Annotated in this window: 50 protein-coding genes and 1 tRNA gene (1 of these 51 running past the window's edge); 40 read left to right on the top strand and 11 right to left on the bottom strand. The window is 43.1% G+C overall.

The annotated features are described in order from the left end of the window. From R7O03_RS19610 to nirD, 10 genes are all read left to right on the top strand, one after another. Positions 1 to 1007: the end of a nitrate reductase gene (locus tag R7O03_RS19610; RefSeq protein WP_318131960.1), read on the top strand. 1657 nt of this gene lie to the left of the window's left edge; only the last 1007 of its 2664 coding nucleotides appear in the window; its start codon lies beyond the left edge, outside the window; the stop codon is at positions 1005 to 1007. Positions 1008 to 1027: 20 nt separating this feature from the next. Beyond that, the gene (gene cobA, locus R7O03_RS19605) at positions 1028 to 1933 is read left to right on the top strand and encodes a uroporphyrinogen-III C-methyltransferase (RefSeq protein ID WP_318131959.1); all 906 of its coding nucleotides are present in this window, start codon (positions 1028 to 1030) and stop codon (positions 1931 to 1933) included. Next, positions 1930 to 2883 (top strand): glycosyl transferase family protein, encoded by a 954-nt coding sequence (locus R7O03_RS19600; protein WP_132936408.1) that lies wholly within the window; start codon positions 1930 to 1932, stop codon positions 2881 to 2883. Before cobA ends, R7O03_RS19600 begins: the two co-directional genes overlap by 4 nt. Before the next feature lie 229 nt (positions 2884 to 3112). Then, a complete protein-coding gene (locus R7O03_RS19595; protein WP_206969289.1) occupies positions 3113 to 4030 on the top strand; it encodes a dienelactone hydrolase family protein in 918 nt (305 codons plus the stop codon). A gap of 73 nt (positions 4031 to 4103) precedes the next feature. Beyond that, the gene (locus R7O03_RS19590; protein WP_033906998.1) at positions 4104 to 4685 is read left to right on the top strand and encodes an ANTAR domain-containing response regulator; all 582 of its coding nucleotides are present in this window, start codon (positions 4104 to 4106) and stop codon (positions 4683 to 4685) included. Positions 4686 to 4950: 265 nt separating this feature from the next. Further along, a complete protein-coding gene (locus R7O03_RS19585) occupies positions 4951 to 6315 on the top strand; it encodes a CmpA/NrtA family ABC transporter substrate-binding protein (RefSeq protein WP_005375887.1) in 1365 nt (454 codons plus the stop codon). 72 nt (positions 6316 to 6387) lie between these two features. Continuing rightward, positions 6388 to 7353, top strand: a complete 966-nt coding sequence (locus R7O03_RS19580; protein WP_005375889.1) for an ABC transporter permease — start codon at positions 6388 to 6390, stop codon at positions 7351 to 7353. 11 nt (positions 7354 to 7364) lie between these two features. Then, positions 7365 to 8201: an ABC transporter ATP-binding protein gene (locus tag R7O03_RS19575; protein ID WP_005450080.1), complete on the top strand. Its 837-nt coding sequence runs from the start codon at positions 7365 to 7367 to the stop codon at positions 8199 to 8201. Between the two features lie 10 nt (positions 8202 to 8211). After that, positions 8212 to 10731, top strand: a complete 2520-nt coding sequence (gene nirB / locus R7O03_RS19570) for a nitrite reductase large subunit NirB (RefSeq protein WP_318131958.1) — start codon at positions 8212 to 8214, stop codon at positions 10729 to 10731. After that, positions 10732 to 11067, top strand: a complete 336-nt coding sequence (nirD, locus tag R7O03_RS19565; RefSeq protein ID WP_033907001.1) for a nitrite reductase small subunit NirD — start codon at positions 10732 to 10734, stop codon at positions 11065 to 11067. A 98-nt stretch (positions 11068 to 11165) separates the two neighbouring features. Here the strand turns inward: nirD and R7O03_RS19560 are convergent, their stop codons facing one another. Then, positions 11166 to 11570: a PPC domain-containing DNA-binding protein gene (locus tag R7O03_RS19560; RefSeq protein WP_226083046.1), complete on the bottom strand. Its 405-nt coding sequence runs from the start codon at positions 11568 to 11570 to the stop codon at positions 11166 to 11168. Between the two features lies 1 nt (position 11571). Next, on the bottom strand, positions 11572 to 12147 hold the full coding sequence (locus tag R7O03_RS19555) for a TetR/AcrR family transcriptional regulator (protein WP_009701863.1): 576 nt from the start codon (positions 12145 to 12147) through the stop codon (positions 11572 to 11574). A 284-nt stretch (positions 12148 to 12431) separates the two neighbouring features. On the opposite strand from R7O03_RS19555, the gene R7O03_RS19550 reads away from it, so the two are divergent. From R7O03_RS19550 to R7O03_RS19535, 4 genes are all read left to right on the top strand, one after another. Beyond that, complete coding sequence (locus R7O03_RS19550; RefSeq protein WP_033907003.1) at positions 12432 to 13046, top strand: glutathione S-transferase family protein; 615 nt, start codon at positions 12432 to 12434, stop codon at positions 13044 to 13046. Between the two features lie 220 nt (positions 13047 to 13266). Then, the gene (locus R7O03_RS19545) at positions 13267 to 13527 is read left to right on the top strand and encodes a hypothetical protein (protein ID WP_017820228.1); all 261 of its coding nucleotides are present in this window, start codon (positions 13267 to 13269) and stop codon (positions 13525 to 13527) included. Between the two features lie 29 nt (positions 13528 to 13556). After that, on the top strand, positions 13557 to 14786 hold the full coding sequence (locus tag R7O03_RS19540; RefSeq protein WP_318131957.1) for a PP2C family protein-serine/threonine phosphatase: 1230 nt from the start codon (positions 13557 to 13559) through the stop codon (positions 14784 to 14786). A 64-nt stretch (positions 14787 to 14850) separates the two neighbouring features. Beyond that, on the top strand, positions 14851 to 15228 hold the full coding sequence (locus tag R7O03_RS19535; protein ID WP_230856642.1) for an ATP-binding protein: 378 nt from the start codon (positions 14851 to 14853) through the stop codon (positions 15226 to 15228). Positions 15229 to 15298: 70 nt separating this feature from the next. Here R7O03_RS19535 and R7O03_RS19530 read toward each other — a convergent pair whose 3' ends face one another. The 3 genes from R7O03_RS19530 to R7O03_RS19520 all read right to left on the bottom strand — a co-directional run bounded on the left by R7O03_RS19530 (position 15299) and on the right by R7O03_RS19520 (position 18457). Beyond that, the gene (locus tag R7O03_RS19530) at positions 15299 to 15490 is read right to left on the bottom strand and encodes a hypothetical protein (RefSeq protein ID WP_025767706.1); all 192 of its coding nucleotides are present in this window, start codon (positions 15488 to 15490) and stop codon (positions 15299 to 15301) included. Positions 15491 to 15524: 34 nt separating this feature from the next. After that, on the bottom strand, positions 15525 to 15860 hold the full coding sequence (locus R7O03_RS19525) for an Hpt domain-containing protein (RefSeq protein WP_031781126.1): 336 nt from the start codon (positions 15858 to 15860) through the stop codon (positions 15525 to 15527). A gap of 446 nt (positions 15861 to 16306) precedes the next feature. Beyond that, a complete protein-coding gene (locus tag R7O03_RS19520; protein ID WP_318131956.1) occupies positions 16307 to 18457 on the bottom strand; it encodes a serine/threonine-protein kinase in 2151 nt (716 codons plus the stop codon). A 312-nt stretch (positions 18458 to 18769) separates the two neighbouring features. On the opposite strand from R7O03_RS19520, the gene tagH reads away from it, so the two are divergent. From tagH to R7O03_RS19410, 22 genes are all read left to right on the top strand, one after another. Further along, positions 18770 to 19963: a type VI secretion system-associated FHA domain protein TagH gene (gene tagH / locus R7O03_RS19515; RefSeq protein ID WP_005387544.1), complete on the top strand. Its 1194-nt coding sequence runs from the start codon at positions 18770 to 18772 to the stop codon at positions 19961 to 19963. Between the two features lie 11 nt (positions 19964 to 19974). Then, positions 19975 to 20430 carry a type VI secretion system lipoprotein TssJ gene (tssJ, locus tag R7O03_RS19510; RefSeq protein ID WP_017820223.1) on the top strand — a complete coding sequence of 152 codons (456 nt, stop codon included), beginning with the start codon at positions 19975 to 19977 and terminating at the stop codon, positions 20428 to 20430. A gap of 21 nt (positions 20431 to 20451) precedes the next feature. Beyond that, positions 20452 to 21777 (top strand): type VI secretion system baseplate subunit TssK, encoded by a 1326-nt coding sequence (tssK, locus tag R7O03_RS19505; protein WP_318131955.1) that lies wholly within the window; start codon positions 20452 to 20454, stop codon positions 21775 to 21777. 11 nt (positions 21778 to 21788) lie between these two features. After that, positions 21789 to 23081 carry a type VI secretion system protein TssL, long form gene (gene tssL / locus R7O03_RS19500; protein WP_005375939.1) on the top strand — a complete coding sequence of 431 codons (1293 nt, stop codon included), beginning with the start codon at positions 21789 to 21791 and terminating at the stop codon, positions 23079 to 23081. A gap of 16 nt (positions 23082 to 23097) precedes the next feature. Then, positions 23098 to 26616 (top strand): type VI secretion system membrane subunit TssM, encoded by a 3519-nt coding sequence (tssM, locus tag R7O03_RS19495; RefSeq protein ID WP_318131954.1) that lies wholly within the window; start codon positions 23098 to 23100, stop codon positions 26614 to 26616. Further along, a complete protein-coding gene (gene tagF / locus R7O03_RS19490) occupies positions 26598 to 27293 on the top strand; it encodes a type VI secretion system-associated protein TagF (protein WP_005375944.1) in 696 nt (231 codons plus the stop codon). Before tssM ends, tagF begins: the two co-directional genes overlap by 19 nt. A 9-nt stretch (positions 27294 to 27302) precedes the next feature. Continuing rightward, the gene (locus R7O03_RS19485) at positions 27303 to 28097 is read left to right on the top strand and encodes a PP2C family protein-serine/threonine phosphatase (RefSeq protein ID WP_005375947.1); all 795 of its coding nucleotides are present in this window, start codon (positions 27303 to 27305) and stop codon (positions 28095 to 28097) included. Further along, positions 28090 to 29205, top strand: coding sequence for a type VI secretion system protein TssA (gene tssA, locus R7O03_RS19480; protein ID WP_318131953.1), 1116 nt, complete (start codon positions 28090 to 28092; stop codon positions 29203 to 29205). The genes R7O03_RS19485 and tssA overlap by 8 nt, the downstream gene beginning before the upstream one ends. Positions 29206 to 29220: 15 nt before the next feature. Then, positions 29221 to 29751: a type VI secretion system contractile sheath small subunit gene (tssB, locus tag R7O03_RS19475; protein WP_005375949.1), complete on the top strand. Its 531-nt coding sequence runs from the start codon at positions 29221 to 29223 to the stop codon at positions 29749 to 29751. Next, the gene (tssC, locus tag R7O03_RS19470) at positions 29751 to 31244 is read left to right on the top strand and encodes a type VI secretion system contractile sheath large subunit (protein ID WP_005375950.1); all 1494 of its coding nucleotides are present in this window, start codon (positions 29751 to 29753) and stop codon (positions 31242 to 31244) included. The genes tssB and tssC (R7O03_RS19470) overlap by 1 nt, the downstream gene beginning before the upstream one ends. A gap of 52 nt (positions 31245 to 31296) precedes the next feature. Continuing rightward, complete coding sequence (gene tssC / locus R7O03_RS19465; RefSeq protein ID WP_025767712.1) at positions 31297 to 32808, top strand: type VI secretion system contractile sheath large subunit; 1512 nt, start codon at positions 31297 to 31299, stop codon at positions 32806 to 32808. A gap of 10 nt (positions 32809 to 32818) precedes the next feature. Continuing rightward, a complete protein-coding gene (locus R7O03_RS19460; protein WP_226083039.1) occupies positions 32819 to 33613 on the top strand; it encodes a type VI secretion system accessory protein TagJ in 795 nt (264 codons plus the stop codon). A 7-nt stretch (positions 33614 to 33620) separates the two neighbouring features. Beyond that, the gene (tssE, locus tag R7O03_RS19455) at positions 33621 to 34085 is read left to right on the top strand and encodes a type VI secretion system baseplate subunit TssE (RefSeq protein ID WP_017635621.1); all 465 of its coding nucleotides are present in this window, start codon (positions 33621 to 33623) and stop codon (positions 34083 to 34085) included. Next, positions 34082 to 35905, top strand: coding sequence for a type VI secretion system baseplate subunit TssF (tssF, locus tag R7O03_RS19450; protein WP_151515519.1), 1824 nt, complete (start codon positions 34082 to 34084; stop codon positions 35903 to 35905). The genes tssE and tssF overlap by 4 nt, the downstream gene beginning before the upstream one ends. Then, positions 35902 to 36867 (top strand): type VI secretion system baseplate subunit TssG, encoded by a 966-nt coding sequence (gene tssG / locus R7O03_RS19445; protein WP_005375963.1) that lies wholly within the window; start codon positions 35902 to 35904, stop codon positions 36865 to 36867. Before tssF ends, tssG begins: the two co-directional genes overlap by 4 nt. A gap of 10 nt (positions 36868 to 36877) precedes the next feature. After that, complete coding sequence (gene tssH, locus R7O03_RS19440) at positions 36878 to 39445, top strand: type VI secretion system ATPase TssH (protein ID WP_025767715.1); 2568 nt, start codon at positions 36878 to 36880, stop codon at positions 39443 to 39445. Positions 39446 to 39653: 208 nt separating this feature from the next. After that, entirely contained in the window at positions 39654 to 40133 is a 480-nt protein-coding gene (locus R7O03_RS19435) for an Hcp family type VI secretion system effector (protein ID WP_005375967.1), read from the top strand. Positions 40134 to 40182: 49 nt separating this feature from the next. Then, positions 40183 to 42018, top strand: coding sequence for a type VI secretion system tip protein TssI/VgrG (gene tssI / locus R7O03_RS19430; protein WP_017820211.1), 1836 nt, complete (start codon positions 40183 to 40185; stop codon positions 42016 to 42018). Positions 42019 to 42029: 11 nt separating this feature from the next. Further along, positions 42030 to 42320 carry a PAAR domain-containing protein gene (locus R7O03_RS19425; protein WP_005375969.1) on the top strand — a complete coding sequence of 97 codons (291 nt, stop codon included), beginning with the start codon at positions 42030 to 42032 and terminating at the stop codon, positions 42318 to 42320. After that, complete coding sequence (locus tag R7O03_RS19420; RefSeq protein ID WP_158155199.1) at positions 42321 to 43160, top strand: NAD/NADP transhydrogenase subunit beta; 840 nt, start codon at positions 42321 to 42323, stop codon at positions 43158 to 43160. It abuts the gene before it with no gap. Between the two features lie 358 nt (positions 43161 to 43518). Continuing rightward, on the top strand, positions 43519 to 44652 hold the full coding sequence (locus R7O03_RS19415) for an exonuclease SbcCD subunit D (RefSeq protein ID WP_213970842.1): 1134 nt from the start codon (positions 43519 to 43521) through the stop codon (positions 44650 to 44652). Positions 44653 to 44661: 9 nt separating this feature from the next. Continuing rightward, positions 44662 to 47718: an AAA family ATPase gene (locus R7O03_RS19410; protein WP_238843907.1), complete on the top strand. Its 3057-nt coding sequence runs from the start codon at positions 44662 to 44664 to the stop codon at positions 47716 to 47718. Between the two features lie 59 nt (positions 47719 to 47777). On the opposite strand, the gene R7O03_RS19405 is transcribed toward R7O03_RS19410, so the two are convergent. Continuing rightward, a complete protein-coding gene (locus tag R7O03_RS19405; RefSeq protein WP_005387498.1) occupies positions 47778 to 48158 on the bottom strand; it encodes a cystatin domain-containing protein in 381 nt (126 codons plus the stop codon). A gap of 307 nt (positions 48159 to 48465) precedes the next feature. Between R7O03_RS19405 and R7O03_RS19400 the strand changes: the two genes are divergently transcribed. After that, complete coding sequence (locus tag R7O03_RS19400; protein WP_318131952.1) at positions 48466 to 48999, top strand: lipocalin family protein; 534 nt, start codon at positions 48466 to 48468, stop codon at positions 48997 to 48999. A 207-nt stretch (positions 49000 to 49206) separates the two neighbouring features. On the opposite strand, the gene R7O03_RS19395 is transcribed toward R7O03_RS19400, so the two are convergent. From R7O03_RS19395 to R7O03_RS19375, 5 genes are all read right to left on the bottom strand, one after another. Continuing rightward, a complete protein-coding gene (locus R7O03_RS19395) occupies positions 49207 to 50202 on the bottom strand; it encodes a succinylglutamate desuccinylase/aspartoacylase family protein (protein WP_054574303.1) in 996 nt (331 codons plus the stop codon). Between the two features lie 110 nt (positions 50203 to 50312). Further along, a complete protein-coding gene (yfcC, locus tag R7O03_RS19390) occupies positions 50313 to 51845 on the bottom strand; it encodes a putative basic amino acid antiporter YfcC (RefSeq protein WP_005387492.1) in 1533 nt (510 codons plus the stop codon). Positions 51846 to 52057: 212 nt separating this feature from the next. After that, positions 52058 to 52378: a c-type cytochrome gene (locus tag R7O03_RS19385; RefSeq protein WP_017633643.1), complete on the bottom strand. Its 321-nt coding sequence runs from the start codon at positions 52376 to 52378 to the stop codon at positions 52058 to 52060. A gap of 78 nt (positions 52379 to 52456) precedes the next feature. After that, on the bottom strand, positions 52457 to 53461 hold the full coding sequence (gene ltaE / locus R7O03_RS19380; protein ID WP_318131951.1) for a low-specificity L-threonine aldolase: 1005 nt from the start codon (positions 53459 to 53461) through the stop codon (positions 52457 to 52459). Between the two features lie 22 nt (positions 53462 to 53483). Next, the gene (locus R7O03_RS19375) at positions 53484 to 53999 is read right to left on the bottom strand and encodes an NUDIX hydrolase (protein WP_318131950.1); all 516 of its coding nucleotides are present in this window, start codon (positions 53997 to 53999) and stop codon (positions 53484 to 53486) included. Between the two features lie 269 nt (positions 54000 to 54268). Between R7O03_RS19375 and R7O03_RS19370 the strand changes: the two genes are divergently transcribed. The 3 genes from R7O03_RS19370 to R7O03_RS19360 all read left to right on the top strand — a co-directional run bounded on the left by R7O03_RS19370 (position 54269) and on the right by R7O03_RS19360 (position 57671). Further along, the gene (locus R7O03_RS19370; protein ID WP_054576741.1) at positions 54269 to 55930 is read left to right on the top strand and encodes an ATPase RavA domain-containing protein; all 1662 of its coding nucleotides are present in this window, start codon (positions 54269 to 54271) and stop codon (positions 55928 to 55930) included. 9 nt (positions 55931 to 55939) lie between these two features. Further along, positions 55940 to 57394: an ATPase RavA stimulator ViaA gene (gene viaA, locus R7O03_RS19365; protein WP_005375981.1), complete on the top strand. Its 1455-nt coding sequence runs from the start codon at positions 55940 to 55942 to the stop codon at positions 57392 to 57394. A gap of 203 nt (positions 57395 to 57597) precedes the next feature. Further along, positions 57598 to 57671: transfer RNA gene (locus tag R7O03_RS19360), tRNA-Cys, on the top strand.

The following is a 57671-nucleotide window of genomic DNA, read 5'->3' as shown; positions in this document are numbered from 1 at the left end:
TCTATTCGCACCCAGATGGTAAAGCGCGTTTTGTCGTGACCAGTGAATCTCCAACGCGTTTAGAAAGAACAAAAGGCTGGTGGCTCAATACGGGCAGGCAACGCGACCAATGGCATACCATGACGCGCACAGGGCATATCGCACACCTTGCCGCCTCTGAGTTAGAACCAACCGTGTACATGAACACACTCTCTGCCACTCAAAATCGCTTAAAAGCAGGACAACTCACCAAGCTGTTTCAGCCTACTTCAAACACTGGTATTTATGCCAAAGTTGCCATTGATGAAGGTTTGGGTTTTCAAGAGCTGTTTATGTCAATGCACTGGGCGGGTCGATATGGCGGTGAAAGCAGTGTTAACGCGATAGTAAACAGCGCAAAAGACCCTATTTCTGGGCAACCTGCGTTTAAGTCATCTTATGTTGAAGTGCAAGATGCGGCGGTAAAAACCTACGGTATGTTCATCGGTACACAGTTTGATTCCGGTAAATTTCTGTACAGCGCATTTCAAGCAGAAAGCAATTTGGGCATTTGGCGCTTTGCACACGATAAGCGACCAAAGAAGCAGAGTTTTTGTCGAACGGAAAAGAGCCGCAGAATTACGATAGATATTGCCCAGGGTTGGCTCGCGGTGGATTACGACCTTGTTGGAGACGTGCGTATCATTCGTTCTGTTTTAGTGGTGTCTAGTGAACCGATTCAAACCGACTACACCAACTTTACCGGCTTGATTGGCAAACCGATGGAGCTATCGCAACTGCTTACCATCACTCAATCGCAAAGTAGCGCCAAACTGGTTTGTAGTTGTTTCCGCGTCACCGATAAACAAATACATGACGCGATGGAGAAGCAAGACTGCACTTCACTGACTCAACTTCAAAACAAACTCAAATGCGGCACTAACTGTGGCTCGTGCGTTTCTCAAATCAAACAAATGGTCGACAGCCATCAGCATCAAAAGGGCAAACAGCAAGCGAGCCAGCAAAGTCTGGCGATTCAAATAAAGTAAGTCATAAAGAGGATAAGCACATGGAAGCGCCTTATCAAAAGTCTTGGTTTAAGAAAGGACAAGCGAGTCAGAAACAAGAACGCTCGTCTCGCTTTTCTAAGCATGATCAAGCAATCAAACTGAACCAACTTTTAGAAGACCATTCAATAGACCTCGACGCGAACCACAAAGGTTTTGTCTCGATTGTCGGAGCAGGGCCGCACGATCCTGACTTGTTAACCGTGAAGGCAGTGAAAGCGATTGTGTCGGCAGAGGTTCTGTTGTACGACCGTTTGGTTAACAAAGATATTTTGGAGTTGGCTTCGCCACAAGCCGATTGGATTTACGTGGGCAAAAGATGCGGACAACCTAGTATTGGTCAGGAAGAAATTTGTGACTTGATGGTATCGCTCGCTCAACAAGGAAAGCGAGTTGTACGCTTAAAAGGGGGAGATCCTTTTGTATTTGGCCGTGGAGGTGAAGAGGCGTTAGCACTCGTCAAACACTCAATCGCGTACGAAGTCATTCCCGGCATTACCGCTGCGATTGGATGTTCAGCAAACAGCTTGATTCCGCTGACTCATCGTGGCGTTGCTCGTAGCGTTACCTTTGTGACGGGGCAAGTGGTAACAGGCGCATTTGAAGCGTGGAGCCAACTGATGCAAAGCGGACAAACGTTAGTCTTCTATATGGGGTTAGAAAAGTCATCGCAAATACAAACGGGTTTAATAGGCTCTGGTTTGAGAGAAGATTTTCCAGTCGCGATCATCACTCATGGTTGCAGCCCTCAACAACAAGTGCATGTTACACAACTCAATCAGCTCAATGATTTATCGATTACACTTAAAGGCGTGAGCCCAGCATTGATTGTGATGGGAGAAGTTGTCAAACTGCGCGAACAACTAATAGAAACCGTACAGTCAGTGACGGAATACGAGGGAATATGAGCAGCATTTTGGAATGTATTAGAACAGTCGGTCGTGGCGAACGTGGTAGAAAACCACTGAACTTTGACCAAGCGTTTCGAGTTATGGATGAATACCTAAACGGTGAGTGCGATGATGATCAGATGGCGATGTTATTGATGCTGATCCGCGTACAGAACGAGACTCAACAAGAAATCGCTGGCTTTGTGAAAGCATTCCAATCCCGCATGCCTGCTATTGGTGCAGACATTGACTGGCCATGTTATGCAGGCAAACGTGAAGCGGCAGGGCAGCCTTGGCACCTGTTGGCAGCGAAGATCCTCGCCGATAATGGCCACAAAGTGCTGATGCACGGCTATCATGACCGTCAATCTGGTCGTTTGCATGCCGAAGATTACCTCGACAAGTTTGCTATCAAGAAAGCGGAATCAGCCGAAGACGCAAAACGTGTCTTAGAAACACAAAACATTGTGTATCTGCCGCTGAGTTCGTTTGCACCCCAAGCAGAAACCATGATCGGTTGGAAGAATCGTTATGGGCTTAGAACGCCGATTAATACCGTGGTTCGAGCATTGAATCCGGGGCAGGCGACGGTTGGTATTCGTGGTAGCTTTCATCCCGGGTTTCAACAACTTCATGCTGAAGTCGAATTCGAGATTGGCAAAACCGCTCATGCCGTTGTGTCATTCAAAGGACAATCGGGTGAGTCCGAATACAACCCGAAAGTAAGCCAAACCGTATGGTTAAGCCAAACAAGCGGCGTGACATCGCATTACTGGACGGAGCAAATGCTGTCTGAGGTGCCAATGCCTGCGAACTGCCCATTTGGGACGTCAGAAGACGACATGAACCAAATGGCAAATACGGTTCTTGCTACCATGACAGTGGTCTTGTTTGCACAAATGCACGACAGAGAAAAAGCATTCGAACGTGCCTTTTCTTACTGGCAAGCCTATTGCGGCCAGCAATAACGTACTATTGTCAATTAATGTAAAACCAACGGCGCAAAGTTGTTGAATCTGAATCCATTATCTATTGTTTGAAGAAGGTAAAAGATCTTAGCTCGCCAATGATGTGTTTCACCACCTTGCTCCGTATCAGAGTGGTGAAACCGCAGTTTTAGCCTCAATCGCGTTCGTTTCTCGCTTCGCTTTTGAGAATGAGAAAATCCCATATGGTAAGACACAGAGGACATGGATAATGGTTCTAAAGTATACCACTCCTAGTGAAAAGGCTTCTCATCCGATCCCGCAAGAAGCCTTCGATTGGTACGACGAATACGCCCACGGAAAAATCTCGCGCCGTGAGTTTCTAAATAGGCTGGGTGGCCTTGCGGTGCTTGGCTTTAGCATGACAGCACTGGTCGACGCGCTAACCCCGAATTACGCACTCGCAGAACAAGTTTCATTTAACGATCCTGACATCAAAGCAACTTACGAAACCTTTCCATCTCCAAATGGGCATGGAGAAGGGCGTGGTTATTTGGTGATGCCACAGAAGAAGACCTTGAAATCGCCGACCGTGTTGGTGATTCATGAAAATCGAGGCCTGAACCCTTATATCAAAGACGTCGCAAGACGACTTGCAAAGGACGGCTTTATTGCTTTCGCTCCAGACGCGCTTTATCCACTCGGCGGCTATCCGGGGAACGACGATGAAGGTCGCGCAATGCAGAAAGAGATGGACAGAGCCAAGATCGAACAAGACTTTATTGCAGCCGCTAACTTCCTAAAACAATACGAGGGTGGAAACGGTAAATTGGGCGCGGTTGGGTTCTGCTTCGGTGGATACATCGTCAATATGCTTGCAGCGGTAATGCCAGAAGAGCTGGATGCAGGTGTGCCTTTCTACGGAACACCAGCGGCGCAAGAGATTCAAAAGCAGGTCAAAGGGCCGTTGATGATTCACTTCGCAGGGCTCGATAAGCGCGTCAACGACACATGGCCTGCCTATGAGCAGCAATTAATCGCGAACGATGCGCAATATCAGGCGTTAATGTATGAGAACGTCAACCACGGCTTCCATAACGACTCAACAGCACGCTACGCACCGGAAGAAGCGGCGCTCGCTTGGGAACGCACACTCGGCTTCTTCAAAGAACATCTCGCTTCTAGTTAAAAGGCTTCTACTTTAGTTGGCACATTCCTTGTTATGTCTCTCTTAGTGAGTGAGATATAAACAAGGAATGTGCATGACTCAATCAACGTCAAAAACACCCATCATAGTATGCTGTGATAGCCTCCAAGAGCAGGCTCGATTGTCCGGCTTATTGAGCAAAGATTACGACAACATCATGGGTTGCCAATTGGCACAACTAGAAACGTTAATGCAACGAGAACCGTCAGCAAGCGTTGTGGTTGGATGGCAGCAACCAACCGCGGAACTGCGTTTGATCGTCGATTTCTGCCGCAGAAAATCGGCACCACTTCTTATCGTCTTAAAGCAGTTATCATCTAATGATATCAATCGTTTATCAGAAAAAATGGACTATGTTCTTATGCCGCACGATAGTGAGTTTGCACTTCAACCTTGGATTGAACATGCGACATTAGTGAGAGCGAAATTCGAAAGTATGCAATCGGAAATTGAATTACTGACCAATAAGATTGAAGAGCGCAAGCTGGTGGAAAAAGCGAAAGGTCTGCTGATGAAGATGCACAGCGTTGATGAAGGACAGGCTTATAAAGCGCTAAGAAATTCAGCCATGCAATCGAGCCAAACGCTCGCACAAGTTGCCAAGAATTTGATAACTACTTTGGAGGTGCTTGATTAGTCGTTCTACTACTTTGGGGTTATAGTGCGTTTTCTAACGTGGTGCGTGTTGCACTATCAGCAAGCAATAACAGGGAATAACAAACGGCAAGATATACTAATCTATTGTATTTACTGTGAAAAATAAGTTGGCACAGTAATTGGATTAGAAGAATTGGGTTTATTGTTGAATCGCTTATCTCAATTATCAACGGCGGTAATTGTAGACTTAGCAACGGCGCTACTGCTCTTCGGAGTAGTGGCGCTTTTTTTATGGGAGCAAACCAATGAAATGGAGTTCGATGCTGAAAGTGTCAGCAATTTCGTTATCGGTATTCACCACGGTCAGCGTAAAGGCTGAGTTGGGTGAGCCAGAAATTGAAGACCTGAAGTTTGGTTTTATTAAGTTAACCGATATGGCACCGCTGGCGGTTGCTTATGAGAAAGGCTTTTTTGAAGACGAAGGCTTGTACGTCACTTTAGAAGCGCAAGCAAACTGGAAGGTGCTTTTAGACCGAGTCATCGATGGTGAGCTTGCTGGCGCGCACATGCTTGCTGGTCAGCCATTGGGCGCAACGATTGGTGTTGGCACAAAAGCAGAAGTGATTACTGCGTTCAGTATGGATTTGAACGGCAACGCAATCACGGTTTCCAATGATACTTGGGAGCAGATGAAGCAATACATTCCAAAGCAACCAGATGGCAAGCCAGTTCACCCAATCAAAGCGGATGCACTGAAGCCTGTGGTCGACAGCTATCTGGATAAAGGCAAACCGTTCAACATGGGGATGGTGTTCCCTGTATCGACGCACAACTATGAGTTGCGATACTGGTTAGCGGCAGGTGGGATTCATCCAGGTTTTTACGCACCAGACTCAGGCGATAACAGTGGCCAGTTGGATGCTGACGTTCTTTTGAGTGTTACACCGCCACCACAAATGCCAGCAACAATGGAAGCGGGCACGATCAAAGGGTACTGCGTAGGCGAACCATGGAACCAACAAGCCGTATTCAAAGGTATTGGTACGCCAGTCGTGACCGATTACGAGATCTGGAAGAACAACCCAGAGAAAGTGTTTGGTGTTTCCAAAGCTTGGGCTGAGAAGTATCCAAACACGCACATTCGCGTAGTGAAAGCCTTGATTCGAGCGGCACATTGGTTGGATGAAAACGACAATGCCAACCGCCAAGAAGCAGTGAAGATGCTATCAAAAAGCGAATACGTTGGAGCCGATGCCGAAGTTATTGCTAACTCGATGACGGGCACATTTGAATACGAGAAAGGCGACAAACGAGACGTGCCAGACTTCAACGTGTTCTTCCGTCATAACGCCACTTATCCGTATTACAGCGATGCGATTTGGTACCTGACCCAAATGCGTCGCTGGGGACAGATCTCAAGCGAGAAATCCGATGATTGGTACATGGATGTCGCAAAAGAGGTTTACCGTCCAGATATCTACCAACAAGCAGCTCAAGCGCTAATTGAAGATGGTGTGTTGAGCAAAAAAGACTTCCCAGATTTTAGTGCTGAAGATGGTTTCCGTGCGCCACAAACACACTTTATCGACAACATCGTTTATGACGGTCGCGAGCCAAATAAATATCTAGAGAAGTTCTCTATCGGGCTTAAAGGAAAAGACAAGGTTTAACCATAACGATAAACGCCACAGGCGAGGGAATTCGCTTGTGGCAACAAGGATGTAAATTTCTTAGGAGTGAGTATGTCTAGTAATGTCATTTCCCTTTTTCCTGCTAAGCAGGTAGTGAACCGAAGTCGGCTGGTGCTTTTGCCCGTCATTGGCTTGCTGATCTTTTTGGCAATGTGGCACTTAGCAGCGAGAGAAGTGCAAACTTCATTAGGTACGCTACCGGGACCTGTGCAAACTTTTCAGCAGTTCAGCAACCTTGTCGATGACCATTGGCAAGAGCGAGAAAAGGAACAAGCGTTTATCGAGCGTCAGGAAAAACGTAATGCTGCGAAGTTAGCCAAGAATCCGGACGCGGAAGTGAAGATTCGTCCCTACACAGGTAAACCGACGTTCTTCGACCAAATCATAACAAGCTTAGTGACCGTAACTGCGGGCTTTTTGCTGGCGACGGTTATCGCGATTCCGCTTGGCATCGTGCTTGGTCTTAATCAAGGGCTGTATCAAGCGTTCAACCCAATCATTCAACTGCTCAAGCCCGTATCACCTTTAGCTTGGCTGCCTATCGTCACTATGGTTGTAAGTGCCACTTATGTGAGTGATGACCCAATGTTTGCTAAGTCGTTCATCAACTCTCTGATCACTGTAGCGCTGTGTAGCTTATGGCCGACGCTGATTAATACCGCAGTGGGTGTAACGAGCGTTGATAAAGACTTAATCAACGTGAGTAAAGTGCTTCAACTTTCGTGGTGGCAGCACATTCGCACTATCGTTTTACCTTCAGCCATTCCAATGATCTTCACAGGTTTACGTCTCTCTTTAGGTATCGCTTGGATGGTGTTGATTGCGGCAGAAATGCTCGCTCAAAACCCGGGGTTAGGCAAGTTCGTTTGGGATGAATTCCAGAACGGCAGTTCAGCATCATTGGGGCGCATCATGGTGGCTGTCATCACAATCGGCTTTATTGGATTGATGCTCGATAGAGGCATGTTGCAACTTCAAAAGTGGCTGTCTTGGAATAAACAACAAGCGTTGAGATAAGGGAAACGATCATGGAAAAAGCATTATTAGATCTAACGCGTTTAGGGATGCGATTCCCAACGCCAGATGGCGAGTTCATCGCGCTTAAGAACGTTGATTTACAAATCAATAAAGGTGAGTTTGTATCGCTGATTGGCCACTCTGGCTGCGGTAAATCAACGGTATTGAACTTAGTCGCAGGGCTGCACATGCCAACAGACGGCGGCGTGATCGTCGATGGACGAGAAGTAGCTGGACCGGGACCTGACCGCGCAGTGGTGTTCCAAAACCATTCATTGTTGCCTTGGCTCACCGTATATCAAAACGTTGAGCTCGCAGTAAAACAAATTGCTGGCAAAAAGGGCAAAGCGTGGATTCAGGAGCAAGTGAATCACTATTTAGAGCTGATTCAAATGCAGCATGCCGCGCACAAAAAGCCGGATGAAATCTCTGGGGGCATGAAGCAGCGAGTCGGCATTGCGAGAGCACTGGCACTTCAACCAAAGGTTTTGTTGATGGATGAACCATTTGGCGCATTGGATGCGTTAACTCGTGCGCATTTGCAGGATGCACTGATGAAGATTCAAGCCGAGCTAAACAACACCGTCATCATGATTACTCACGATGTGGATGAAGCGGTGCTGCTATCTGACAAAATCGTGATGATGACTAACGGACCGGCAGCAACCATTGGAGAAGTGTTAGAAGTAAATCTACCTCGCCCTCGTGAGCGTGTCGCACTGGCAGATGATGCGCAGTATCAGAAGTGTCGACAAGCGGTGCTGAAGTTCCTTTACGAGAAGCAATCCAAAGTCGAGATTCCTGCTTCGAAAGAAGACAAACCCAAAACCGCAGCGCAAACGGCATAAGGAGGCAGAGATGAACAGTCCTTTAACGATCCCAGTAAAGAACGCATTGAGCCACATCGTTGTGGTAGGCAACGGTATGGTCGGGCAACACCTCGTCGAGCAATTAGTGCAGAAAAACGCGCATTTGGAGCACCGAATTACCGTGATTGGTGCAGAGCGTTTTATCGCCTATGACCGTGTACAGTTGTCCTCTTTGTTTGCGGGTAAGTCTCATGATGATTTGATGCTGAGTAACCAAGAATGGTACGACATGCATGGCATCCAACTCGTACTTGGCAGCCAAGTAACAGGCATCGACAGAGAGCAAAAGCGCCTTCTGCTTGATGGTGAAGATGTGCTGGGTTACGACCAACTTGTGCTCGCTACTGGTTCGTACCCATTTGTGCCGCCAATTGAAGGTAAAGACCGCGACGACGTGTTTGTCTACCGCACGCTTGATGATCTTTCACAAATCAAAAAGGCATGTGAAGGCGCAAGAACAGGCGCAGTGATTGGTGGCGGCTTGTTGGGTTTAGAAGCGGCAAACGCACTCAAACTATTGGGGTTAGAAACTCACGTCATTGAATTTGCGCCTCGCCTGATGCCTGTACAGTTAGATGATGGTGCTGGCTTAGTGCTAAAAGAGAAGATTGAAGCGCTAGGGCTAACCGTTCACACCTCAACGGGTACGGAACGAATCTGCGATGGTGAAACGGCTAAGCATCGTATGGTGTTTAAAGACAAAGATCCTCTCGAAGTGGATGTGATTGTCTTCTCCGCAGGCATTCGTCCTCAAGATGAGTTGGCAAGGCTGGCTGAGCTAGAAATAGGCGAGCGAGGCGGCATTGTGATTAATAACCAATGCCAAACCAGCGATGAGAACATTTACGCGATTGGCGAATGTGCCCTTTGGGAGCAGAAGATCTTTGGTTTAGTCGCACCCGGTTACACCATGGCGAGAACCACTGCCGATGTCTTGACTGGGATGCCGAGCGAAGGTTTTAAAGGTGCAGACATGAGCACCAAGCTCAAGCTACTTGGGGTGGATGTGGCGTCTATCGGCGATGCACAAATGCAAACCGAAGGTGCTCAAGAAATGGTCTTGCAAGATGCGGTCGCAGGCATCTACAAAAAGCTGGTGGTTGATGCGAGCGGTAACCAATTACTTGGTGCGATTCTCGTCGGTGATAACAGCGATTACGATGCGCTCTTACAGTGTTATTTGAACAAAACGGTTCTACCAGACCACGCCGCGAACCTGTTGTTTGATACCGGAATGCTTGATGGAGAGATGCCAGACAGCGCCATCATCTGTTCTTGTCACAACGTCACAAAAGGTGACTTAGTTGCCGAGATTCAAGCCGGCACTACCAACCTGACGGACCTTAAAGCCAACACCAAAGCCGGTACTGGCTGTGGTGGTTGTAGCAATATGGTCAAATCGGTATTGGATACTCAATTAGCAGCCATGGGGGTAGAGGTTAACAACCACCTTTGTGAGCACTTTGAGCTCAGTCGCCAAGAGATGTTTCATATTTGCCAAGTGGAACAAATCAAAGACTTTGACACCTTAATTGCACTGCATGGCAAAGGGTATGGGTGTGATATCTGTAAGCCTACGGCAGCATCTGTGTTTGCTTCTTTGTGGAATGAACACATCATGGAGCCACAGCATCAATCTCTGCAAGATTCTAATGATGCCTTTATGGCAAACCTGCAAAAAGATGGTTCTTACTCGATTGTACCTCGTGTTCCGGGCGGCGAAATCACACCAGACAAACTCATCGTGCTAGGCGAAGTTGCTCAGCAATACGATCTGTACACCAAAATCACTGGCGGTCAGCGCGTGGATTTATTTGGCGCGCAGTTAGAACAGCTTCCTGAAATCTGGCAAACCTTAATTGATGCTGGTTTTGAAACAGGGCATGCCTACGGTAAATCGGTGCGCACCGTGAAATCTTGCGTCGGCTCTACTTGGTGTCGCTATGGTGTTGATGACTCGGTCGGATTAGCTATTGAGTTAGAGAGCCGCTACAAAGGATTGCGAGCGCCCCATAAGCTTAAGTTTGCCGTATCGGGCTGTACTCGCGAGTGTGCAGAAGCGCAAAGTAAAGACATTGGGGTGATCGCCACCGAAAACGGCTGGAATCTATACGTTTGTGGTAATGGCGGCATGAGACCACGACACGCTGATTTGTTTGCATCCGACCTATCCAAATCAGAGTTGATCACCATGATCGACCGAGTATTGATGTTCTACGTCAGCACCGCAGATCGCTTGCAGCGTACGTCGGTGTGGATGGAGAACATGGAAGGGGGCTTAGATTACCTTAAACAAGTGATTTTGGATGACTCTCTCAACCTATGTGACTCTTTGGATGAACAAATGGCACGAGTCGTAGATACCTATCAGTGTGAGTGGAAGAGCACGTTGGATAATCCTCAAAAATTGCAACGCTTCCGTCCTTTCTTGAACAGCACGTCGGGCAGCAAAGTCTTGCCGTACCAACGTGTGCGCGGTCAGCGTATTCCCGTGAAACAGGAGGTGTAAATGGCAGCTTTAACTAAAGTGAAATTGTGTCAGCTTGATGACCTAATGCCGTTCATCGGTGCCACGGTGTTGATTGAAGGCGAGCATGTCGCGTTATTCTACATTCCCGATAACGGTGTTTACGCTGTTCAGGATTGGGACCCAATTGGTAAGGCTTATGTGATGAGTCGAGGGATCGTCGGTGATATCGATGGTGAGATGTGTGTTGCATCACCACTGTACAAACAGCATTTCAGTTTAAAGAGTGGGCAGTGTTTGGAAGATGAAGCGTACTGTCTAAAAACTTGGCAAGTAACGGTCGACGATAATCAGGTTTGTTATTTAGTCGAAGAATGATCCTAGAAATTTGCCTGCTCGATATGAGTAAATTCTTAGCGTAAGAGATAAGCGAATAAAGCTCCAGAGACACCACAGTATGGCTCTGGAGCTTTTAATTATTCGGAAGGATTCACTTGTAGTTCGGTATAGCCAGTCGAGTCGTCCATCGCTCTAGTGAACTCAAGCTCTGAGTAAGAATGGATGATCAATTCTGCGGTAGTATCAATCACTGTGCCTTCCAGCAAATGCCCACCCCAAACTCGTCCATCACGATCAGACACCGAGATATGAACGTGCTGATGCTCAGGCGTTAGTGTTCCCATCACAGAGACGATTTCAAATGGCTCTTGTTTGGTTAACGTACTCTCTGCACCTGCCAAACGAAGGTTGAGGTCAGTGACACAACCAACGCATGAAGCAATCGAGCCTGCTTTGATACCATGCTGCTCGACCAATTTCGCTAGGCTCAGCTTTAAGTCCATGCCTTTGGTAAGACGTACTGCTATCACTTCAATCGACATGTCACTTCCTAATCAAAACCAGCAAGCAGGAAAGCGCCGTATCCAAGTCGGCATAACGTTTGGCTTTGCCAAGTACGCGCATACCTTGCATGTTGTTGAGAACAAAACGAGCAAGCTCTTCTGGTTTCAGCGTTTTCGGCACTAAGGTTTCTTTTTGTGCATTGGTCAGCGCATCCGCAATGATGTCGATAAGATGGTCAAACAAAAAATGCCCTTTGCGCAGTACATCATCGTCTTCACCAGCGTGCTCAATCAACGCATTTTGGATAAAACACCCACAGCTGCGTTTGCGTTGCAGATCAGCAAAAGATTTAAGGAACGATTCCAACTCAGGTAAAGACGCGTCGTCTTTTTCCAAATCATTCAGTGACGGTAGCGAGACCTTTTTTAAGTAAGTATCGAGCGCTTCGTAGTAGAGCTGTTGCTTGTCACCATAGGTGTTGTAAAGACTGAAGCGGTTGATGTTCAGTTCGTCAGTGAGATCCGAGATAGACGTGTTCGCAAAGCCCTTGCGCCAAAACACATCCATAGCCACGAGAAGCTTTTCATCTCGGTCGAAGTTGGCTTTTCTTGCCATAAATTACCTGCCTGGGTCTGCTTATTGGGTAATTAAATTGCTTTGGAGGGATGGTACAGAGAACCTCTAGCGTTAGAACTGAACCAATATGATGAATACCCATCTATTCTTGGGTATCAGCCCCCAAATTCATGTGAACTCACAAACGGCATCAAAAATCTCGCTCAGCAAACAGACCCACAACTGTTTGAAAATTTTTGATAGTGAAGTTCTTGACTGATCGTTTATAAACTGACTACAGTATATCCTAACCAATCGGTTAGAAAAAGATAAAAGGATGTGAAATGAAGCTCTATGAAACCGCAATGACTCCAAGTTGTAAGCGAGTTAGCATTTTTCTGAAGGAAATCGGTGGCGAGGTTGAGCGAATTGCGCTGAACGTTCGTGAGGGCGATAACCTATCTGAACCGTTTAAATCGAAAAGCGTGAATGGCAAAGTGCCTCTGCTGGAACTGGATGATGGTACGACGATCTGTGAAAGCGTGGCGATTTGTCGCTACCTAGATGAAGCGTTTGGAAATGATCTGGCGCTGTTTGGTGCTAACCAGCTCGAACGTGCTCAGGTAGAAATGTGGCATCGTGTGGTGGAGTTCCAAGGACTAAATGCGGCATTTCAGGCGTTTCGAAACATGACCGGAGTTTATGGAGACAGAGAACGTTGTGTTGAAGCATGGGGCGAAGAATCAAAACAACGCGTCTACGAATTTCTGCCTGTCTTAGACAAGCGTCTTGAACATAATGATTTTATCGCCGTAGACCATTTTACTATTGTCGATATAACAGGCTTTATCTTGATCAGTTTCGCAATTAAAGGCCTAGAAATTGATGTGCTATCGACGTCGCCAAACATTGCTCGATGGTATAACCAAATTTTAGCTAGACCTGCATTTCAGAGTTAATGTATTGCAGCGAGTGGATGATAGCTCGCTGCTACCACCTTACCGATTCTTAACTCAGCAGGATATTCAAATTTTTTCAGATTTTTCTTATTTCTTCTCCTATCGCCTATAATTGGAAAAACAACCTCAATTTGCTTCGTTGCGTTTTAGAGCCTTGGGCTCTTGGTCCGTAGACGCTCTCTTTCATCATGGAAAGTCTAATAATAGACAAGGAGAGGTCATGAGTATTCAAGTGAAAACTATCAACAATATTCTAATCGCCCTGTTAATGGTTTCGGTTTTTGGTCTATTCGCACTGTACCTCAATTACACACAGCAGAATGAACAGATTGAAAGGCTGCAAAGTCAGTTAATCGAAAAAGAGCATCAGATACTAATTTCTAATGAAGCGTTGTCTTACACTCGATATCAACACCAATTATTAGCCGAAGACTACAGCCGTTTTAGAAATGAGCAGTCAGTGACTAGTGTTTTGCGTTAGCCAGTAAAGCAACCGTATTAAGGAGGAAGATGAAACCCATTCTTTTGGTCGATGATAGTAAAACAGTACTGCTTTACATCAGCAGTGCATTGGAAAAGCAGGGCTATGAAGTGGTTGCAGTTGAAGACGGAAGAGCGGCGCTTGAGGTGCTAACCCACCGCCCTGATATTCAGTTTGTGCTGAGTGATTTAATGATGCCTGGAATTAATGGTATTGAATTGTGTCGCCAATTAAAATCTAAAGTTAGCGAACGTTACATTTTCTTTGTTCTACTGTCTTCTAGAAATGACCAAAGTTCGATCGTGAAAGGCATTGATGCTGGCGCAGATGATTTCGTAGATAAGAAGACGTCTGTAGAGGAACTTCAGGCCAGAATCCGTGCGGGGTTTCGTACTTTAGAACTGCACAACAAACTCGTTGAGAGAAATAAAGAGCTAGATGCGGCCTATCAAACAATTCACCAAGACCTACAGTCTGCTAGTCATCTGATGGAGCAACTACTCCCTGCTGAATCAACTATTCAGAATGTAAATTTTAGCTATGTCTACAAACCATGCTCCCAGATTGGTGGTGATATGTTGGGGTATTTAGAGCTCGATGAACGACATGTTGCGTTTTATGTATTTGATGTTTCTGGTCATGGTATTTCTTCAGCTTTGATGGCTTTTTCTATACAACAGACGCTATCTCAAAGTCAGGGGCCTGATTCGATCACGATGGAGTTGAGAGATGACGGCTATTGCGTAAGTGAGCCTGCATCTGTGATTGAACGGCTAAATCGGCGTTATCAGCAAACTAGAAACAGTCAACTTTACTTTACTATGGCTTACGCCATTCTTAACACAAAATCAGGGCAACTTAGCTATTGCACGGCTGGCCACCCCAGGATCTTAGTTTGGCGAACGAGTACGAAAACGATGGAACAGATAGGTGACGATAACTTTATCGTTGGTGCAATGCAGCCGATGGAATATATCGGTAACCAAATTAGTCTGGATGAGGGCGATGCATTGTGGCTTTATTCGGATGGTTTGATTGAAGCGAGGCAGGGTGAGGAGATGTTTTCACTACAACGATTGGCATCGAGTATAAAAGCTGTTTGCACGCTGACAGTTGAAGACCAAGTGGGAGACGTCTTTAAAAAAGTACAATCTTGGCATAACGAAGATGAGTTTGATGATGATGCCAGCCTTTTACAGGTAAAATGGCATGGTGAGAGGGTCGATTTTAAGGAAAAGAATGTCAAAGAGCGAATTTAAACGAACTTACGGGAGCTCCCTTACTCACTCACGAAGTGCGAGCAAAGACGTTGTTCGGTTTTTGATGGGTCATCAAATCCCCTTAAATGCAATTCAATCATTGGAGCTTTGTGTCGTTGAACTCATGAATAACGCTTATATTCATTCTTACAGTGAAATAGAAGGCCTACCAATTGAAGTGGAGTGTAGGGTTGGGGATGACCAAGTGTCCGGTTTCGTGGAACTGAGAGTCTCTGATTGCGGAGCGCCGATCAATGAAAAGACGTTCATCCAACATAAAAATAAACAGATTGAGGCACCTAACTTAATGGATGACGATAGTTGGTCCTCCTCAGGTCGCGGACTGATGTTAGTCGCTCAATTATCTGACCTGTTTACATTGGAAAAAGGTTTCGAAAACAATACGTTTGTTGTAGTGAAAAGGAATAGGGAGAGAAACTAACAACCAAGCAAAGTCGATTTGCTTCACTTGGTCCCTAGCGTTAATCTGACGGTTGCGTTGTACATCATTGTTATTTTGTATTCGTTGTTGGTGCCGGTGATAGTAACGCCTCCAACTCTTCTGGTGTTAGAATATCACTGATGTTTAACATATTACTTTCATCATCTAGCGCCATCTTTGTACGGCTAAGTAAGTACCTTTTTTGAGTTGGTGTTAAGTCTTTGAGAGACTCAATCAACTCCCTGAAATTGCTATTATTCATTGCCATATTTCCCCCAGTTAAGCCTTGAATTTCTTTATTGCATATTCTTCAAGTAAGTGAAGATTTGTTGATTAATTGCAGCTAGCTCTTTAGTAACTATAGCTATATCTGAGCTATCTGGCGCTGTATCGTTTCTGGTTTTTTCTTCTATTCTTTGAAACGCAATGACCGCGGTGTCTTCTCCGAAACTCTCTAGAATGCCCTTTAAACTATGAGCTAATAGATAGAGTTCTGACCAACATTTGCTTGCATATAGCTCATCTATACGCTCTATATCATTCGTGTGATCTTCAAGGTATGTAGAAAAAACAGTGACGATCAGATCTACGTCGTTATCCATGTATGTATTGAGAACATCAAAATTAATCATGTATACCCCTATTAAACGTTGAGGTAGAGGAATGTTTCGGATAATGAAGGCTTAGCCGAAGGTATGAATGGCATAACCAGTATTTGAGCAGAAATAGTTTGCTTGTCGCTTGAGATAAACTTACAAAAAGAAAGTCATTGTTAAAGATATTTTGACTTATATCCAAACGGCAATGGTCGAAATGTAGGGATGAAAAAACTTCAACTCGCGTGTTTTTAACACAAGTAGCAAAGGGGACGTTTCCACGTAAAACGCCGAGTCGGTAAGTGTCTTGCAGTCCTAGTTTAAGGCTATCGTTACATACGGACGCCAGACGTTCGCCAACTTTGACTATTCCTTCAGTCAAGGCTAACTCTCCTCATTAAGTACAAGTATAAATTAGCAATCTAGTTGCATATTGGCAAGTAATCTACGGCAAAAAAGGGACTCGCGTCCCTTTTGTATTACTAGCTTTGCTTAGAGTCCTGTTCTATTTGCTTCATAAGCTCGTTGGCTTTCTTCATAGCGCGTCTTGCGCTCGAAGTCCTTCGCTTATTAAGTAATATATCGGAGAAGCGTAAGTATTTATCAGCAGTTTTGAATCTTAAATCGTTAACATCCTGAAAACCAATAGGAAAGTTTTTCGAGAACAGATCCACATCCTTCACCAAGTTATCGAGATGAGTTGTCGTCCTTGCCTTTTCTAGGCGAGAATAAAAGTTTTCAAACTCTTCTTGGAACAGGATTCTAGCGGCATCTTCTGGAAACGGTAGAGGGCTGTTGGAATCTAGCGCTGTCTCATATAATTTCATTTCCAGCACTGCATCTTTCATCGCATTACTTATCTGTAAGTTCTCTTGATGCTCTTCTACGTTTGAAAAGAAGGTGTTCCCAACCTTAATAAGAGCAACAAGTGCAGCTGCGTCTTTCTTCTTGAGTGCTTCAGTGAGGTGCTGACCGAAAACATCGCTAGATAACGAACTTGGCGTGAAAGGATAACCTTGATGAATCTGATTTAACTCATCCTTGAGCTCATAGATGGATTTACTGCCGTCTTCTTTACTGTACCGAGATTTTTCAAGTTGACTGTTGATTTGCCTTGCTATCGAAAGTAACGTGGAGTGCTTGCTTGACTGAATATCTAAGGCAAGAACTTCTATTTTATGTGAGTCAGGGTAGTAGGTTTTTGCTTTATCAAGTATGGACTCAATTTCATCATAATTCGGGTAGTTGTTGGCATCAGAATTCAAAACCTGATCAATTTCAGATTCAAACTCGCTGAGAATATAGGTCTTGTGTAAGCGTAATAAGCCAGCCTTAACGACTGGATGTAAGCTTTTTTCACTATCAATCAGTGCCAAACTTTTTTCTGCTGGCGTATCAAGCTGCCACTCTTGTCCGGCAATTTGATCATTTTGCTTGCTAATAACGGTTTCCAAATTGGCGATGGTTTCTTGTTGCTGCTGATAACCAAATACAATGCCGCTAACTAATAATATACTCGCTGCCGCGCCGCTAGCGATAGGCCAATAGCGCATATTCAATTTGCGTTTCAACTGTTCAGGGGTCAGCTTGTTCGGAATGATGCCAGTTGAAAATACGCTTGAAAATATTGGCCACTTAGATGCAGGCATGTTGGTTGGTTTAGAGACCTTGATCTTCTTTTTAAGAGCTTCATTAACTGGAGTTCTTGCGTAAGGGTGTTTGCAACTCAATAGCTCGTAAGCAATACAAAATAGAGCAAACATATCGTCGCTTAAGTTCGGTTCCTTACCGGATAACAGGTTGAGTGATGCATAGTTGGGAGTATAACCAAGCGTTTCAACATTTTCGGATTTACGTTTAGCCGCATATTGATCCTGCTTTAATTGATGAGTTTTAGATACACCAAAATCAAGCAGCTTAACGTTACCCTCAGACGTTAAAATCACATTAGCGGGCTTTAGGTCGGCGTGCACTACACCAAGAGAGTGAGCATATGAGAGTGCATCGAGTACCTGATTTAGGATTGATAAAGTTGCATTAAACTTCAGCCCATGGGGCCTAGAACGCTGTATTAAACTCTCTAATGTTTCTCCGTTAATATACTCCATAACTAAAAAGTATATTTCGCCATCTACACCAAAATCAAAAACCCTAATGATATTAGGGTGGCTTAACCTTTGAGTTTGTTGAGCTTCACGTATTAACATGCGTGCAGTCTCTGGTTGAGAAGCAAACTCTTTCTGTAATATTTTTAACGCAACGTAGGGTGTTTCTGAACCTGAAGATTCAAGAATCTTATCTTTAGCTAAGTAAACATCGCAAAGCCCACCATGCCCAATAACCGACTCAATTTCATACCGATTTTTAACGGTCGTTCCTATTAAGCTTTCGTTAATAACATCTTTGTTATTATTTAATGAGTCATCTTTATTGTTTTTTTTCTTATTAACTAACGGAGTGTTTTCTTTTTGAGACAGTTTTGTATTTGTTTCATTTTTATTTTTAACGGAGGTTTCATTATTAGTGAGTTTGGTTGATTTAATTGCATTGTCTCGTTTTTGAGTCTTTACAATTTTGGTTTTATCTCCGCTTTCTTCGTTATTTATAGAATTGTTTTTATTACTGTCTTCCATCACAAGAACTCCGTATAAATGATGGGGGAATATATACCTTTCTGCTCAATGAAAAGTCATTATGTTAGAATTTCTCGGCCAAACTAACATTCGTTTTTTTATTGATGAAAGTCTAAGTTTCAAAAATTTGAACTTGGTTGGATAATTAAAATTGTTGAACAATACGTGATTGCTTTGATAAAAAAATGATTCATTATTCCGTGCATGATTTTCAATGGCAGTATTAAGGTTTTTATTAATCTTACTGTTAATAAGAAAGCAATTAATAATAAAATTAAAAATAATATCTAGCAGGTCTTTGGCGAGGTTTACATGAAGTTGGTTTTAACCATAACAAGTTTTCACAAATTTACTCCAGAGATTGAGAGTGAGTTCGTGTTTGAATCAAGTGATGAACATGCCAAGGTTACATTTGGTAGGTCTGAACAATGTGATTGGACACTACCAGATCCTGAAAGAGTGGTATCCGGAACCCACGGAGAACTGATTAAGTTTGGTGACAAATACTTGATAAAAGACCTCTCAACTAATGGTACTTTTGTAAATAATGCTGTAACTCCTGTGGGTCAAGGAAATGAAATAGCACTAAGCGATGAGGATATGGTTAGCTTAGGGGATTATCAAATTTCAGTTTCTATTAAAACAGATACAGATGTATTCAGTCTTAAGACAAGTAAAAATCTTTCTAGCGCACCCCCTAAAGTAGTCTCAAGTCCATCGGAAGCAGAATTTGTTGACCTAGGCCTTAGTGCTAGTGAACTCTTAAACGAAAGTGTTCCTTCTGACTTTCAGCTAGATATTGGTTTAGTCGATGATTTTATTGATATCCCAAAGCCCGAAAAACAGAGCACCGTATCTGAAACTTTACCGAAAGTTGACCGACAATCAGAACACCTATCGACTCCCAACTTTGATACCAATGGGGGTGAACTTGCGGCTTTTGTTAGAGGGGTGGGTATAGATCCAATGATGATTCCCAGCGATAACCGAGAGGAATGGTTTGAGCAACTGGGGGAGTCATTTTCTTTGATGCTAGTTGGTTTAATGGAAACGCTGCATAACAGAGCAGTGTTTAAACAAACAAATCGACTTAGTCATACCGCATTTCGTAAGTCAGAAAATAACCCTTTAAAGTTTTCTGCAAACTTAGAAGATGCGATTCATAACTTATATAACCGTCAAACCGCTAGCTTCTTAAAGCCAAATGCAGCCATTAAAGAAGCATTTAATGACATCGAAAGTCATGAGCAAGCCTTAATGAAAGGTGTTGAAGGTACGGTTTCGAGTGTTATGTCACTTGTTGAACCTACTTCTATATACTCAGATGCTTTAGCGAAAGACACGGTTATCAATAAGGTTATTCCAGCTAGAAAATATGCTCAAAGTTGGAAGAGGTTTGAGGATATTCATGAAAAGTTATCCGATGATATTATCAATAAAGAGTCTCCGTTCTATTTAGAAGACTTCGCTAAGCACTATGAATTAGCATTAAAAAACAAAGGCTAGGAATTAGGGTGATGAAAAAGTTTTACCAATATATTTTGTTATTAATTTCAATGGCTTTATTTGGGTGCTCAGCAGCGAACCTAGTTGTTGATCCATACTCAGATTTAGAAATAGCAGCAAGTCATAACATTAATCCTGATTCAAACGGCAGGCCTTCTCCTGTAGTGGTGTATGTATTTGAATTAACGTCAAATACCATTTTCGAAAGCCAGGACTTTTTTTCTATTTATGAAGAAAGTGAAAAAGTCTTAGGACCTGATTTAGTGAATAAATATGAAGTTTCATTAACTCCAGGTCAGAAAGAAACATATCAAGCAAGTATGTCTCCAAAGACAGAATATTTAGGCATTGTCGTCGCGTTTCGAGATATTGAAAACTCAAATTGGCGACAAGTCATTAAAGTGGATAAGACCGGTTACAACACATATCAAGTATTGTTAGAAGATCTGTCTTTGGTCGTTAAATAACGTTTAGTTGGCTAATTATAAATGACGCAATACTCCAAGACGGCTTGGTGCGAAGGAATGTTTTTACGTCCCCAGCACTTCCAACAACAAGAACGCGCAACCTCTCAAGAATTCAAGGGCTTACATCAGTTAGGTGGGGCTTACAATTGGGGAGTTTGGAAATGTCGAGTAAAAAAACACGCGCTAAAAGATGGTCTTATTGAACTTGAGCATCTTGAAGCTGTTTTGCCAGATATGACGTTGGTTAATACGTTAATATCCAACGATTCAGTTTCGCCTCTACTTATTGATAAAAACACTGAAAATACGTTAGTAAAAATAACTCTCCCTCTTTCAAGTGTTACAGGTAAAAACGTTTCGGATGTAAGCGAATCGATCGTCTCTCGTTATGTACTTCAAGATATCGACGTGATAGATAACCTTACAGGACAAGATGAAGAAACCATCCAAGTTGCAGCCCTCAACCTTGAGTTGAAAGCGAGTAATGACAAATTAGCGGGTTATGTGGAGTTACCTATCTTAAGGATCAAAGAGGTAACTCCTGAAGGGGAAATTATACTAGACGATGAGTACGTTCCTCCGCTTATCAATCTCCTGAGCGATAAAGTTATGTCAGCTTATCTACGTAACGTTATCGCGATGACAAAGATGCGTGCTGACGTTATTGCGCAGCGCTTGATTAAGGGCAAATCTGCATCGGCATCTGCTGTTGATTTCATCATGCTCCAAATGTTGAACCGATATGAGGCGAAGTTAAAGCATTTCAGTGAGTTAGATAGGTTACATCCACTGGAATTAGCGACGACACTTAAAGGTTACATTGGTGAGTTAGCCACTTTTTCTAATAAAACTAAAAGAGTCCCAAGTTTGCTTGCGTATGATCACTTAGATGTATCAAGTGTTTATAGCGAGTTGAATCAGATACTCAGTCAGTACCTCAGTGTTGTTCTTGACCAAACTGCGACCAAACTTCCGTTGGAGCCTCGCCAATACGGTATTCAAGTGACGCCGCTTCCAGATAAACGCTTGCTTGAGTCATGCCAATTTGTGCTAGCAATTAAAGCAGATACCACAACAGATGAAATAAGACGCCTGGTCCCAGCGCAACTCAAGTTTGGCCCGGCAGAACAGATTCGCGATCTAATTAATAATCAGATCAACGGTATAAACGTAGTGCCGTTGAGTGTCGTCCCGAGACAGATTCCTTACCAAACGGGCTATGTCTATTTCGAAGTTGTCAAGAAAGGGCCATTTTGGATGAGGCTAAAAGATAGTGGCGGTATTGCGCTTCACCTATCAGGGCATTTTCCGAATGCTGAACTTGAGCTTTGGAGTATTAATCAATAGGCGCGCTCTGTATGGAACAAACGATAGTAAAACCAACACCGGGTGGAAGAGCACCCGCATCGAAACCACAATCAGAAAAGTCTGTGGATAATACCGTAGTTATCTCAAAAAGTCCTGAATTGGTGAACAATGATTCAGTGGTCGCTTATGGGAATAACTCTCTACTAGCAGAGGCGAATGGCCTGTTATCTATTATCGGTCAAATTCGCTCGACAGCGACTCATTCCGATCCGTTGTTTCTAAAAGAGACATTGGCACAAAAGCTTAGAGATTATGAGAACCGATTACGTCAGCATGACGTTGATTTGGATACCATTGATACAGCTCGTTATTGTTTATGCTGTTCACTAGATGAAGTTGTCCTTAACACCAATTGGGGTGGGAATTCATTCTGGAGTCACGATTCATTACTTAGCTCCTTCTATGCTAGCAGTCAAGGTGGGGAAGCGTTCTTTAAGCATCTTGATAAGTGCATGGCGAAACCAGATGTGAACTTAGATTTGCTTGAACTAATGTATGTGTGCTTATCTCTCGGGTTTCTGGGTCAATACCGTTTAGAAAAAAATGGACTGGAATCGCACCGGAAATTGAGAAGACAGGTTATTGCTACTCTTAAGACTTATGGGAGAGGAGTCCCTCAGGAACTAAGCAATAGTATCGACCAACACATTTTGAATGGCTCAAAGGCTTCTGATAGAGCTCCTCTTTGGGTTGTATGTTCTGTAACGGCGGCACTATTGGTCTGCATATATATGTATTTTAGTTATGAGCTAAATAAGGCATCCAATCGCACCTTTTCTCAATTAGTCAATTTGATTCAACCGCAACAACTTAACCAAGATGCAACGTCAGAATCAAAATCAGCGCCAATTGCAGAAAAGATTTCAATGTATCTAGCAACTGAAATCGGTAAGGGGCTAATCAATGTTGAGCCGCTGCAAGACAGGGTAAGAATTTCGTTAAAGTCTCAAGATCTATTTGAATCAGGTAGTGCTGATGTTGTCGCTTACATCCAACCCGTTATTTCTAAGCTTGCGAGAACATTGGAGTCGACCCAAGGCAAGATCATTGTTACTGGTCACACCGACGATAGGCCTATTTTCACGAGTAAATATCCCTCGAACTGGCACCTATCATTAGCTCGAGCCACTGCTATGTCTGAACAACTGATCTCGAATAGTGCATTAGAAGGGCGAGTGATACCCGAGGGATTGGGGGATGCAAGACCATTAGTTGAAAACAGTAGTGATGAAAACCGAGCTATTAACCGCCGGATTGAAATCGACCTTCTTGTCGCGAATTAATAATAGGTAGATAGAGATGCGTATTAAAGAAATTGGCAGAATATTTACTCAAAGATGGTTTCTCGGTCTTATAGGTGTCGCTGCTTGTTCTATTTTCATTTGGGTTGTTGGTCCACTTATTGCGATAGCGGGATATGAGCCCCTAAAGAGTGACTTTCAACGGCTAGTCACTATTCTAGTGTTGGTGTTGCTTTGGGCGATATTTAACGTTACCAAGCAGCATAAGCAAAAGGTGAAAGAAGACGAAAGTATTCAAACGTTGCTTGAGGTTGATAGCCTATCAGATAAAGAAGCGGCAAGTGAAATTGACTTAATGCGCGAGCGTATTGAGCAAGCTGTCAAAGTAGTGACGAAAACACACAAAGGCAAGAGAAGCTTGTATGACTTACCGTGGTATGTGTTGATTGGCCCTCCTGGAACGGGGAAAACAACCGTATTAAAGCAGTCGGGGTTAGAGTTTCCATTAGGAGACAGCCTTGGCTCTGACTCTATTGCCGGTGTAGGTGGCACTCGCCACTGTGATTGGTGGTTTGCAAATAAAGCAGTTCTTATAGATACGGCTGGCCGGTATACGACACAAGACAGTCAAGAAAAGGTCGACTCTAAAGCGTGGCATGGTTTCTTAGGATTGTTGAAAAAGTATAGAACGCAAAGACCAATTAATGGTGCGATTGTTACGATAAGTTTAGCCAGCGTGATGTCTCAGACTCGAACCGAGCGAAGTCTTCATGCTCGAGCAATTAAGTCGAGACTTCAAGAACTGAAAAACCAGTTAGGCATGCAGTTTCCGATTTACGTGTTGCTCACCAAAATGGATTTAGTTGCCGGTTTCAATGAGTTTTTTGCCGATTTAAGTAAGGAAGAGCGAGAGGAATTATTTGGTTTCATGTTCCCTCGTGAAGTGGATGATGAAAGAGGCGTTATTTCTCTATTCAACAAAGAATTTCATGGCATGTTGGAGCGCCTTGATGCCCGTATGCTTAGAATACTTGAAACAGAGGACGATTTAGATAAACGCGCGCTTATCTTTGAATTTCCAAAGCAATTAAGAGTGCTACAAGCTAATCTTGACGAGTTTTTAGCTGAAATTTTTGCACAAAACAGTTTTGAAGAGCCTGCCTTGATTCGTGGTGTGTTTATGTTGAGTTCGGTTCAAGAAGGCTTACCAGTCGATAAGCTGATGAATGAATCAACCAATGGACTTGGGTTAAATCGTTTAGCTCTAGCAAAGAGTCAGACTGGTTCTCATAGTTATTTCGTAAAGAATCTTTTTGACAAGGTTATTTTCAAAGAGCAACTGTTAGGAACAGTTAATCGTCACTATCAAAAGCAGTCAGGTTGGATGCGTCGAGGTGTTTACATTGGATGTACAACGCTACTGCTAGGAGCTTCTGCGCTTTGGTTTATGAGTTATAAGTGGAACTCACAGTTAATTGTCGATACCAATGAACAAGCGAGCCATATTGATGCAATGATTGGCGCTCAAAGTTTAGATTTTGAAGCGGATATTGTTTCAGCTGTAGAAACATTAGATAGGTTGATGACGCTTCCTCTCGGAAAGCAAAGCGACTACGGTGATGCCGACTCTGTAAAGAGGTTTGGTCTCTATCAAGGAGACAAAGTGTCTCAGGCGGCAAACAATGCATATTCTGATGCTTTGACCCAATATTACGCCCCTCTGCTTCTTGATAGCTTGGTGTCAGAAATGGAGAGCAATCAACAGCATCGTGAGTATTTGTACGAAACGTTAAAAACGTATTTGATGTTATTCAATCCAGACAAATATCAACAAGATGAAGTGTTGGCTTGGTTTAACTTTTATTTCGAACGTCAATATCCGGGTGAGCTAAACGCAGACTTAAGAAGACGTTTGCTACAGCACACTCAATATTTATTAGGCAACGATGGACAAGGCTTTACTTACAACACTGCTGCCGTGACGAGTGCTCGAGAAGTGTTGACTCAAATGTCTCTACCTGAACGTGCTTATCAGCGAATGAAAATACAATTTTCTAAGAGTCATGTACCTTCATTTCGCTTGACTGATGTATTGGGACCTAAAGGGCTTGAGCAGTTCGAGCGAGCTAGTGGAAAACCGCTATCACAAGGCATTTCGGGTTTCTACACGTACAATGGTTTTCATAGCATTTTTCAGATTCAGATCAACCGTACAGTAAAAAGCCTAATGGAAGAGAACTGGGTTTATGGTGACGATCTTAAGGCTCATGAAATTGATCAAGATAGTGCCATCCAAGGCGTTCAGTCTCGATACTATCAAGATTATGTTAATGAATGGAAAACGTTGATCGAAGATATTCAATTGAAGCAGGCTCCGAGCCTAGAACTTGCGACAGAGCAAGCGAGGGTTTTATCTGGAGTTGAAAGACCAATCGAATCTTTGTTGAGAGCAATCCAAAAAGAGGTTGCTCTATCAAAAGTATCATTGTCAGAAAATCAAAAAGCCGCTTCTGAAGTTGCTGGTAAAGTTGCCAAAGTTAAGTTTTCAAATACGGCAGATAGACTAGACATGTATTTACCTGAAGAAAACGGCTTCAATGTTGCTCTGCCAGGTAAAGAAGTCGAATCGCATTTTTCAGAGATCTTACGCCTTGGTGAGCAAGACTTTGATGATATTCAACAAGCAATGGTTAACTTGCGTTCGTATTTAAGTGACTTATCAAGCTCTGGTAACAATCAGAAAATTGCCTACAAAAGTATTTTAGATGGAACCGTTACACAAGATGTCGCAGCTTCCTTCGCTCGTGCTAAAGAACTTTTGCCGAGACCATTTAATCAATGGCTAGGTGAGCTTTCTCAAGAGTCGGTTAAGTTTGCGGAGAGCGGTTCGAAGGATCATCTAAATCAACTTTGGGTAACACAGGTGGTCCGCCCTTATCAGCGGACTATTGCTGGCAGATATCCATTCGAGCCCAACGCGAGCAAAGAAGTTAGATTGAAAGACTTTAAGCGATTCTTTGGTTATGGAGGTACGCTTGACGCATTCTTCCAAGAATACCTCGAACCGTTTGTGGATACTTCGAAAAGTCGTTGGCGATTAGAAAAGGAAATTGGAGTTCGTCCAGAAACACTAATGGTCTTTCAAAGAGCGCAACGTATCAGGCAGTCTTTCTTTGAATCTGATAATTCATTACGCGTAGAGTTTGGGATGAAGCCTGTTTATCTAGACCAGCACATTACTCGATTTGTCTTAGAGTTGGGTGGACAAGATTTGGTTTATAAGCATGGACCAGCAAGAGCTAAATCGTTGAGTTGGCCTGCCGGTCAAGATCAGACTCGAATTGTGTTCACACCACCTGAATCTAAACGCGAAATTGCGCATACCTATGAAGGTGAGTGGGGCATATTCAAGCTTTTGGATCAATCACTTAAAGCAAGGCCAGAATCGCGTAAAGACAATATAGTTATGATTGATTTAAAGGGAAATAAGGTGCAGCTAGAGCTTATTCCTTCTAGTGCCATTAATCCGTTTTGGTCAAATGAAATGGAGAGGTTCAGATGTCCACGAACCTTATAACATCAGGCTGGGGCTATATCGGTAAAATGCCTGCAAAAGGGGACTTTGTGAAAGATGGTTTATCACAAGATTTCTCGGAGCGTTGGCATGATTGGCAACAGGCGGTTATTGCAGTCAGCAGGGAACAACTGGGTGAAAGCTGGAATGAGCACTTTTTAACGGCTCCTGTGTGGCACTTTGCTTTGGATATCAGCTATTTAGAAGACTCAACCTACATTGGTAGCATGATTCCTAGTGTTGATGCATGCGGTAGATACTTTTTCTTTACTATAGCTCGTGCCGTAAAAGGTGAAGCTGCGCAATATTGGGGTGACAGAGCTTGGACCGAGGACAGTGCCGCTCTTGCTCTTTCAGTACTTGAGGACGACTTTGTCTTTGATGTTTGGCATAAGAGTACTCAAGAAAAAAATGACCTCGTTGCGAATGTAACAAGTGAAGTGAAGCCTCTAGAGTTTCTTTATCAAAGCCAAATATCTACAGTTTTTCATGATCACGGCAATACTGATCAAAACACGCTTTTGAATTACCTCATTAAAGAAAAATTGAGTAAACCATGTTTTTGGTGGACTGAAGGTTCAACGAAGGTTGAACCATGCATGTTCATTACTAGTGGATTTCCTTCAATTGGTCAGTTTTCAGCCATGCTTGATGGCGGCTGGAAAAAGTGGAATTGGTAGGATAGAAGAATGAATTGGAACTATTTTACCTTTGCTAAATCGCACGCAGGAAAAGTACGCCCTTATAACGAGGATGCTCTGTTGGATATGACAGAACAGCATATTTGGGTGGTTGCCGATGGAATGGGTGGACACAGTGCTGGCGATATAGCAAGCCAGATGCTAGTGGATAGAGTCGCGCGCCACATGCAGGATGTCTCCAATACTAATATCGATGATATCCGAAGAGTGGTTCAAGAAGCGAACTTAGAAATTTACCAATACGCACAAAATCACTTAGACGGTAAAACGATGGGAACAACACTTGTTTTGTTGTTTATTCAGGATGGGTATTACCACTGTCTTTGGGTGGGTGATAGCCGAATTTACCAGCTTAGAAGTGGTAATTTTGTCCAAAAAACACGTGATCATAGTCAAGTCATGGACTTAGTGGATCAGGGCTTATTGGCATTTGAAGATGCCGAATCGCACCCTCTTGCAAATGTTATTACCAGAGCTGTTGGGGTCGACGAAAGTGTCACTATTGATCAAGTTTCAGGGCAGTTGGCTGACGGCGATCAGTTTCTACTCTGTAGCGATGGACTCTCTAAGGAACTTACGAGTGATGAAATTCATCGGACATTGTATGCAGACTCAGTCAACCAAGCTGGATTAGCGCTCATGCATTCGGCTTTGGTTCGGGGCGCAAGTGATAACGTAACTTGTGCTTTGATCAAAGTTCGCCAAGCGCAAACGGAGTGCGAAACAGTAACTAGAGAAGACGCGACGATACCTGTCTTTCTAAGAGGGAGAGCTTATGAGTAATGAAATGTTTGATTGGTATGAACAAGCGTTGGCTCCTATATCTCAAGAAAATCCTACAGGTATTGATCCTAGAGAGGATGTATCACCACAGTCTGCTTACTATCGGTTGAAAGATCAGCGTATGGCCGCCCGCAACGCTGAACGTAATGCTCTTATAGAAGAAGAAAGTATCTATACCCACAGTAATTTATGGCGAGTATTTATTGAAGATGTCCCAGAAATACTCACGAATCAGTCTAAAGATTTGGAATTTGTTGCCTGGCTTATAGAAGCCCTAACTCGATTGTATGGTTTTCGTGGTATGGGCGTTGGCTACAAACTCGCAACCAGTTTAATTGAGAACTTTTGGGATGATCTGTACCCAATGCCTGATGAAGATGGTATTGAGACAAGAATATCGGCGATTATTGGCCTCAATGGTATCGATAGTGAAGGAACACTTATTTTTCCAATTGCTTGTATACCATTGACTGACTTAGGCGTGGAGCAAGCTTATGCCTATTGGGAATATCAGCAAGCTATAGAGCTTGAGCGCTTAGACGAAGATAAGCGCCGAAATCGAGTCGAGCTTGGGACTGTTGAGCTATCTGAAATTATAACTACGGTTAAGTCGACTTCTGATACGTTTTATCAAGAATTAATCACGGATTTGGAGTTCGCTACAGAATCATTTAATGAATTCAGTCAGCGATTAGACGAAGCGGTCGGTGATGTGACTCCTAGCTCTTATATATCAAAAAGACTCGAATCAATACACTCGGCATTAAAGCACCTTCTAGGAGATCGTTTCAATCAACCACAAGCCGTGTTTGAAGAGCTAGAGGATCTTGATGAATCTTCTTCTGAACAACCGTTAAGTTCACAAAGTTGTGATGCATTATTAGCGACAAACATGAAATCACGAGAGCAGGCAATTAGACAATTGCAGCAAGTAGCTGATTTCTTCCGAGAGAGTGAACCTCACTCACCAGTTTCTTACTCCATCGAACAGATTATTCGTTGGTGTGGGATGCCTCTGCCGGAGTTACTGGCGGAACTTATCTCCGACGGGGATGCAAAGAAAAGCTACTTCCGTTTGGTTGGCATAGCAGAACAAAATGAAAATTAATAAAGGGAGAATGGTATGACGAGTATCCACTCGAAACTATCACGAGTACGGAAGCCTCGTGTCCACATTACCTATGATGTTGAAACTGAAGGTACGACTCTTAAGAAAGAACTGCCTTTTGTTGTAGGTGTAATGGGTGACTTCGCTGGTCAAAACACAGAAGCGTTGAAGCCATTAAAAGACCGCCGTTTTATTCAGATCGATCGAGATAACTTTGACGATGTACTCAAAAAAATGAATCCATCGGTGAAGTTTAAAGTTGCGAATAAGCTTGCGAATGACGATTCACAGTTTGAGGTCGATTTAAACTTTAAATCAATGCAAGACTTTGAGCCTGCTGCGATCGTAAATCAAGTTGATCCACTACGCCAATTGATGGAAACGCGTAATAAACTGCGTGATTTGATGACAAAAGTTGACCGCTCAGAAGAGCTTGAAAATATCCTAGAGGATGTTTTGAACAATACAGACAATCTGGCAAGACTTGCAGGCGAGTTAGATCTTGGCAAGAAAGCGAAGTCAGACAGTACTGAAGGAGCGGAATAATGACGACTGAAGCTGAAAAACAGTTAGATCCAACTGTTAATGAACAGACAACTTCATTCTTAGATCAAGCTATTGGTGCGACTAAGCAGACCGAAGCTTCTCGTGCTGAGGAGCTGATTAAAACGCTCGCTGAAGAAGCAATGAAAGGGACAGTTACTTGGAACAAAAACCTAACAGTAACTTTTCGTGAAGCGATTAATTTGCTCGATAGGCAGATTTCTGATCAGTTGTCTGAAGTAATGCATCACCCAGAATTACAGAAACTCGAAGGTTCTTGGCGCGGCTTAAATTATCTAGTGATGAATTCAGAGACCAGCTCTACTCTGAAAGTTCGCATGATGAGCATGACCAAGAAAGAGCTACATAAAGACTTGAGCAAAGCTGTTGAGTTTGATCAAAGCCAGATCTTTAAAAAGGTTTACGAGTCTGAGTTTGGTAGTGCTGGTGGTGAACCGTATGGTGCATTGATTGGAGACTATGAGTTTACCAACCACCCAGAAGATATTGAGTCGTTACGCCTAATGTCAAATGTAGCGGCTTCTGGCTTCTCTCCATTCTTGTCCGCAGCTTCACCAGCACTATTCGGCTTTGATGAGTGGACTGAGTTGTCAAAACCACGCGACCTAGATAAGGTATTTGAATCACTAGAATACGCCCAATGGCGTTCGTTCCGCGAGAGTGCCGATTCGCGCTTCGTTAGTCTGACGATGCCAAAAGTCCTTGCTCGTTTGCCATACGGACAAGCTACCGCTCCAGTCGAAGAGTTTGGGTTTGAAGAGTTCGAAGTAGATCCTGTTTCAGGTATTGCTGTTAACGCTGAACATAACGACTACTGTTGGATGAACTCTTCGTATGTTCTTGGTGTTAAGTTAACCGACGCATTTTCAAAATATGGATTTTGTACTGCCATCCGTGGTGCAGAAGGCGGCGGTCGAGTGGATAACTTGCCAACGCATTTCTTCATGAGTGATGATGGCGACCCTGATATGAAGTGCCCAACAGAGATTGGTATTACCGACAGACGTGAGGCGGAGCTTGGTAAGCTTGGTTTCTTACCGCTTTGTCACTACAAAAACACCAACTATGCAGTGTTCTTTGGTGCGCAAACCTGTCAAAAACCAGCGAACCATGAATCCCCTGAAGCAACGGCCAATGCGGCCATTTCTGCCCGCCTACCTTATATGATGGCAACATCTCGTTTTGCGCATTATTTGAAAGTAATGGCTCGAGATAAAATTGGTAGCTTTATGGAAGCAGAAGACGTTGAGTCTTGGCTGAACCGCTGGATCCTAGGTTACGTCAATGCTTCTGAAGGCGGTGGTCAAGAGATCAGAGCGAAATACCCTCTAGCAGACGCTCGTGTTCAGGTTAAGGAAATTCCTGGCGCACCTGGTTCTTACAATGCCGTAGCATGGCTGAAGCCTTGGTTACAAATGGAAGAACTGACCACATCTTTGCGACTTGTGGCCAAGATCCCTCAGTCAGGTGGATAAGAAACGAATTGGCTGGTCGAAAGGCCAGCCATGACCAATCTTTATGTTCTAGATGGAATTAGCAGTGTCACTTAACTTTCGCGACCCTAGCAAGCTAAAACATGAGTTCAGTACCGGAGGCTACGCTGAACTTGATAGCCCGTGGTTGACTCGATTCAATGAATCTTCTGATCTTGTATCGTCAGCTCGAATTTGGCTAGAAGGTACACGTTCAAGAGATTTGGACAGCTTTCGTCATAGTGTGATGAACACAATTAACCGCATTGATGAGCTATTAGAATCTCAACTAAATGAAATATTACATCATCCTGAGTTTCAACAGCTCGAAAGGGGGTGGGTTGGAGTTAGGTATTTATGTGAACAGGTTGATTCTCGTTCATCGGATTCTGTAAAAGTTAAGGTTTTAACGGCGACATGGAATGAAATCAGTAAAGATGCTTTAAAAGCCATCGAGTTTGACCAATCAGCACTATTTAAGTTGCTCTATCAAAATGAATATGGGATGGCAGGGGGAGAACCCTTTGGTGTGGTGGTTGGAGATTATCAGCTTCGCTGTGATCCTAGTAAAAATTATTTTGATAGAGATCTGTCTGTGTTGAGTAAGATCTCTCAGTCTGCAGCTGCAGCATTCAGCCCATTTATCATGTCTGCATCGCCAGAGATGTTTGGTGTTGATAGTTTCGCTCAACTCTCTGCGATAAGAGATATAGCGGCCCAATTTGAACAGGAAGATTATGCAAAGTGGCGTAGTTTGAGAGACAACGATGACGCTAAATTTATTGGTTTGACTGCACCTAACGTCTTGTTCCGTCAGCCATACAAAAGTGATGGCTCGCGGAATGATAAATTCAATTTTCAAGAACACATCTACGACTCCAACCGAGATTTGCTATGGGGGAGTAGTGCGTACTGTTTTGCTGCCGTATCAATTAGAGCATTTCAGGAACATGGTTGGTTCACGCATATGCGAGGGATTAAACAAGGCGATTACAGTCAGGGTATTATCGTCGCTCCTACAAGGAGCAAGATGCGTGTTAATGGTAAGAATGATCGTGAAAGATGTCCGTTAAACTTGAAAATCTCTGAGAGAAAAGAACAAGAATTGTCTGAGTGCGGTTTTATTTCTATTTCTCCAATACCTGAGACCGATATGGTGGGGATGACCTCGAATGTATCTCTCTACAAGCCCAAACAATACGCAGAAAAGCATATTTCAACGAATGCAAAACTGACATCGATGTTGCAATACACATTGTGTGTATCGCGAGTCGCACATTATCTCAAGGTTATGGGGCGTGACAAAATTGGTGGGTATCAAGACGCAGAAAGCCTAGAGCGTGACTTTCAACGCTGGTTACATCAGTACACTACCGCATCAGATGAAGCGTCTGATGAGCTTCGAGCTAAATACCCCCTAAATGAAGCGAAAATTACAGTTCGAGAGAAAAGAGAAACTCCTGGACATTATTACTCAGTTATCCATTTGCGACCGCATTTTCAACTCGATCAAATGGTATCTAGCATTAAATTAATTACCGAATTATCACCAGAGCACATGGTGTAAGGAAATAACAATGACTCAATGGAAAAATGCTTTGTCCCAAGGCCTATTGCAACACGCTCTAGAGCAATTAATTGATGAAATTAAAGCAACACCTAAAGATGCGAGCTTGAGAAGTTCCTTCATTGAGCTTCTGTGCATTGATGGTGACTTCGAGCGTGCGGACGCTCAGCTCATGCAATCGATTAAATTGTTTCCTGAGTATCTGCCTGGTGCAAGTCAGCTACGACATTTAGTGAAAGCAGCTCAAGCTAGAAAGGATTTTATCAATGGTGCGGCTAGTGCCAAAGTATTAGGTGATGAGGGATTAACTAAAGAGCTTGTTCGATTTAATCTTGCTCTCGGAAATCAAGAGTACGAAGAAGCGTCACGTCTATCGCATCGCATTGAAGAGCATCGTACTATTAAAGGGTTTAACGTAAACGGCACAAACTACGAAGATGCTAGAGATATTGATGATCGTTTAGGTGGTTACATTGAACTGTTTTCTACAGCAGGTAACTATTTTCTTGTACCCATATCGAGCATCCATACGCTAGAAGTTAAAGCACCTACTTCTTTGTTAGAAAGTATTTGGCGACCTGTCGAGTTTGATATCGATGGACTTGGTGAAGGCGAAGGCCATATGCCTTTGACGTATGTTGACTCAGAGACCGATGCTCAAAAGTTAGGTCGAGAAACGGATTGGAAGCAGATTGGTGAGCAAGAATCTTTTGTTGGCTTGGGTCAAAAATGTTGGTTAGTCGGTGACTCAGCGCTTCCAATCTGTGATTTGACTACATTATTAGAACAGAAACAAATAGCGTAGAAATATCATGTCGTTAACCGTTTCTCTGCTCGACAAATTGATAGATAGTGATCCTCTCACTCGAGATGAGAAAGACTTCCCTGCAAGCCAGCAACAGATGTTGAGCAGCTTACTTAGAGATCTAGAGTCGATGCTGAATAGTCGTATTGGATGGAAAAACATTCCTGATGACCTTCTAGAGGTTCGTTATTCAATATTGAATTATGGGCTGCCAGATTTTTCCTCAATGCCCTATAGCAGCCAAGAAGGGCAGAATCAGCTTTGCGACATTGTTCATGATGCAATTAAAGAGTTTGAGCCGAGGTTAAGGAACCCTCATGTCCAGATTTCGGACGAGAAAAACGCTATTGATAGGGTATTGAGGTTACAGATAAATGCCACTTGCTTAATTGATAACAGTATTCATGAAGTGCGATTCAATTCTGAAGTAGAGCCGGTAAATTTAGGTATGAAACTGAGTAGAGCAAAATGAGTGAAGAGTTTCTCAAGTACTATAATCGCGAGTTAGCTTATTTGCGTCATAAAGGGCAAGAGTTTGGGGAGCAGTATCCTAAGATTGCCGCGAGACTTCGTATTAGTGAGGAACAGGTTGACGATCCACACGTAGAAAGATTGTTAGAAGGCTGCGCATTCCTAACAGCAAGGATTAGACAAAGCTTAGACAATAGTTACCCTCAGTTTACAGAGTCTTTGATGGGACAGTTATATCCGGATTTTCACGCCCCAATCCCGTCAATGTCAGTCATTAAAATGAGCTGTTCTAACTCCACTTCCTCTTATTTTGATGTAGAAGAAGGCGAGCGAGTTGTTATCGGTGCTCCTGGATATCATGAGTGCGAGTTTAGAACTTGTTATCCGGTCAGAATGTATCCTGTTGATGTGACCTCTGGCGTTTTTAAAAATGCGCCTTTCAAGCCAGTTGGCTCACGATGGGAAAGCAATGCTCATTCAGTTTTGAAAGTACAGCTCACGGCTCAAGATGAAGAGACTCCTCTTGGTGAAATGGGGGTAGAACGGCTGCGCTTCTATTTAAACGGTCAATCTCAATTGACTTTTAAGCTCTACCAAATGCTGTTTCAAAACCTAATTGGTTTATCTGTTGTTGTGGATGGCAAAGAAGTTCGTCCTTTAACCAAAAGACATCTTTCTGAAGTGGGATTTTCAGAAGGCGAGAAAGTTGTGCCATACAGTAAAAGAAGCTTTTCAGGAGCAAGATTACTTGTTGAGTATTTACACTTTCCTGAGAAGTTTATGTTCTTTGATATCACCGAACTTGGATTATCAGAGCTAGATCTTAGAGAGCAAGTCGAACTGTATTTTTACTTTGATACCAACGATGACTGGCTTCCAAAGCAAGTGGACGAAGAAAGCTTAATGGTAGGCTGTGTGCCTGTGATCAACTTATTTAAAAGTATTATGGAGCCTAAGCGTATTCTACCAACTGAATACGATTACCACTTGTCTCCACAATACCAAGAAGCTGAAAGTAATGAGGTTGTCTCAATTTCTGACGTAACGTTGAGAAATTGGAACAAAACGTACCACAATTTGCCATGTTATCACGCTGGTGAGCACACGCATTATACGAACACTAGTGAGATTTATTGGTTGATGAGACGTGAGGATAAGAACTGGGCTGGTGGGTATGATGAGCCCGGTAGAGAAACTTACATTTCTTTTGTTGATAAAAAACATCAATTGTTCAGCCCGGATAGCCGGGAAAACTGGTTAATGTACGTGGAAGCTGAGTGCTGTAACCGCAACTTAGCGCAGAAACTTCCATTTGGAGGTGGGCTGCCGCAAGTATCTTTACCGGAGGTAAATGACAATTTCGAATCTGTTCGTTGTTTAGTTTCTTTATCAGAAACTATTCGGCCAGAAATGGATGAAAGCACACGATGGCAGTTAACTAAGCTTTTAACTTTAAACCATTTTACCGAGGAAGATGGTTTAGCAACTTTGAAGCAGACCCTTAATCTCTATGCATTTTCTGGGACAGCAGAAACGAAAGCGGTAATCGATGCTTTAACTAAGTTAGAGTTTGAGCCGACTACAGGAAGAATTAGTCAGAAAGGCAAAGTTGGATTTGCGCACGGTATAAAAATTATTTTGACGGTTTCTGATCAAATTTTACCTAAAGAGCAGATCTTTCTCTTAGGTAGTGTTTTATCTGTTTACTTCTCGCAATATGCTGAAATTAACATTTTTACGCAGTTAGAAATAAGACTTAAGTCCACGGGAAAGTCTTTCCACTTATGGCCCGCATTAACTGGCGATAAGGTGTTGCTATGAGCGCGGAACAATTTTATCGAGAATTAAAGCAACATCCATTGTTTGAAGCGATTCATCTTATTGAACACGAAGTTCTGCAAGCAGAGGCGCAAATAGGAACAGATGCGTTACCGAAGCATGAAAAGCTAAACTTAAAGGTTAATCCATCATTAGGTTTTGAAAATGCTCAGCTTTGTGAACTGAAAAATATAGATGACAGCAAGTTAGAGATTGAGACCAATTTAATAGGCCTAACGGGTGAGCAAGGTGTGCTTCCCCAGCACTATAGTGAATTAGCTTTACATCGCCAAAAAGAAGGCGATACGGCTATGGTGGACTTCTACGATATTTTCAATCATCGCTTATTATCTCTTTATTATCGATGTTGGCAACTGAGTCAGCTGACTGTTCAGTCTCGTGCGCATGCGCAGGGCGCGCGTTCGCCGTTAGAAAGCTGTAAATCGGCATTAACTGGGAAAGGGAGTTCACTGTCCCGGCACTATGGTGGTGTGTTTGCTTCACCAGTGAGAAGTAAAGGTGGACTAAAAAGTATTCTTGAATGTTTATCTGGATGCCAAGTAAAAGTTCATGAATTTCAAGGACAATGGTTACACCTTACGAAAGAAGAGCAAACACGCCTTGCATCCCGAACTATGCCTGAAGGGCAGTTTGCTCAACTTGGTTTAGGAGCGTCTTTGGGTTCGAAAGCATGGAACATCAACGCGGGGACAACAATAGAATTTCTGCCAAAAGATAAACAGCTAGTTAGTAAATTGCTTCCTAACCAACCCAATATAGCAATCATTAAGAACGCTGCTTATGAGTTGATTGGAAAACATAAACAACTGAAGTGGCAGCTCACCACCAAACATAGTTTGCTACCACAAGCTTGTTTATCGAAACAGCAGGGGCAGTTAGGTATTGGTTCTGTGCTTAAAAAACACGAACGTACAAAAGATCGAACTATAACAATTACTATTTAAAGGAAATGTAATGGCTTCACTCTCACTTTCAGCGTTGGTCGAAAGATTGTCTCCTCAGGCTAAGGAAACACTTGAACAGGCAGCTGCGATGGCAAGCTCCCGAACTCATCACAGTATTGAAATGTCTCACTGGTTAATGATGATTATCCGCCATCCTGACGATATTTACTCTGAAGTTTTTGACGAATTTGATGTCGATAAAATCAAGGTTGAAACCGATATTCAAAAGGCATTAGAAAAATACAAAACAGGATGCCAGTCGGTGCCTGGGCTATCAGCTCATACGGTGACTGTTATGCAAAATGCCTTGTTGTCTGCAACCATTGAATTCAATCAAGAACAGTTGGGGTGCATCCATCTTTTATTTGCCTACTTGTCTGATGATACGTTAGTCAACATGGCTGGTTCGATTAGTCCTGAACTAAACAAGATAGAACCATCTCGCTTATTGAACTTTAAAGAAAGTAATGCGCCTCAATCAAGATCGAATGACTTAGCGCAGTCAAACGCGAATTCCGCCTTGAATCAATTTACAACAGACCTTACTGAGCAAGCTAGGGAAGGTAAAATAGATCCGGTGATAGGTAGAGATAATGAAATTCGCCTAATGATCGATATTTTATTAAGACGCCGACAAAACAACCCGATTCTTACGGGAGAAGCTGGTGTTGGAAAAACAGCCGTTGTTGAAGGTTTGGCGCAAAAGATCATTGATGGCGATGTACCTCCCGCTCTGCAAAATGTGGCAATTAAGTCTCTGGATTTGGCGTTACTGCAAGCCGGCGCAGGCATGAAAGGTGAGTTTGAAAACAGGCTTAAGAACCTTGTTAAGGAAGTAAACGACGCTCCACAGCCTATTATATTGTTCATTGATGAAGCTCATGGCCTAATTGGCGGTGGTGGGCAAGCGGGCCAAGGTGATGCGGCGAATATTCTGAAGCCAGCATTAGCGAGAGGTGAACTCAGAACGATCGCAGCAACAACGTGGGCAGAGTATAAAAAGTATTTTGAAAAAGATGCAGCTTTAACTAGGCGTTTTCAAGTCGTAAAGGTTGATGAGCCTGCCCCTGAACTCGCGATCGAAATGTTACGAGGCTTACTTGATGTAATGGCACAACACCACGATGTTCATATCACTAACCAAGCTCTCAATGCAGCGGTCCAACTCTCAGCTCGATACATTAATGGTCGTCAACTGCCAGATAAAGCGGTTTCTGTTTTGGATACGGCCTGCTCTCGAGTTGCGTTAAGTCAGTCATCTACACCGGGAGGCCTAGATGCGAAAAGAAATAAACTTAAAGCAAAGCAAGCTGAGTATGAGCATCTTAGCCAAGAGAATCGGCTAGGAGCATCTCTTGATGTGCAGCTGCAAAGTGTCCGAAAAGAGATTGATGCGCTATCTAATGACATTATTGAATTAGAAGTACTTTGGGAAAAAGAAAAAGAATGGGTAAGTGAAGCTAAGTCACTTAGAACCCAAATAATCCAGGAGGGTTCTGAGACTGCGAGAGACAAGTTACAAGAGCTTGAAAATAACCTCTCCGCTAACTCACAGCCCTTAGTTTTTTCGCATGTAAATGAAGCGCTAATCGCAGAAGTTATTTCGGATTGGACCGGTATACCGCTGGGTAAACTTCAGGATGATGAAATCCAAGCAGTATTGGGTTTGAAAGAAAGTTTGTGCAAGCGAGTTGTCGGGCAGGATCACGCTTTAGAGCTCATGTCTGAAGTGATAAAAACCGCGAGTGCGCAGCTCACGGATGAGACACGACCAAATGGTGTATTTCTCCTAACCGGACCAAGCGGAGTGGGTAAAACCGAATCGGCTTTGGCGATTGCAGAGAAAGTGTATGGTAGTGAAGAAAATGTCACGACTATCAATATGTCGGAATTTAAGGAAGAGCATAAAGTCTCATTGCTATTAGGTTCTCCTCCTGGTTATGTCGGTTATGGAGAAGGAGGTGTACTGACTGAAGCTGTTAGACGTAAACCTTATAGTGTAATTCTCCTCGATGAAATGGAAAAAGCGCACCCTGGTGTTCAAGATATTTTTTATCAGGTATTTGATAAAGGCTCAATTAAAGACGGTGAAGGTCGAGATATAGACTTTAAAAACACTATTATTATTATGACCGCGAACACAGGGACCGAAACGACGATGTCTTTGTATTCTGATCCTGATTTAGCGCCTGAGCCGTCAGCACTAAAAGATGCTTTACGCGATGATTTGTTGGTTGACTTTAAACCAGCATTTTTAGGGCGTGTGAATGTATTACCTTATTTGCCTCTATCAAGAAAAGTATTGATAGAAATAACAAAATTAAAGTTGGATAAAATTACGACTCGTATTCGTAAGCACTATAACGCTGACCTGTTTTTTGATGAGGAACTAATTAATGATATTGTAGATAATAGCAATGAGTCTGGGAGTGGTGCGCGTGTGGTACAAACAACCATAGAAAATACATTGCTTCCGAAGATTTCTCATGAAATATTGCATGCAATTCTTAATGATAAGACGTTTGATGAAATTATTGTTAAAGGTACAACTAGTGGACTTGATGTCTCAATAGTTTAACATCCTTTACACTCTCAATAATAATTGGGAGTTGGTTCATATTAACTATTATTTTTTATAAAAAACGCTTAAATTAAATCTTATTTAAAGATATAACAGGGCGTATTTAAAATGAAGTTTTTGATACATTAATCACTAATTATCACCAAACGTCAGATAATTAAATTATTACGATATATGTCAATTAATAATGCTATAGGAGATTAGCATGCAGTCTAATACGTATCTTAAATACGCAGATATTAAGGGTGAGGCAACAGCCGAGCAATACAAAGATTTGATTACACTACTATCTGTAGATTGGAGTGTAGGTCGTGAGATCTCATCATACACTGGTACAGCGATGGACCGTGAAGCGAGCGCTACTCGTCTATATGATTTGACTATCACTAAACTTCAAGACCGTTCTTCTCCTGACTTATTTAAAGAAGCGACGATTGGTAAAGGTAAACCAGCGGTTTTCCATATTACTAAGCAGGGTGAGAAGGTTGAAGAGATCATGAAGATCGAACTGACTGATGCGATGATTTCTAACTACTCAGTTTCTATCCAAGACGATCGTCCAGTTGAAACTATCACAATTTCTTACACAGAAATGATGATGACAGTGACTCCTACTGACGATAAGAACAACACTTCTGCTCCATTGGTATACGGCTACAGCGGTGTTAAAGGTCAACAAATGTAATTTTCATGCGGGGGAGTATTCCTCCGCATTTTTTTGAAAGAAGTATTTAATGAAAAGAGCAACTCAAGATAACAATTTCATCCGAATTTCTTCCCCATTCGGTAAAGATGCCATCATACTAAACTCGTTTGAGTATAAAGAAGAGATCTCAGAACTTTTTTCATTGCGTGCTAAAGCTTACTTTAATGATCAACGAAGTGAGTTAAACGAAATTATTGGTAAGGAAGTTACCATTACCCTTGAAAATAATGAGGATGTTTCTTCAAATCCTCGTTATATGCATGGTTACGTTTCTGCTGCAAGATTAGAAGGGAAAAGGGTTTCTAATACACATAAAGGCGAAAATTATAAAAACATAGAATTATTAATAGAGCCTAAATTACGTTTCGCTGAATATCGAAAAAATTGCAGAATATTTCAGCATAAAGATATAAAGGAAATTATCTCTGAAGTACTATCGGAGCATAGTGTTGCCTTTAGTTTTGAGCTAACCAAGTCCTATCCTAAATACACGTACAAAGTACAATATGAAGAATCAGATCTTGAATTTGTTCGACGTCTGTTATCGGAAGAGGGGCTATCATTTTGTTTTACACATACTAAGTCTGCCCATACGCTCAATATTTTTGATGACATCAGTTTTTATAAGCCGGGTACTGAGTTTTTAGTCGATTTTGATACAGGTACGGCGAAATCTAGCCACATTTCTTCTTGGCATGAAACGCAAATTCTGACTACTAAAGCGAGTCAAAAGTCAGGCTATAACATGCTCAAGCCTTCTTCGAATCCTAAAAATACTGCAAAGGGTGAAAGTGATTTTTTTACAGTGCCTGAAAGCGAGTATTTTGAATACATGGGTGAAATGGAGAGCAATGATCAATACGCACTGAGAAACACGCATGCAATAGAAGCACTACAGCAAAATGCATATTTGTGTCGTGGCGAGGCTACGTGCAGAACATTCAGCGTAGGCAAGTGCTTCAAGTTTAAAAAACATGAAGATAAATCTCGAGTCGGCAAAGAATATGTACTGTCTTCTGTTTTTTTGTCTGCTGCTGTTTATAACCAGACTGGTCAAGGTGGCACCGGTGCGCAAGGTGTCAAAGTCTCGTTTAGTTGTGTTGACTCAAAGACAATCCTTCGTCCTTCAGTTAACTATCCGAAACCTCAGATGAAAGGTTTGCAAACTGCAATAGTTACGGGGAACAAAGATGGTGAAATTTACATAGACAAACATGGCCGTATCAAAGTTCAGTTTCACTGGGACCGTGTTGGTAAATACGATGTAAATAGTTCATGTTGGATTCGTGTTGCGCAAAATATCGCAGGTAACGGATGGGGGTCGGTGTTTCACCCTAGAGTCGGACAAGAGGTCATCGTCGAGTTTGTCAACGGAGACCCTGATCAACCAATCGTTACGGGGTCACTATATAACGGTAGTCAACTCCCTCCTTACGCTTTACCAGAGCAAAGTTCTCAGAGTGGTTATAAATCACGCTCTGTACAAAAAGGTACATCCAATTTTAATGAGTTGCGCTTCGATGATAAGCCTGGTGAAGAGCACATTTATCTTCATGCTGAAAAACTGTTCCAAATGCTAGTTGAAGACTGTGTTGATATCGCCGTTGAAAACAGTAAAACCGAAAAAGTGACCAATGATGTTAATCAAGAGGTTGGTCAGAACGCGAGCTTGAAAGTAGGTAAAAACTTTTCGAATGAAACGGGTGAAGTGCTGTCTTTTAATGCAGGAAAGAGCGTCGAGATCAAAGTAGGTGGTGCTTCTATTCAGATGTCTAGCTCTGGAGAAATCAATATCAAAGGTAATAAAATATCCATTAACGGCTCAGCTATTGCTCTTAAAGCTGGGCAAATTTCATTGAACTAAGGTGATTTAAAGTGGGTAAACCAGCCGCAATTTTGGGCAGCTTTCATCTTTGCCCTAAAAAAACAGGAAAGATACCGCATGTCGGTGGTCCCGTCGTTGTTGGCTCACCAAACGTAACGATTGGCGGGATACCTGCGGCAAGACAAGGCGACAAGCTTATTTGTATCGGTCCTCCGGATAGTATCTCAGCAGGTTCTTCTAGCGTAACAATCAACGGTAAACCAGCCGCGAGAGTCGGCGATTCAACGTCTCATGGTGGCAAAATTCTATCTGGTATGCCTACGGTTTTAATCGGAGGCTAGATGCCACTCGCATTTCAAACGCATCTTCTATCCTTTAATGGCCGTTCACACACCGTTCGCGAGATAGCTGATGATTCTTTTAGATTGTCCGAGGAAATCCGACCCCCTGACTTTGCTCAATCAATAGATGAGCATATATTAAGCCTCGTGCGCTCTGAGCGCGAGAGTCTTGAGCAAGCTGATATCAAGGGGAATCTCTGTGTTCTTTTACCATCTTCGGTAGACAAAAGTTTGCTTAAAGCATTGATAAGCGAGCTTTCTATTTTCGTTGACCAAACTGTCAATACTGAAATTTACTTTTATCCTTATGGCCAAGCTGCATTTTTGATGGCACTAAATCGGATAAATCGTGAAGTTAATGAAACGCAAGCGACTTGGATACTGGCTATAGAGGTTACGAGCGATGTAGAAGGGCATGTCAAACCTCAAAGCTCTATCATTTTAACCAAGTGTTTTTTTCGACATTCAGGTCTTGTGCCTGATGTTGTTCGAATTGATTTAGATGCCAAACAACAACGCATCGCCGTGGACAAAGTGTTTAAGCAATTAGGAGTAAGTTGTGAACATCCACTCAGTCAATTGTATTTATCCGTTAATGAGGAAGAACCGCAATGGTTAAACTCAATGCAATTCTTGTCTCCGTGGGTGACCGATCAAACTCAGTATCAATTTGTTGATATCAAACTTGGCGGATTGGGTGCATGTGGCGGCGTTTTAAAAGCGTTAGTGATTGATGAGCTTCAAAGAAGCAGCCCCTGCCCAGACTTTCACGTGTTGCAAGCCGACATCGAGCCAGATGGCTATGCGGTAGGAGTAATATACAATTGGCGTAGTGAATAGGTCTGGCTATTGCTTTTCCTTCTAGTAGCTGAGGTTTTAGTGATGCAAATGTTATGGGGGATTGACTCGAAACTGGCCCTTTAATGATGTTTGGACAATGACTAGGCGCAGCTTGCTTGTCAAAATAGCTTTGCTCACCGCGTTTTTACAGTGTTATTCTCGCTTTCTGATTAAATAGCCAGCCATAGAACACAAACCACATGAAAAGCTGTTCGACTCAAGATATCCTTACCGATATAAAATAACTTGAGTTTTGGCTTGTTCGAGATCCCACCCGTGACGCATTCCTTTTTATAAACGGTACATGGACTCTGACAGAAGCAAGCCTACTCATAGAATTGGCGGAAAGTGAATTCGAATGAAGTTTATCCACACCTCAGATTGGCATCTTGGTCGACAATTCCACAACGTATCACTACTCGAAGATCAACAAGCAGTACTCGAACAACTGATTAACTATATTGAACGCAACCCCGTCGATGCAGTTGTAGTGGCGGGAGATATCTATGACCGTTCGGTGCCACCAACGGTTGCAATAGAACTGTTAAATCGAGTCGTGAAACGCATTTGTACCGAGTTAGAAACACCAATGATATTGATATCTGGCAACCATGATGGTGCAGAAAGGTTAGGTTTCGGCTCAGAGCAAATGAAAAATGCAGGTCTTCATATTGTTAGCAACTTTGAAGATATGCTCACTCCCATCATCATAAAAACGGATTCTGGGGATGAGGTCGCGTTTTATGGTATGCCTTATAACGACCCTGAACAGGTCAGGTTTGCCTACAAAGCCTCGGTATCCACTCATGATGAGGCTCATCAATTGCTTGTTGAGCAAATTAAAGAGCGCTTTATCTCTAAGCAAAAGCGCGTACTCGTGAGTCACTGTTTTGTTGATGGGGCCATCGAGTCAGACTCTGAACGACCATTATCTATTGGTGGTTCTGATCGCGTGAGTCATGAACACTTCTTAGATTTTGACTACGTCGCACTTGGTCATTTGCATCAGCCTCAAAAGAAAGGCGCAGAGCATATCCGTTACTCTGGCTCTCCCATGAAGTATAGCTTTGGTGAACAGAACCAGAGAAAAGGTTTCACGTTAGTTGAACTGAACAAGAAAGGATTCGTTTCTGCAAAGCATATTGATCTTACGGCTCCTCATGAAATGCGTATTGTAGAGGGCGAGCTGGATAAAGTTATTGAGCAAGGAAAAACAGACCCTAAGAATGAAGATTATTTGTTAGTTCGTTTGATGGATAAACATGCGATTTTAAACCCAATGGAAAAACTTCGTTCAGTGTATCCAAACGTTTTACACCTTGAGAAACCTGGCATGTTAATTGGGGTAGAGCAGGAAATGGCGCAAGCAAAGTTGGCGCGAAGCGAAATTGATATGTTCCGAGATTTTTTTATTGAGGCGCAAGATAGCCAGTTGTCTAAAGAGCAAGAGCAAGCTGTTACTGACATTATTAAGCAATTATCACAGCAATAGGGACCAAAGATGAAACCAATTAAACTAATCATGCAAGCCTTTGGTCCGTTTGCAAAAACTGAAATCATTGATTTTGAGAAGCTTGGCAGTAACCCTCTATTTTTGATTAATGGTCCTACAGGTTCCGGTAAAACGTCGATCTTAGATGCCATTTGCTTCGCCCTTTATGGTGAAACCACAGGTAATGAGCGACAAGGTATTCAGATGCGGTGTGACTTATCCGCGCAAGATTTACCAACCGAAGTAGTTCTCGAATTTTCGTTACACGGCAAACAATACCGAGTTGTTCGATCCCCTGAGCAGGAAGCGCCCAAGGCCCGTGGTGAAGGGATGACGATTAAAAAGCACACTGCTGCTCTTTATGAACTCGGTGAGACTGAAACGCTTATCACCAGCAAGACGACTCAGGTTAAAACTGAAGTTAGCAATATTATTGGCTTGAATGAAACTCAATTTCGTCAAGTTATGGTGTTGCCTCAAGGAAAATTCCGAGAACTGTTGCTTGCTAGCTCTAAAGAGCGTGAAGAAATTTTTGGCCAACTCTTTCAAACTGACATATATAAAAAAATTGAGTACGCGCTCAAAGATAAAGCGAGTGCAATTAGTAAAGCGAAAGGCGAATTTGATAATCAAATTCGAGGTGCTTTACAAGTTGCAGAAGCGAGTTCTGAACAAGAACTATTACAACAACTGGAACAAGTAACTAAGCAATTAGAGTCTGATAAACAGAATGAGCAAGCAGCGTTAGATAAGCTCAATACTGCTAAATCTGAATTGCAAAAAGCGGAAACCTTGAATGGAGAGTTTTCGAAACGAGAGCAAGCAGAAAGCGCACTCAAGCTGCATCTAGAACACTCAGATTCGATAAAAGCTCGTCAACAGCAATTAGAAAACGCTAAAAATGCCAATAAGATAGAGTTGCCCTACGTCTCATTACAAAATGCAAAAGCTCAAACGCAAGAGCTTAGGCAAAAAATCGTAGCTTTGAAAGAGAGTCTCGAAAAAGCTCATGTCGTTGCGAGAGAACAAGAAAACTTGCAGCAAAGTGCAAAAGAGGCCGCGGCAAAGGTCCCGCAGTTAACGCAACTGCAGTATCAGCTTGAAAGTATGAAAAACAAGTTGGTCGAGAAAGACAATTTGGAAAGTAAAATAACGGCGGGTTATCAACAAAAACAACAATTTGAAGCAACGTTAAAACAGTACATAGAACTAAAAGATAAGTTAACGTTACAGGCCCAGCAGGGACAGAAGGAGCTAGAGAAAGCACGAGTTGATGTTGCGCTTATTGGCAGCATCGATGCGGAAATAAAACAAAAACAACGGCTGCTACAGGATCTAAAAAAGCTGCATGATCTTACTTTAGAGCTCTCTAAACTCAATGCGCTAACTGTAGGTAAGCAGCAGTCACTAAACGAAGCCAGTCAGCGCTATATGCAGTGTCAACAAGACGCTGATACGATAGAGCTTAAGTGGCACAACGCTCAAGCAGCAGTATTAGCGCAGCGACTAAAAGCAGGTGAAGCATGCCCGGTGTGTGGTAGCGAAACGCATCCTAACCCCGCAACGTTTGTTGAAGAAGCCGTTACAAAAGAGCAAGTTCAGGCGGCTAGAGCGAAAGAGCGAGAAGCTCAAACCTTGTTGAACCAACTAAGCAATCAGCTAGAACAACATAACGTTGTCATTAGTCAGTATCAGAATCAGTGTAACCAGTTGAAAGAGGAGTTGGGTGAGTATGCTACATCTGAGATCTCGACGGTTCAAAATGATTTGCAAGCGCTTAATGCTCAACTCCTACGTCTACAAGCTATTGATATTGAAAAACTAGAAAGGAACGTTGAACAGCTTAATCAACGCTGCGTCGTGGGTGAAAATAAAATTTATGAGCTGCAGAATAAAATGGCGGCAAATGAATCAACCGTTAAAGCGAACCAAGAACAATTGGCTCAATTACAAGCTTCTATTGACCCAAAATACAGTTCCGCTGACTTGCTTGAACGTGAAATTTTGCTGACAAAAGAGCAAATTCTGAGTTTGAACACAGGCTTAGAAAAGGCGCAAACCGCTTTGCAGCAAGCGATATTGGAGAAATCAAATGCGGAAAGTCACTTAGCGACGAACAAGCAGTGGTTATCTGAGTCAGAGCAAAAACTTAGCCAAGCAGAATTAGCGTGGAATGAGGCACTACAGGCGAGTAAATTTGAGGATGAAAGCCATTATCTAAGTAGTCGAGTGGGAGATGATGAACTTCAAGCCTGGCAGCAAGAAATAGACAGTTTCAAACAGGCACAAACCAAGCTTGAGCAAACACTACATGATTTAAATCATGCATTGAAAGATCTTGAAAGGCCTAATTTGGAGTCGTTTAACGACAGGTTAACCACTCTGCAGGCGCAATATATTGAAGTAAGGAATCAACTTGATACCACACGCTCAATATTTGAACGTCTTGAAAAGGTTCGTAAAGATATTGCCGTGTTGCATGAGAAAAATAGTAAGTTAGAAGAAGAATACAAAGTCTTTGGTACGTTGTACGACGTTGCTAGCGGTAAAACAGGCAGCAGGGTTAGCCTACATCGCTTTGTTCTTGGTGTACTGTTGGATGATGTGCTGATTCAGGCCTCTCAACGCTTAAGCCTTATGAGTAAAGGGCGCTATATTCTTGCTCGAAAAACAGAGGGCTTCAAAGGCGCAGCGGGTCGCGGCTTAGATTTAATGGTTGAAGATGGCTACACAGGAAAAACGCGTGATGTTGCGACACTTTCCGGCGGTGAATCATTTATGGCAGCGCTTGCTCTGGCACTTGGTTTGTCGGATGTTGTGCAATCCTATAGTGGCGGTATCCGTTTAGACACTTTATTTATTGATGAGGGCTTCGGTAGTTTAGACCCAGAGTCTTTAGATCTTGCTATTCAAACGCTAGTGGACTTGCAACAGACTGGGCGCATGATCGGTGTTATTTCTCACGTTTCTGAGCTGAAAGAGCAAATGGCGCAGAGGATTGATGTTGAACCATCAAGACTTGGTTCAACGGTGTCGATTAAATCTCAATGTCGCTTCGCTGTCTAATTCAGTGATTACTGTTAGATCAAAAAGCCCCTATTGTTAGGGGCTTTCTGACTAAGTCGCTACTGTTCGCAAAAGTGGCCTTCTTTTGGCGATTGGGTAATCGCATATTCGCCATCGAGGTTGCGATAAACAATCGTGTTCCAAACAGAGCCATCATCCAATTCAAACTCAATAGCATAGTTGACGCCGCTAACGATTTGCGCGTGAACATTCAGTATTTGTTTAAACGACGCTATTGTGTCCATTTTCTTTAAAACAAAGGCCATTGCCTTTTGTGCATCAGGGGTCGCGTTAAACTCATTCCACCCACCTGGCATGTTTCCTTGTGCATTACATACATCTGCCGAGGTCGTTAATTGTGTCGTTTCGCTCGGCTTTTCCTGCTGACAACCTGCAAGTAACACCAAAAGTGCACAAACTGACACTGTTTTTAATTTCATAACAATAACCTCTGTCTATAACGCAACGTATTATAGGAGGGTGATATGCCTACGAATGTCTATGTTGTGCAAAGTTTCTATATGCATAGGGTTAAATGCTGACAAAATGTACAAGCATGGTCAGCTTGTAAGTCAAAAATAGAGCAATCTTGTTATCGATTTGCTGAGATGACGAGGTTTCGGTGTTCAGCGCGCTATTGATGATGAAGAATTGTGATGTGTACCTATGAGGGCGATGGTGCGGCTTAGTGATCGATTTGTTATCTTCTAGAGTAAAATCAATCACTAATTAAAATTTAGGTGTTGTATGAAATCGATAAAAATATTTTTACTTTTGTCACTTGCAACTTTACTTGGTTGTACCTCGAAGCCGGATGGGGTGGAACCCGTCAATAATTTCGATTTAGAGCCATATCTAGGTAAGTGGTACGAAATTGCACGCCTAGACCATTCATTTGAGCGAGGCTTATCCAACGTTACCGCTGAGTATCAGGTTCGCGAGGATGGTGGGGTTAAGGTGATAAACCGTGGATATTCCGAAGAAGAGCGACAGTGGTCAGAAGCTGAAGGCAAAGCTTATTTTGTTGAAGATAAAACGGTTGGACACTTAAAGGTTTCCTTTTTTGGGCCAATATACTCTTCTTACATTGTTTTTGAGCTAGGTGAAAACTATGACTATGCGTTTGTTTCCGGTTACAACCACGACTATTTGTGGCTATTGTCTAGAACGCCTAACGTTGATGAGAAAGTAGTGGAGCGCTTTAAGTACGTAGCTAAAGAGAAAGGTTTCGCTATCGACGAGCTCATTTTTGTTGAACAAGAGAAACAAAGACAGCTTTAAGTTCATCAGCGTGGCTGAAAAAGCGGACAGAGGGGAAGCTTCCTAATTAAGAGCTCAGTTTGTCATTTCGCTAAACAGTAATTTGTTACGGCGTAACTTAATGTGGTCAAAATGGATATAGCCCCATCATTTGTGATTACTCGTGATGGGGCTTATATAAATTTGAGTGAGCGTCGAAAGGTTGCTCTATCAACAAACGGTTATGGTTTACTTAATCAAACGAACGATCAGGGAACCTGGTGCTCGAATAGATTCAACATTGTGGCTAAGTACTGTGCCGCTTGTTGGGGCGGTGTAGCGTTTAATCTCAGCGCCAAAGCTGTCGTATTGAATCGCAAGAAGTTGGCCTTGCTCGACAAAATTCATCAAACTGACATGAGGCAGTACAAAGCCGCCGTGTGTCGCTTTCACACTGACGATTTCGTTTCCTTCCAAGCATGACGTAATAGGGTCCATATCACCTTCAACAATGTTATGCTTTTTCAGCACATTAAAAATGCCTGTTACAGTTCGACTGATAAGTTCTTGCTCGGTGTATCGCCCCATACCTACTTCAACAGTAATACTTGGGACACCATGGTTATTCCAAACCGTTTCAAGGACGCCAGCATCTCCAGGATCATTTAAAATCGCATCAGGATTAATGAGACGAGCCATTTCTAATGATTGCTCGATTCGGAAATCTGCAAACACGTAAAGTGGATAGGCCGCACCACTGGTTTGAGTGTGAAGGTCAATGGCTAAATCAGCATTTGGCTTGAGCAAATCATTCCACAATGCATATAAGTAACGTTGGGCCTCATTGCCGTTTTGGTCACCAGGAAAAAAGCGGTTTAAGTTTGCAGGAGACGCATCAGGATCTGCGGAATAGAAATCGCGGCTGTGGTTTAGCATACCTGGCATGTTAATGGTTGGAACAATAGTGACAGTACCAGCGACTTCAGTGCCGATGAGCTCTCGAGCAGTTTTCTGCGCTGCTAACACACCATTGTACTCATCACCATGAACCCCTGCGGTAATCATGATCTTCTTGCCAGGTTTTTCACCTTTGAACACTAGCACAGGTAGGTGTTGCCACTGAGAGAGAGCATTCGTTGCGATGCGAAACCAAAACTTATGCTCGCCCGAATTTAGGTCTGCTACATTGAGAGATTGAATCACTTGATGACCTTGAATCACGTCATCGAGAAATTGTGTTGCCATTAAAGTTACCACTCCAAAACCATAAGCTAATCTAAAACCTTAGCGTCGTCATACCATGAATATTAATAAGGCGAGAACATGTCTCGCCTTAATTACCAATTGGCTTCGTTTTACGCAAAACCCATAATATGAGCTGCGATAACGACGATACTTGATAGGGTAAAGAGTAATAGAATAAATCGCCAGCAGAATTTTGCCCAGTCACCCCAGTCGATACGGCAGACACCAAGCGTTGCCATGAGAGATGCCGAAGTAGGGACGATAACGTTAGTAAAGCCATCGCCAAGTTGGAATGACAAAACTGCCACTTGGCGCGTAACTCCTGCAATGTCTGCCAGAGGGGCCAGTAGAGGCATCGTTAGTGCCGCTTGTCCGGATCCTGAAGTGACGAAGAAGTTGAAGATAGATTGGAATACATACATTAACCATGCCGCAGCCACGTCAGGAAGCCCGCTAATCACGCCGCCAGCACTGTTTAGAATTGAATTCAGTACACTCGCTTCATCAGTTGTACCTCCACCAAGTATAAGCAATACACCTTTCGCACAACCCACTAATAGGGCAGGTGCAAGCATAATAGCTGCACCTTCTTTAAATGCATCAGCTGCGCAGTTTAGCGTCATACCGTTCAGGCGGAAAATCGTACCGATGATCGCGACAACAAAGCCCATAGTGAAAAATTGAGAAGCGATTTCTGGGATGTACCATGCGTTAGCGACTACGCCCCAAACGACCCACACCGTGGTCGCAATAACCGTAAGGATAACGAGTGTGTCACCTAGGTTCCAACGAGAATCTTGATTGCCAAGCTCTTGCTGACGGAAATACTGGTCTGTGCGGTGGCTGTAAGAAAGTTTAGGATTTGACTTCACACGAGCGGCGTAGATCATTGTGAAAGCGATACCGATTAACGTAAAGCCAGCCCATAACCCCATGCGCACTGTCATGCCGGATAAAACAGGTACACCCGCAATGCCTTGCGCAATAGCGACGGAGAAAGGGTTCATCCAAGAAGTAGCAAAGCCAATTTGAGTCGCAACATAGGTAACCATTACCGTAGTGATACCATCATAACCAAGGCGAACCATAAGCGGCGCGATAATAATCGCAAATGCTACGGCTTCTTCACCCATACCAAATACCGCACCGCCTAGCGAGAACAGCAAAAATAGCACTGGAATGAATAGCGCTTCGTTACCTTTGGTCTTATCGATAAGGCGCAGGATACCGTTATCGATTGTGCCTGTGCGCATTACAACGCCGAAAGCACCGCCGATAACCAACATGAACATAATCACGCCGATTGCGCTGCCCCATTTAGAGCCAGAAACTAGCCCTTCGAAAGGGAAGTTCATCAGACCAATGCCACCACCAGAAGCAAACAGGCCAACCTTGTTGTAAACCAATTCACCGTTTTCGTCGGTTGCATAAGAGAAAGAAGAAGGATCGATAACTGTGCGAGTTTTTTCTGCACCGTCGACCATGTAGGTCACCTGTTGGCTATCAAAATGACCAGCAGGAATTAAGTAGGTAAGAATCGCAGCAAGAATACCAACAATGAAGATCAAAATGAGGGTATCTGGCATCTGCCACGACTTAGGGGTAGCAACCGAGTCTGCTGGTTGCGCATGTGTGTGAGACATAACTTACTTCACGTCAAATTCAATAAAGCATGAAATATCGATAAAATAGAATAAAAAGTCAATATTAATGCTTATGTTGAACTATAAATTCATCAAATATTTGAAGTGAAGTTAATTTGATTGTTTTGTGGTCAAATGTTGGGTTAATGTTTCAATATGCGTTGAGTTTGGATGATTCACGAGCTTTCATAGTACATCTACAGGTGATCTAATCACTTGATTTCTGTCTGTTCTGCATAAAAAGCAGCGACATCACGAAGGTCTTCATCATTTAACATTTTTAACTGTGCTGCCATCATTTCTGCAAGTGGCCCTTTACGCTCACCGGCTTGATAAGATTTCATTGCATTGTAAAGGTACTGAGCATTTTGACCAGCAAGGCTTGGATAGGTGTTGTTCGTTGCGATGCCTGTAACACCGTGACAATAGACACAGCTAGGTGATTTGATTTTACCTTTATCAGCATCACCAAACGGCTCGGCATGGATAGCGGAAGAGAAAATAAAAGAGATTAGAAGTACAAATCTGAGCATGGAGGTTATCTATTCGCTAAAAATCATGCCGATACAATAAAGCTTCCCCTTAGGGGAAGCTCAATGATCAAAATCAAATTAAAGTAGAGATTTTATACTTGATAAGAAAGTGTCGATGTCTTTCGCTGAAATATCTTTATGAGTTACAAAACGAATTGGATTTCCAGGGGTTATCGTGATGTTTTGTTCCTTTAGTTTCGCAGCGATACTTACTATGTCCACTTGAGGATCAAGCTTCGCGAACACGATGTTCGTTTGAACAAATTCAGGGTTGACTGAAAAACCAGGCAGTTCTGCTAAACCTTCCGCTAAGGTTTTTGCGTTGATGTGATCTTGTTTTAGCTGTTCCACTTGTTCGGTAAGGGCAAGTTTGCCTGCTGCGGCAAGAATACCCGATTGACGCATACCACCGCCGACCATCTTTCTTAAGCGACGTGCTTTTGCGATGTAGTCTTTGCTACCAAGCAGTAGCGAGCCAACAGGGGCAGCCAGACCTTTCGACAGACAGATCGTCATTGAATCAAAGTACTGACCGATCTCTTTTACCGGAACATCAAGTGCAACGGCTGCGTTAAAAACGCGAGCGCCATCTAGATGCATCTGCAAGTTATGTTTATTCACGAAGTCACGTGCTTCTGCTAAGTAAGACAGAGGTAGTACTTTACCATTAATTGTGTTTTCTAAGCTGAGAAGCTTAGTGCGAGCAAAGTGACAATCATCTGGTTTAATCGCAGAAGCCAGTTTATCAAATGGTAGCGTGCCATCTGGGTTATTTTCGACTGGTTGAGGTTGAATTGATCCCAAAACCGCCGCGCCACCAGCTTCGTATTTGTAGTTATGTGCTTGTTGCCCACATAGATATTCATCTCCCCGCTCGCAATGCGCCATTAAACCGAGCAGATTGGCTTGAGTGCCTGAAGTGGTAAACAAAGCTGCTTCGAAACCAGCAAGCTGCGCAGCAAATTTTTCAAGCTCATTGACCGTAGGGTCATCACCATAAACATCATCCCCAACGGGGGCCTTAAACATGGCTTCTCGCATGGCTTGGGTGGGCTGTGTAACGGTATCTGATCGAAAATCCATGAATGTCTCCTTGGTCAAAGTCCTAAATATATCCGCAAAGGCGCGCTTTGCTTAAGCAAGCGATCGTTTTGGCATCGGTGATCGTGCCATCGACAATCTTTTCTTCGAGTTGCTTGATTGACAAGGTGACGACCTCAATCACTTCGTCTTCATCGCACTCGTAACGGTTTGTTTTGTTGAGCTTTTCGGCAACAAATAGATACTGTATCTCATCACAAAATCCGGCAAGAGGGGTGACTTGGCCGAGAGACGTGAATTTCTCTGCACTAAACCCAGTTTCTTCCTCTAACTCTCTTTTGGCGCAGCAGAGTGGCTCTTCGTTGCCTTCCCTGGTACCAGCAGGGAGTTCCAATAGCCATTTATTAAGTGAAGCCCGAAATTGGTGGACAAGGACAATCTCACCCTCCGCTGTAATAGGGAGAATCACTGCAGCGCCCGGATGATGGATTGTGGTGTGCGTAATTGCCTGTCCTGTAGGAAGCATAACGTCTTCTTCAATCAGAGAAATTTGCTTCCATTTATGAATTATCTTGCTCATGCAGTTATGAACCCTAGCTGTTACCGCATTTTTGACGTTTTTCGACATTAACCACAAATGGTGGGAAACAAAAGCAAAAAATACTGCAACACGACGAAAGCGTTTGCACTTTAAGTGAGCAATGTCTCATAAATGGAAACTTTGATTGCTTCGTCAAGAAGGGGAAAAGCATCTGCTATAAGGGGAATTCGACAAAATACATTTGTAACAAAGTTATAACAAGTGTATAAAAATGTTAACGCAATACCACTTCAGCAGCCGGAGAACGTATGACACAAACCTTATTTGCCTCAAATGCCGAAAAAGCGCTTCTCTCAGAACGCATCAATAAATTGGCGAAAGCGTTAACGGATGGCGTTTATGAGCGTGAACATACGATCAAGCTCTGCCTTCTTGCTGCACTTGCTGGTGAAAGTGTTTTTCTTTTAGGTCCCCCTGGTATTGCAAAAAGCTTAATTGCCAAACGACTCATCCAAGCGTTCGATAACAGCAGTTACTTCGAATACCTGATGACGCGCTTCTCAACCCCTGAAGAGGTGTTTGGGCCACTGAGTATCCAAGAGCTAAAAGACAACGGCCGTTATGTTCGCTTAACTAAAGGGTATTTGCCAACTGCACAAGTCGTATTTTTGGATGAAATCTGGAAGGCGGGCCCTGCAATTCTTAATACATTGCTGACAGTGGTTAATGAGAAAACATTCAAAAATGGCAGCGATATCGAGCGTGTGCCAATGCGCTTGTTGGTATCGGCTTCCAATGAATTACCCGATGAAGATAGTGGATTGGATGCGCTCTACGACCGCATGTTGGTGCGTGTGTTTGTGAATCGAATTCAGAATAAACAAAACTTTAAGTCGATGTTGACTGTGGGCACATCGCAAGAGGCACAAGTACCAGAAGGCCTAGCGATAACTGATGAAGAATATCATCAATGGCAACAACAGCTCGACAAATTGACGTTAACCGACAATGCATTCGAAAAGCTTTTCCAGCTTAAAACGATGTTAGAAAGCAAAGTTGAAGCTCAGTTTGGTGATGTGGCCAATACCGATATGTATGTCTCTGACCGCCGCTGGAAGAAAGCCGTGAAGTTGTTAAAAGCGAGCGCGTTTTTTAATGGTCGCGATGAAATAAATCCGCTTGACCTTCTACTGCTGCAAGATTGTTTATGGAACAGTCCTGAATCGCGAGATGTGGTACGTGAAGTGGTTCAAGAGTTCGCCTTAAAACATGCATTTGATCAACAAGACGCGGAGCAGGAAATTGAGTACTGCCGAGAGTCTTTGGTTGATGTTCAACATGAACTTGAAGATGCCTACCGCATGACGTTAACGTCTGAAGCGGCAACGGGCATTTTGCGTAAAGAAACCATGCGCTTTGATACCTCTAAAGCCAAGATGTACAAAGTTGGCGCAGCCGTTAACTTAGTTAAATTGGTTGTCTTGCAAAGCAACATGTCGGTTTCAGAATCAGAAAAAGGTGATAGCCGCTGGGTTTATGTACCCAAAGATGAGTTAGATCGAGTCATTAAAGAGGGAAGCGGTGATGTGTATGGTTACGTCAATCAAAACACCAACATGTGCCGTTTACGATTTGATGTTGACGCGGCGAATAACCTAGTTATCCGTGATATCGCGAACCGAGGCATTTTGGTTAGCCTAGTGACTCAAGAGGGCTTGGATGTAGAGCTTTACCAAAAGTGGTTAACGCAGAGCGAAAAAGCCGTAAATCAGCTTAGTGAGGCAGAACACCATATGCGCAAGGTGAAAGCGAACTTTCATGATGCGCTTCCGCATAGCTTTGTTGATCCTGAACTACCCCGCCTAATGGAGTCGAGTCTGCAACAGGTCAGTCAGAGACTTGAATCAATCCAAGCAGAAAGTGAAAAAGTTATCCAACGCTTTAAAAACTTAAATCAGTTTTTCTCATAAGGAGACGACATGCTAGGTGCAGACGGACTTAACCTCGCGCTAATGGTGGCCGACTCCGGCATCATCGATAGCGCAGTTAATGATTTGATGGCTCGTTCACAAGTCATGATGATGGCAGAAAACCGAGGTGTTAAATCTTCGGTCAAAGGTCACTTGTTAAAGTGGCGAGGCAGCGTCAAAAAACGGATCACCAAGGTATGTGAGACAGAGCGTTTCCAACAAGAGCTGTCTTTATATCAAGAGGTTATTCATTGGGATGAAGAGGCGTTTTTTGAAAACATCGAAGATGTGATTAAAAAGCTGGAATGGCACTCTGCGTTTTACATGCAAGCTCGCCGAATGATGGAAAAGAACAAAGGGATGAATAACCCTATGTTCCCTCATTACTTTTGTGATCAATGGTACAAAAGCCTCACCGATGCTATAAAACAAGCGCAAGTAAGCGAGCTTGAAGCCAATAAAGAAAAGGTGCTGAATGACCTGTATCAACGTATGGAAACCATGCGTAATATGGATAAAGTCACGGAGTCGGGTGACGCTGAAAGTGTAGGGCGCCTGTGGGATATGGCCTCTGCCAAGTTGAGTAAAACAGACTTAACGGTGATGAAACGCCATGCTGAGTTTCTGAAGAAGCACCAAGGCTTGCAAGAAATTGCGGAGCAACTCGGTCGTATGGCGGGGCAAGTAAATGACCCTGAACTAAATCGTGCGCCCACTGAAGAACTTCAATTGGTCGAAGAGAAAAGTGATGAGGCGACGGATGATATTGTCGGTATTCACGAAAGCGATGATCTAAATAAGCTACTTCCCAACGAAACGATGTTTTTGGCGTATCCTGAACTTGAAGTTGTGTTCTATAAACACTTAGTTGATAAACGGCTCATGAACTATCGTACACAAGGCAAATCGCGCACGTTACGTAAAGTTAAAGCTCACCGACCTGACCATAAAGCGGTAGATATCGAAAAAGGCCCCTTCATTGTTTGTGTGGACGCGTCCGGTTCCATGAGTGGCTTTCCTGAGCAATGCGCCAAAGCCATGGCTTATGCTCTGATGCAAATCGCACTAGCGGAGCAACGTGATTGCTATGTCATTATTTTTTCTACGGAACACATTACCTACGAACTAACCAAACAAGATGGTCTGCGCGAGGCGGCGGACTTTCTAACTTATAGCTTCCATGGTGGTACAGACTTAGAGCCAACTTTGATTAAATCTATCGACTTGATGAGCGGTGATAAATATAAAAACGCAGACATGGTAGTCATTTCCGACTTTATCGCGCCAAAACAACAAGACGAGTTACTGGCCAAAGTGGATGCGCTCAAAGCGAAGAAAAACCGTTTTCACGCGATTAGCTTATCGAAATACGGAAATCCTGCATTAATGTCGATGTTTGATCACACTTGGTCTTATCACCCTAATGTTGTGGGAAGATTGCTAAAAAGGGTCAGCAACTATTAAACGCCTTAATGTTTCATGGGACAAAACGAACTGAAAGCTAGATTTATATTGCTTCGTTTTAAGCCAATAAGATCGAACTTTGGTCGAATTGACTTAAAAGAAATCAAACGAACAGAAAATGAAATATTTTTGTTTGACTATCTTCTCTCAATCCGTAAAGTAGCCACCAACGCAACGGGGTAGAGCCCTGAAGCGTAATAAAAGGCGCCTTGGCAGAGTGGCTATGCAGCGGATTGCAAATCCGTGGACCTCGGTTCGACTCCGGGAGGCGCCTCCA

Origin of the sequence: Vibrio sp. Vb2960, from assembly GCF_033337665.1 — a bacterium.
Classification (GTDB): domain Bacteria; phylum Pseudomonadota; class Gammaproteobacteria; order Enterobacterales; family Vibrionaceae; genus Vibrio; species Vibrio alginolyticus.
This window is presented reverse-complemented; position numbering and strand designations above follow the sequence as displayed.

Coding starts and splice junctions, on each gene's coding strand:
- nirD (WP_033907001.1), top strand. CDS start 10,732: ATGGCAGCTTTAACTAAAGTGAAATTGTGTCAGCTTGATGACCTAATG.
- cobA (WP_318131959.1), top strand. CDS start 1,028: ATGGAAGCGCCTTATCAAAAGTCTTGGTTTAAGAAAGGACAAGCGAGT.
- tssG (WP_005375963.1), top strand. CDS start 35,902: ATGAGCGCGGAACAATTTTATCGAGAATTAAAGCAACATCCATTGTTT.
- R7O03_RS19555 (WP_009701863.1), bottom strand. CDS start 12,147: ATGGCAAGAAAAGCCAACTTCGACCGAGATGAAAAGCTTCTCGTGGCT.
- R7O03_RS19525 (WP_031781126.1), bottom strand. CDS start 15,860: ATGATTAATTTTGATGTTCTCAATACATACATGGATAACGACGTAGAT.
- tssH (WP_025767715.1), top strand. CDS start 36,878: ATGGCTTCACTCTCACTTTCAGCGTTGGTCGAAAGATTGTCTCCTCAG.
- nirB (WP_318131958.1), top strand. CDS start 8,212: ATGAACAGTCCTTTAACGATCCCAGTAAAGAACGCATTGAGCCACATC.
- R7O03_RS19580 (WP_005375889.1), top strand. CDS start 6,388: ATGTCTAGTAATGTCATTTCCCTTTTTCCTGCTAAGCAGGTAGTGAAC.
- tssB (WP_005375949.1), top strand. CDS start 29,221: ATGACGAGTATCCACTCGAAACTATCACGAGTACGGAAGCCTCGTGTC.
- tssI (WP_017820211.1), top strand. CDS start 40,183: ATGAAAAGAGCAACTCAAGATAACAATTTCATCCGAATTTCTTCCCCA.
- tssE (WP_017635621.1), top strand. CDS start 33,621: ATGTCGTTAACCGTTTCTCTGCTCGACAAATTGATAGATAGTGATCCT.
- R7O03_RS19400 (WP_318131952.1), top strand. CDS start 48,466: ATGAAATCGATAAAAATATTTTTACTTTTGTCACTTGCAACTTTACTT.
- tssC (WP_025767712.1), top strand. CDS start 31,297: ATGGAATTAGCAGTGTCACTTAACTTTCGCGACCCTAGCAAGCTAAAA.
- R7O03_RS19520 (WP_318131956.1), bottom strand. CDS start 18,457: ATGGAAGACAGTAATAAAAACAATTCTATAAATAACGAAGAAAGCGGA.
- tagH (WP_005387544.1), top strand. CDS start 18,770: ATGAAGTTGGTTTTAACCATAACAAGTTTTCACAAATTTACTCCAGAG.
- tagF (WP_005375944.1), top strand. CDS start 26,598: ATGTCCACGAACCTTATAACATCAGGCTGGGGCTATATCGGTAAAATG.
- R7O03_RS19460 (WP_226083039.1), top strand. CDS start 32,819: ATGACTCAATGGAAAAATGCTTTGTCCCAAGGCCTATTGCAACACGCT.
- R7O03_RS19370 (WP_054576741.1), top strand. CDS start 54,269: ATGACACAAACCTTATTTGCCTCAAATGCCGAAAAAGCGCTTCTCTCA.
- R7O03_RS19585 (WP_005375887.1), top strand. CDS start 4,951: ATGAAATGGAGTTCGATGCTGAAAGTGTCAGCAATTTCGTTATCGGTA.
- R7O03_RS19410 (WP_238843907.1), top strand. CDS start 44,662: ATGAAACCAATTAAACTAATCATGCAAGCCTTTGGTCCGTTTGCAAAA.
- R7O03_RS19595 (WP_206969289.1), top strand. CDS start 3,113: ATGGTTCTAAAGTATACCACTCCTAGTGAAAAGGCTTCTCATCCGATC.
- R7O03_RS19420 (WP_158155199.1), top strand. CDS start 42,321: ATGCCACTCGCATTTCAAACGCATCTTCTATCCTTTAATGGCCGTTCA.
- tssK (WP_318131955.1), top strand. CDS start 20,452: ATGACGCAATACTCCAAGACGGCTTGGTGCGAAGGAATGTTTTTACGT.
- tssL (WP_005375939.1), top strand. CDS start 21,789: ATGGAACAAACGATAGTAAAACCAACACCGGGTGGAAGAGCACCCGCA.
- R7O03_RS19535 (WP_230856642.1), top strand. CDS start 14,851: ATGGGTCATCAAATCCCCTTAAATGCAATTCAATCATTGGAGCTTTGT.
- R7O03_RS19395 (WP_054574303.1), bottom strand. CDS start 50,202: ATGGCAACACAATTTCTCGATGACGTGATTCAAGGTCATCAAGTGATT.
- R7O03_RS19600 (WP_132936408.1), top strand. CDS start 1,930: ATGAGCAGCATTTTGGAATGTATTAGAACAGTCGGTCGTGGCGAACGT.
- yfcC (WP_005387492.1), bottom strand. CDS start 51,845: ATGTCTCACACACATGCGCAACCAGCAGACTCGGTTGCTACCCCTAAG.
- R7O03_RS19435 (WP_005375967.1), top strand. CDS start 39,654: ATGCAGTCTAATACGTATCTTAAATACGCAGATATTAAGGGTGAGGCA.
- R7O03_RS19375 (WP_318131950.1), bottom strand. CDS start 53,999: ATGAGCAAGATAATTCATAAATGGAAGCAAATTTCTCTGATTGAAGAA.
- R7O03_RS19485 (WP_005375947.1), top strand. CDS start 27,303: ATGAATTGGAACTATTTTACCTTTGCTAAATCGCACGCAGGAAAAGTA.
- R7O03_RS19590 (WP_033906998.1), top strand. CDS start 4,104: ATGACTCAATCAACGTCAAAAACACCCATCATAGTATGCTGTGATAGC.
- R7O03_RS19575 (WP_005450080.1), top strand. CDS start 7,365: ATGGAAAAAGCATTATTAGATCTAACGCGTTTAGGGATGCGATTCCCA.
- tssM (WP_318131954.1), top strand. CDS start 23,098: ATGCGTATTAAAGAAATTGGCAGAATATTTACTCAAAGATGGTTTCTC.
- R7O03_RS19545 (WP_017820228.1), top strand. CDS start 13,267: ATGAGTATTCAAGTGAAAACTATCAACAATATTCTAATCGCCCTGTTA.
- R7O03_RS19385 (WP_017633643.1), bottom strand. CDS start 52,378: ATGCTCAGATTTGTACTTCTAATCTCTTTTATTTTCTCTTCCGCTATC.
- tssC (WP_005375950.1), top strand. CDS start 29,751: ATGACGACTGAAGCTGAAAAACAGTTAGATCCAACTGTTAATGAACAG.
- R7O03_RS19530 (WP_025767706.1), bottom strand. CDS start 15,490: ATGAATAATAGCAATTTCAGGGAGTTGATTGAGTCTCTCAAAGACTTA.
- tssF (WP_151515519.1), top strand. CDS start 34,082: ATGAGTGAAGAGTTTCTCAAGTACTATAATCGCGAGTTAGCTTATTTG.
- viaA (WP_005375981.1), top strand. CDS start 55,940: ATGCTAGGTGCAGACGGACTTAACCTCGCGCTAATGGTGGCCGACTCC.
- tssA (WP_318131953.1), top strand. CDS start 28,090: ATGAGTAATGAAATGTTTGATTGGTATGAACAAGCGTTGGCTCCTATA.
- R7O03_RS19415 (WP_213970842.1), top strand. CDS start 43,519: ATGAAGTTTATCCACACCTCAGATTGGCATCTTGGTCGACAATTCCAC.
- R7O03_RS19405 (WP_005387498.1), bottom strand. CDS start 48,158: ATGAAATTAAAAACAGTGTCAGTTTGTGCACTTTTGGTGTTACTTGCA.
- R7O03_RS19540 (WP_318131957.1), top strand. CDS start 13,557: ATGAAACCCATTCTTTTGGTCGATGATAGTAAAACAGTACTGCTTTAC.
- R7O03_RS19560 (WP_226083046.1), bottom strand. CDS start 11,570: ATGTCGATTGAAGTGATAGCAGTACGTCTTACCAAAGGCATGGACTTA.
- tssJ (WP_017820223.1), top strand. CDS start 19,975: ATGAAAAAGTTTTACCAATATATTTTGTTATTAATTTCAATGGCTTTA.
- R7O03_RS19550 (WP_033907003.1), top strand. CDS start 12,432: ATGAAGCTCTATGAAACCGCAATGACTCCAAGTTGTAAGCGAGTTAGC.
- ltaE (WP_318131951.1), bottom strand. CDS start 53,461: ATGGATTTTCGATCAGATACCGTTACACAGCCCACCCAAGCCATGCGA.